This window comes from Pyrinomonadaceae bacterium (genome assembly GCA_036277115.1).
GTDB lineage: Bacteria > Acidobacteriota > Blastocatellia > Pyrinomonadales > Pyrinomonadaceae > UBA11740.
In genome coordinates, this window is the sequence record DASUNM010000023.1 from 519,042 (window position 1) to 576,712 (window position 57,671).

Annotated in this window: 56 protein-coding genes (2 of these 56 cut by a window edge); 27 read left to right on the plus strand and 29 right to left on the minus strand. The window is 56.3% G+C overall.

The window, feature by feature from the left end; translation table 11 throughout:
• Positions 1-1,135, plus strand: the 3' portion of a protein-coding gene (locus VFX97_09145; GenBank protein HEX5703348.1) for an ABC transporter ATP-binding protein. 95 nt of this gene lie to the left of the window's left edge; 1,135 of the gene's 1,230 nt are visible here — the last part of the coding sequence; the start codon falls outside the window, past its left edge; it ends in the stop codon at positions 1,133-1,135.
• Between the two features lie 438 nt (positions 1,136-1,573).
• Here VFX97_09145 and VFX97_09150 read toward each other — a convergent pair whose 3' ends face one another.
• On the minus strand, positions 1,574-3,280 hold the full coding sequence (locus tag VFX97_09150; GenBank protein HEX5703349.1) for a S8 family serine peptidase: 1,707 nt from the start codon (positions 3,278-3,280) through the stop codon (positions 1,574-1,576).
• A gap of 237 nt (positions 3,281-3,517) precedes the next feature.
• Positions 3,518-5,086 carry an aldehyde dehydrogenase family protein gene (locus VFX97_09155; protein ID HEX5703350.1) on the minus strand — a complete coding sequence of 523 codons (1,569 nt, stop codon included), beginning with the start codon at positions 5,084-5,086 and terminating at the stop codon, positions 3,518-3,520.
• Between the two features lie 191 nt (positions 5,087-5,277).
• On the opposite strand from VFX97_09155, the gene pepP reads away from it, so the two are divergent.
• The gene (gene pepP / locus VFX97_09160) at positions 5,278-6,597 is read left to right on the plus strand and encodes a Xaa-Pro aminopeptidase (GenBank protein HEX5703351.1); all 1,320 of its coding nucleotides are present in this window, start codon (positions 5,278-5,280) and stop codon (positions 6,595-6,597) included.
• 9 nt (positions 6,598-6,606) lie between these two features.
• Here pepP and VFX97_09165 read toward each other — a convergent pair whose 3' ends face one another.
• Positions 6,607-7,431, minus strand: a complete 825-nt coding sequence (locus VFX97_09165; protein ID HEX5703352.1) for a menaquinone biosynthesis protein — start codon at positions 7,429-7,431, stop codon at positions 6,607-6,609.
• 130 nt (positions 7,432-7,561) lie between these two features.
• Between VFX97_09165 and VFX97_09170 the strand changes: the two genes are divergently transcribed.
• The 8 genes from VFX97_09170 to VFX97_09205 all read left to right on the plus strand — a co-directional run bounded on the left by VFX97_09170 (position 7,562) and on the right by VFX97_09205 (position 15,352).
• Entirely contained in the window at positions 7,562-8,194 is a 633-nt protein-coding gene (locus VFX97_09170) for a cyclase family protein (GenBank protein ID HEX5703353.1), read from the plus strand.
• The gene (locus VFX97_09175) at positions 8,191-8,541 is read left to right on the plus strand and encodes an MGMT family protein (GenBank protein ID HEX5703354.1); all 351 of its coding nucleotides are present in this window, start codon (positions 8,191-8,193) and stop codon (positions 8,539-8,541) included. Before VFX97_09170 ends, VFX97_09175 begins: the two co-directional genes overlap by 4 nt.
• Positions 8,538-8,954, plus strand: a complete 417-nt coding sequence (locus tag VFX97_09180; protein ID HEX5703355.1) for a YbjQ family protein — start codon at positions 8,538-8,540, stop codon at positions 8,952-8,954. The genes VFX97_09175 and VFX97_09180 overlap by 4 nt, the downstream gene beginning before the upstream one ends.
• Entirely contained in the window at positions 8,941-9,351 is a 411-nt protein-coding gene (locus VFX97_09185; protein HEX5703356.1) for a PaaI family thioesterase, read from the plus strand. The genes VFX97_09180 and VFX97_09185 overlap by 14 nt, the downstream gene beginning before the upstream one ends.
• A 179-nt stretch (positions 9,352-9,530) precedes the next feature.
• Entirely contained in the window at positions 9,531-11,135 is a 1,605-nt protein-coding gene (locus VFX97_09190; protein ID HEX5703357.1) for a sensor domain-containing diguanylate cyclase, read from the plus strand.
• Between the two features lie 139 nt (positions 11,136-11,274).
• Positions 11,275-13,023 carry an ABC transporter ATP-binding protein gene (locus tag VFX97_09195; protein HEX5703358.1) on the plus strand — a complete coding sequence of 583 codons (1,749 nt, stop codon included), beginning with the start codon at positions 11,275-11,277 and terminating at the stop codon, positions 13,021-13,023.
• Positions 13,024-13,042: 19 nt separating this feature from the next.
• A complete protein-coding gene (locus VFX97_09200; GenBank protein ID HEX5703359.1) occupies positions 13,043-13,471 on the plus strand; it encodes a hypothetical protein in 429 nt (142 codons plus the stop codon).
• 6 nt (positions 13,472-13,477) lie between these two features.
• Positions 13,478-15,352: an ABC transporter ATP-binding protein gene (locus VFX97_09205; protein HEX5703360.1), complete on the plus strand. Its 1,875-nt coding sequence runs from the start codon at positions 13,478-13,480 to the stop codon at positions 15,350-15,352.
• A 136-nt stretch (positions 15,353-15,488) separates the two neighbouring features.
• Here VFX97_09205 and VFX97_09210 read toward each other — a convergent pair whose 3' ends face one another.
• Entirely contained in the window at positions 15,489-18,539 is a 3,051-nt protein-coding gene (locus tag VFX97_09210) for a hypothetical protein (GenBank protein HEX5703361.1), read from the minus strand.
• A 221-nt stretch (positions 18,540-18,760) separates the two neighbouring features.
• Between VFX97_09210 and VFX97_09215 the strand changes: the two genes are divergently transcribed.
• The gene (locus VFX97_09215; protein HEX5703362.1) at positions 18,761-19,417 is read left to right on the plus strand and encodes a carbohydrate-binding family 9-like protein; all 657 of its coding nucleotides are present in this window, start codon (positions 18,761-18,763) and stop codon (positions 19,415-19,417) included.
• Here the strand turns inward: VFX97_09215 and VFX97_09220 are convergent.
• The gene (locus VFX97_09220) at positions 19,378-19,872 is read right to left on the minus strand and encodes a PilZ domain-containing protein (GenBank protein ID HEX5703363.1); all 495 of its coding nucleotides are present in this window, start codon (positions 19,870-19,872) and stop codon (positions 19,378-19,380) included. The genes VFX97_09215 and VFX97_09220 overlap by 40 nt on opposite strands.
• A gap of 202 nt (positions 19,873-20,074) precedes the next feature.
• Between VFX97_09220 and pyk the strand changes: the two genes are divergently transcribed.
• Positions 20,075-21,553 (plus strand): pyruvate kinase, encoded by a 1,479-nt coding sequence (gene pyk / locus VFX97_09225; protein HEX5703364.1) that lies wholly within the window; start codon positions 20,075-20,077, stop codon positions 21,551-21,553.
• 12 nt (positions 21,554-21,565) lie between these two features.
• On the opposite strand, the gene VFX97_09230 is transcribed toward pyk, so the two are convergent.
• The 11 genes from VFX97_09230 to VFX97_09280 all read right to left on the minus strand — a co-directional run bounded on the left by VFX97_09230 (position 21,566) and on the right by VFX97_09280 (position 32,538).
• Positions 21,566-22,588, minus strand: coding sequence for a radical SAM protein (locus VFX97_09230; protein HEX5703365.1), 1,023 nt, complete (start codon positions 22,586-22,588; stop codon positions 21,566-21,568).
• Between the two features lie 182 nt (positions 22,589-22,770).
• Complete coding sequence (locus VFX97_09235; GenBank protein HEX5703366.1) at positions 22,771-23,478, minus strand: outer membrane lipoprotein carrier protein LolA; 708 nt, start codon at positions 23,476-23,478, stop codon at positions 22,771-22,773.
• A gap of 128 nt (positions 23,479-23,606) precedes the next feature.
• Positions 23,607-23,924 carry a hypothetical protein gene (locus tag VFX97_09240; GenBank protein HEX5703367.1) on the minus strand — a complete coding sequence of 106 codons (318 nt, stop codon included), beginning with the start codon at positions 23,922-23,924 and terminating at the stop codon, positions 23,607-23,609.
• Positions 23,925-24,054: 130 nt separating this feature from the next.
• Positions 24,055-24,726, minus strand: coding sequence for an ABC transporter ATP-binding protein (locus tag VFX97_09245; protein HEX5703368.1), 672 nt, complete (start codon positions 24,724-24,726; stop codon positions 24,055-24,057).
• A 31-nt stretch (positions 24,727-24,757) separates the two neighbouring features.
• A complete protein-coding gene (locus VFX97_09250; protein HEX5703369.1) occupies positions 24,758-25,858 on the minus strand; it encodes an ABC transporter permease in 1,101 nt (366 codons plus the stop codon).
• 151 nt (positions 25,859-26,009) lie between these two features.
• Positions 26,010-27,038 (minus strand): hypothetical protein, encoded by a 1,029-nt coding sequence (locus VFX97_09255; GenBank protein HEX5703370.1) that lies wholly within the window; start codon positions 27,036-27,038, stop codon positions 26,010-26,012.
• 205 nt (positions 27,039-27,243) lie between these two features.
• Positions 27,244-28,047, minus strand: a complete 804-nt coding sequence (locus VFX97_09260) for a hypothetical protein (GenBank protein HEX5703371.1) — start codon at positions 28,045-28,047, stop codon at positions 27,244-27,246.
• Positions 28,048-28,529: 482 nt separating this feature from the next.
• Positions 28,530-29,438 carry a DUF4350 domain-containing protein gene (locus VFX97_09265; GenBank protein HEX5703372.1) on the minus strand — a complete coding sequence of 303 codons (909 nt, stop codon included), beginning with the start codon at positions 29,436-29,438 and terminating at the stop codon, positions 28,530-28,532.
• Between the two features lie 5 nt (positions 29,439-29,443).
• On the minus strand, positions 29,444-30,349 hold the full coding sequence (locus tag VFX97_09270) for an energy transducer TonB (protein HEX5703373.1): 906 nt from the start codon (positions 30,347-30,349) through the stop codon (positions 29,444-29,446).
• Between the two features lie 8 nt (positions 30,350-30,357).
• On the minus strand, positions 30,358-31,557 hold the full coding sequence (locus tag VFX97_09275) for an aminotransferase class I/II-fold pyridoxal phosphate-dependent enzyme (GenBank protein HEX5703374.1): 1,200 nt from the start codon (positions 31,555-31,557) through the stop codon (positions 30,358-30,360).
• Positions 31,558-31,635: 78 nt separating this feature from the next.
• A complete protein-coding gene (locus VFX97_09280; GenBank protein HEX5703375.1) occupies positions 31,636-32,538 on the minus strand; it encodes a tetratricopeptide repeat protein in 903 nt (300 codons plus the stop codon).
• 178 nt (positions 32,539-32,716) lie between these two features.
• Here VFX97_09280 and VFX97_09285 point away from each other — a divergent pair, with 178 nt between their 5' ends.
• Together VFX97_09285 and VFX97_09290 are read left to right on the plus strand one after the other, a co-directional pair.
• Positions 32,717-33,514, plus strand: a complete 798-nt coding sequence (locus VFX97_09285; GenBank protein HEX5703376.1) for a urate hydroxylase PuuD — start codon at positions 32,717-32,719, stop codon at positions 33,512-33,514.
• Between the two features lie 387 nt (positions 33,515-33,901).
• The gene (locus VFX97_09290; protein ID HEX5703377.1) at positions 33,902-34,531 is read left to right on the plus strand and encodes a Fe-Mn family superoxide dismutase; all 630 of its coding nucleotides are present in this window, start codon (positions 33,902-33,904) and stop codon (positions 34,529-34,531) included.
• A 94-nt stretch (positions 34,532-34,625) separates the two neighbouring features.
• Here VFX97_09290 and VFX97_09295 read toward each other — a convergent pair whose 3' ends face one another.
• Positions 34,626-35,669 carry a cytochrome c peroxidase gene (locus VFX97_09295; GenBank protein ID HEX5703378.1) on the minus strand — a complete coding sequence of 348 codons (1,044 nt, stop codon included), beginning with the start codon at positions 35,667-35,669 and terminating at the stop codon, positions 34,626-34,628.
• A gap of 270 nt (positions 35,670-35,939) precedes the next feature.
• On the opposite strand from VFX97_09295, the gene VFX97_09300 reads away from it, so the two are divergent.
• Together VFX97_09300 and VFX97_09305 are read left to right on the plus strand one after the other, a co-directional pair.
• Entirely contained in the window at positions 35,940-36,899 is a 960-nt protein-coding gene (locus VFX97_09300; protein ID HEX5703379.1) for a hypothetical protein, read from the plus strand.
• Positions 36,900-37,090: 191 nt separating this feature from the next.
• Positions 37,091-37,612 (plus strand): hypothetical protein, encoded by a 522-nt coding sequence (locus VFX97_09305; protein HEX5703380.1) that lies wholly within the window; start codon positions 37,091-37,093, stop codon positions 37,610-37,612.
• On the opposite strand, the gene VFX97_09310 is transcribed toward VFX97_09305, so the two are convergent.
• The 6 genes from VFX97_09310 to VFX97_09335 form a co-directional block, all read right to left on the minus strand.
• A complete protein-coding gene (locus VFX97_09310) occupies positions 37,609-38,007 on the minus strand; it encodes an MmcQ/YjbR family DNA-binding protein (GenBank protein ID HEX5703381.1) in 399 nt (132 codons plus the stop codon). The two genes, VFX97_09305 and VFX97_09310, sit on opposite strands and share 4 nt — an antisense overlap.
• A 101-nt stretch (positions 38,008-38,108) precedes the next feature.
• Positions 38,109-38,978, minus strand: coding sequence for a 4-hydroxy-3-methylbut-2-enyl diphosphate reductase (ispH, locus tag VFX97_09315; GenBank protein HEX5703382.1), 870 nt, complete (start codon positions 38,976-38,978; stop codon positions 38,109-38,111).
• A 56-nt stretch (positions 38,979-39,034) separates the two neighbouring features.
• Positions 39,035-39,865 (minus strand): hypothetical protein, encoded by an 831-nt coding sequence (locus VFX97_09320; protein HEX5703383.1) that lies wholly within the window; start codon positions 39,863-39,865, stop codon positions 39,035-39,037.
• A 289-nt stretch (positions 39,866-40,154) separates the two neighbouring features.
• A complete protein-coding gene (locus VFX97_09325; GenBank protein HEX5703384.1) occupies positions 40,155-40,565 on the minus strand; it encodes a hypothetical protein in 411 nt (136 codons plus the stop codon).
• Between the two features lie 171 nt (positions 40,566-40,736).
• Positions 40,737-42,602: a hypothetical protein gene (locus VFX97_09330; GenBank protein ID HEX5703385.1), complete on the minus strand. Its 1,866-nt coding sequence runs from the start codon at positions 42,600-42,602 to the stop codon at positions 40,737-40,739.
• Positions 42,599-43,480: a DEAD/DEAH box helicase gene (locus VFX97_09335; protein ID HEX5703386.1), complete on the minus strand. Its 882-nt coding sequence runs from the start codon at positions 43,478-43,480 to the stop codon at positions 42,599-42,601. Before VFX97_09335 ends, VFX97_09330 begins: the two co-directional genes overlap by 4 nt.
• Positions 43,481-43,660: 180 nt before the next feature.
• Here VFX97_09335 and VFX97_09340 point away from each other — a divergent pair, with 180 nt between their 5' ends.
• Entirely contained in the window at positions 43,661-44,710 is a 1,050-nt protein-coding gene (locus VFX97_09340; GenBank protein ID HEX5703387.1) for a hypothetical protein, read from the plus strand.
• Between the two features lie 49 nt (positions 44,711-44,759).
• Here the strand turns inward: VFX97_09340 and VFX97_09345 are convergent, their stop codons facing one another.
• From VFX97_09345 to VFX97_09360, 4 genes are all read right to left on the minus strand, one after another.
• The gene (locus VFX97_09345) at positions 44,760-45,482 is read right to left on the minus strand and encodes a DUF2071 domain-containing protein (protein HEX5703388.1); all 723 of its coding nucleotides are present in this window, start codon (positions 45,480-45,482) and stop codon (positions 44,760-44,762) included.
• Positions 45,483-45,498: 16 nt separating this feature from the next.
• Positions 45,499-46,191 (minus strand): YciI family protein, encoded by a 693-nt coding sequence (locus tag VFX97_09350; protein HEX5703389.1) that lies wholly within the window; start codon positions 46,189-46,191, stop codon positions 45,499-45,501.
• Between the two features lie 96 nt (positions 46,192-46,287).
• Positions 46,288-47,412 (minus strand): hypothetical protein, encoded by a 1,125-nt coding sequence (locus VFX97_09355; GenBank protein ID HEX5703390.1) that lies wholly within the window; start codon positions 47,410-47,412, stop codon positions 46,288-46,290.
• Between the two features lie 160 nt (positions 47,413-47,572).
• Entirely contained in the window at positions 47,573-48,013 is a 441-nt protein-coding gene (locus tag VFX97_09360; protein ID HEX5703391.1) for a hypothetical protein, read from the minus strand.
• Between the two features lie 183 nt (positions 48,014-48,196).
• Between VFX97_09360 and VFX97_09365 the strand changes: the two genes are divergently transcribed.
• From VFX97_09365 to VFX97_09405, 9 genes are all read left to right on the plus strand, one after another.
• The gene (locus tag VFX97_09365) at positions 48,197-48,562 is read left to right on the plus strand and encodes a hypothetical protein (protein HEX5703392.1); all 366 of its coding nucleotides are present in this window, start codon (positions 48,197-48,199) and stop codon (positions 48,560-48,562) included.
• Between the two features lie 90 nt (positions 48,563-48,652).
• Positions 48,653-49,102 (plus strand): hypothetical protein, encoded by a 450-nt coding sequence (locus VFX97_09370; GenBank protein HEX5703393.1) that lies wholly within the window; start codon positions 48,653-48,655, stop codon positions 49,100-49,102.
• An 89-nt stretch (positions 49,103-49,191) separates the two neighbouring features.
• Positions 49,192-50,556: a magnesium transporter gene (gene mgtE / locus VFX97_09375; GenBank protein ID HEX5703394.1), complete on the plus strand. Its 1,365-nt coding sequence runs from the start codon at positions 49,192-49,194 to the stop codon at positions 50,554-50,556.
• Positions 50,553-50,936: a MaoC family dehydratase gene (locus tag VFX97_09380; GenBank protein HEX5703395.1), complete on the plus strand. Its 384-nt coding sequence runs from the start codon at positions 50,553-50,555 to the stop codon at positions 50,934-50,936. The genes mgtE and VFX97_09380 overlap by 4 nt, the downstream gene beginning before the upstream one ends.
• Positions 50,920-51,483: a DUF1697 domain-containing protein gene (locus tag VFX97_09385; GenBank protein HEX5703396.1), complete on the plus strand. Its 564-nt coding sequence runs from the start codon at positions 50,920-50,922 to the stop codon at positions 51,481-51,483. Before VFX97_09380 ends, VFX97_09385 begins: the two co-directional genes overlap by 17 nt.
• 81 nt (positions 51,484-51,564) lie before the next feature.
• Positions 51,565-52,674 carry a TIR domain-containing protein gene (locus VFX97_09390; protein ID HEX5703397.1) on the plus strand — a complete coding sequence of 370 codons (1,110 nt, stop codon included), beginning with the start codon at positions 51,565-51,567 and terminating at the stop codon, positions 52,672-52,674.
• Positions 52,675-53,139: 465 nt separating this feature from the next.
• Positions 53,140-53,343 (plus strand): hypothetical protein, encoded by a 204-nt coding sequence (locus VFX97_09395; GenBank protein HEX5703398.1) that lies wholly within the window; start codon positions 53,140-53,142, stop codon positions 53,341-53,343.
• Between the two features lie 447 nt (positions 53,344-53,790).
• Positions 53,791-54,543, plus strand: a complete 753-nt coding sequence (locus VFX97_09400) for a hypothetical protein (GenBank protein ID HEX5703399.1) — start codon at positions 53,791-53,793, stop codon at positions 54,541-54,543.
• A 27-nt stretch (positions 54,544-54,570) separates the two neighbouring features.
• A complete protein-coding gene (locus VFX97_09405) occupies positions 54,571-54,969 on the plus strand; it encodes a VOC family protein (GenBank protein HEX5703400.1) in 399 nt (132 codons plus the stop codon).
• Here VFX97_09405 and VFX97_09410 read toward each other — a convergent pair.
• The gene (locus VFX97_09410) at positions 54,923-55,255 is read right to left on the minus strand and encodes a hypothetical protein (protein ID HEX5703401.1); all 333 of its coding nucleotides are present in this window, start codon (positions 55,253-55,255) and stop codon (positions 54,923-54,925) included. The two genes, VFX97_09405 and VFX97_09410, sit on opposite strands and share 47 nt — an antisense overlap.
• A gap of 27 nt (positions 55,256-55,282) precedes the next feature.
• The gene (locus tag VFX97_09415) at positions 55,283-55,660 is read right to left on the minus strand and encodes a hypothetical protein (GenBank protein HEX5703402.1); all 378 of its coding nucleotides are present in this window, start codon (positions 55,658-55,660) and stop codon (positions 55,283-55,285) included.
• A 193-nt stretch (positions 55,661-55,853) separates the two neighbouring features.
• Between VFX97_09415 and VFX97_09420 the strand changes: the two genes are divergently transcribed.
• Positions 55,854-57,671 carry the 5' portion of a heavy metal translocating P-type ATPase gene (locus tag VFX97_09420; GenBank protein ID HEX5703403.1) on the plus strand. Its footprint extends 666 nt past the window's final position, so only the first 1,818 of its 2,484 coding nucleotides appear in the window; its start codon is at positions 55,854-55,856; its stop codon lies off the right edge, out of view.

Below are 57,671 nucleotides of genomic sequence, written 5' to 3' on the forward strand. Positions count from 1 at the left end.
TCTCAGCAAGAGCTTCAAGAAAGCGCGTGTGCTCGAAGACGTCAGCTTCGACGTTTCGGAAGGCGAATCGCTGGTTTTGCTGGGCGCGTCGGGCAGCGGCAAGACGACTATTTTGCGCATCATCGCCGGCCTGGAACAGCCTGATAAAGGCGGCGTGATTCTGCACGGCAAGGACGTCACCGATTTGCCGGCACGTGAACGCGGCGTCGGCGTCATCTTCCAGGCGTACGCGTTGTTTCCGCGGATGACGGTCGAGAAAAACATCGCGTACGGATTGAAGATTCGACACACGCCGCGCAAAGAAAGACGAGAGACGGTCGACCGGCTGATAAAGCTGGTGCAGCTGGAGGAGCATCGAAAGAAATATCCATGGCAACTCTCGGGTGGCCAGCAGCAGCGCGTTGCCATCGCGCGCACCCTCGCTTACAAGCCCCAGGTGCTTTTGTTCGACGAACCGTTCGGCGCGCTCGACGCGCAAACGCGGGTGCATCTCCGACGCGAGATTCGCTCGCTGCTTAAGAAAGTAAAGGTCCCCTCAATCTTCATCACTCACGATCAGGAAGAGGCGCTCGAGCTCGGCGATCGCATCGCCGTTTTGAACAACGGACACCTCGAACAAATTGGCACGCCCGACGAGGTTTACAACAATCCCGCGACCGAGTTCGTCGCCACGTTTCTCGGTGCGGCCAATCTTTTGCTGGGCGTCGTGACGAGCGGCCACGTTGAGATTGGCACGGCGCGGCTGCCCGCAGAGAAAGAGACGCGCCGCTTCCGTGAAGGCCAGTCGGTGAAACTCGTCTTTCGTCCTGAAGACGTGTGTCTGAGTCCGGATGCGCAACTGCCTGAAGGCTGCCGGCGTCTCGCGAACGGTGTGGTCGAGCAGGTTAATTTTGTCGGCGCTTATGAGAGATTGAATGTGCGCCTCGATCTCGCACACCGCCCGCAGAGCGGCGACCTGGCGCCGCTGTACGAGGTGACGATCAACACGCCCGAACGCATGCTCGGGGTTCCCATCATGGCTACTCGCCCGAAACCGGAAGCCAGCGCGACACGATTCAAGGTTGGCGACCGCGTCGCTGTCGGCCTCACTTCCTTTAGCCTCCTGCCGAATTACACTTTGGCAAGACAGAGGTAACAAGAGCTCTGTTGCGGCTCAGTGAAAATGCGACTTGGGTTACGCCAGTCAACCAGCCGCGAAGCGGTGGCATGTAATAGACCCGGGCGTCAGCCCCGGGTTAGGAGCCATTGGCGATTAGAGCCCTGAAGGGGCGCATAAATTCATCGATTCAATTACAACGTAACCTCTGTCGCCCCCTTCGCGGGCTCTGGAACCTTTGGGAACTCGATCCCCGGGTTCCGCTCGCTGCGCTCGCTCACCCGGGGCTACCATCTGTCGCCGCTCCGCGGCTGCTTGAGATGAACATCCCGACTCAAGGCTGGCTTGCGACGCACTCTCTAGTTGGGACTCAAAATCCAACAACTCGTTGGACCATTCACAAAACAAAACCGCCGGCGTGGTCGTCCGATCACGCCGGCGGCTTAAAACGACCGCTAATGCAGGCCGGTAGTGACTCTACTGCACATTCACCGCCGTGTCGTCGATGACGAATGACGTTTGCAGCGTGACGTCCTCCTGGCCAAGGAAGTAAATGCGAATCGTCTGACCTCGGAAGGCGGAGATGTCAAATGTCTTCAGCACGTAGTTCGGGTTCTCGTCCAGATTCGAATACGTGGCCAACGTGGCCAACACCGCATTCGCCGTATTGCGAATTTGAATTCGCAGCGTGTCGTAAGCGGTCGTCGTCGTTGTCTCAGACGAGTCGATCCTTACCCAAAAACTCAGCGTTGCGGTCGTGGCGTTCGATGGAATCGTGATCGTCTGGTAGCACGAATCTGTGTGCGTCGAACCATAACCATCCAGCCAAGCCTTCCATGAACCCGTGCGCGGCGGACGTCCGGTTGAACTGTCGATGACGCCCGCAGTGGCGACCCAAGCCGCGGAGCCTGATTCGAAGCCGGGATTCACCAGCAATTGCGATCCGCCCGGCGGAGGCGTCGGAGTCGGCGTAGGCGTCGGCGGCGGTGGCGGCGGCGCACCACCGAAAATCGAATACAAGAGGCGGTTAGGCGAACCGGTGCCGGGATTAGTCACATGATTCAGGGTCGCGTTGCTGATAATCGCTGACCCCACCGTCGCTGGTGACGCACCCGGATTCGCTTCTAAATACAACGCCGCGACGCCCGCAACGTGTGGAGCGGCCATCGATGTGCCGGAAATCGTGTTTGTCGCCGTGTCGCTGGTGCTCCATGACGACGTGATGCTGGAACCCGGTGCAAAAATGTCGAGGCAGCTTCCGTAATTCGAAAACGAAGAGCGCGCATCACTGCTGGTCGTCGAACCCACGGTGATCGCATTCGCGACGCGTGCCGGAGAATAGTTGCACGCGTTTGCGTTGCTGTTCCCCGCAGCGATCGCGTACGTAACGCCATCATTGATTGAATTGTTCACTGCGGTGTCCAGAGCTGAAGAGGCGCTCCCGCCAAGGCTCATGTTCGCGACCGCAGGCTGACCGGCTGTGTGATTCGAACTGACCCAGTCAACGCCGGCGATAACGCCTGAGTTTGACCCTGAGCCGTTACAATCCAGCACGCGCACAGCCACCAGCGTCACATTCTTCGCGACGCCGTACGTCGATCCGCCTACCGTTCCAGCGACGTGTGTGCCGTGACCATTGCAATCGGTCGTGCCACGACCGTCATTAATCGCCGTGAAGCCCGAAATAACGCGACCGCCAAACTGCGAATGCGTCGCGCGTATTCCGGTGTCGATGATGTAGGCCCTGACGCCAGAGCCGGTCGCAAAATAGTTATACGTCCCATTCAGCGGCAAGTCGCGCTGATCGATTCGATCCAAACCCCAGGTCGCGCCGGTTTGAGTCGCTGAAGCCTCAACTTCACCGTCCTCTTCAACGAACTCGACGCGTGGATCTTCAGCCATGCGACGCGCCTGGTTCTCGTTCATCCGAACTGAGAAGCCCTTCAAAGCACGGCGATAGGTGTGGCCCTCGGTGCGGTCCCCGCCGTGTTCGCGGGACAGCCGGGCGGCTTCCCCATCGGGATCGGCATCATCTTTGAGCACGACAATGTATTGGTCTTTGATCTTCTTGTCGGTGCGGCGAAATTTGTTCGGGTTCTGCCCGCTGGCGGAGGGCAGAATGGGAATAATCGCGCAGATCGCGAGCGCCAGGACGATCCCCAGCGTAATGCAGAATCTTTTCATTTAGAGAGTCCTCCTGATTTCGTGGAAAGGTGTTTCTTCCGGGGGTGGAAGCCGATGGCTTTCAGGCGCAATGCGGTCCAACTGCACTGCGGTCGGGACTTTTTCAGAGACTGCAACGAAAGTTGCGGGACAAGGGCGGCAAAGTATAGCGCGAGGCAACTTCAGTCGATATTATTTTTTCATTGCGAGATTTCTCCACTCCGGCCACCGCAAGCAACCGGAGCGTCGGGAGGAACGCTATCGCTTCTCGTTCAATCGCCGAATCATTTGCGGCAGAGTGAGGAGCATTTGGAAGATCGAACCGGAGGCAAATCTGCGTGCGAGTGAGCGGAAGAGTTTCCCTGCATCCGGCGTGTAGTTAAACCACCAAACATCGGGAACGGAAGGAAAGCGGTTCACGTGAATGTGTTGCGCGTTCACCAGTTCGAGCAGGCCGGCGCGGCCATGCGTGCGACCGAAGCCGCTGTGCTTTACTCCGCCCCACGGCGTCTGCGCGATGGCGTGCGTGTAGAGCACTTCGTTAACTGTCACCGTGCCCGCGTCAATCCGCTCGGCTAACGCGCGACCGCGGGCCAAGTTGTTAGTCCAGACGCTCGCGGTCAGTCCGAAGTCGCTGTCGTTAGCCAGGCGCACCGCCTCGTCATCCGTCCTGAATGTCATGATTGGCAGTGTGGGGCCGAACGTCTCTTCACGCATGATCTCCATTTCATGATTAACATTCGTGACCACGGTGGGCGGAAAGAACGGGCCGGGAACATCCGGAACTCGCTCACCCCCGGTCAAAGCCGTAGCTCCGCGGGCAGTGGCTTCGTAGACGTGACGCTCAACGACGCGGAGTTGTTGTTCGCTAATCATGGGGCCGAGATCGCCCTGCTTATCTCCAGACTGTCTCAAGCGTTTGGTTTCCGCGACGACGGCCTGCGTGAACTTCTCCGCGATGCTTTCATGAACGTAGCAGCGTTCGACTGATGAACAGGACTGTCCGCAGTTGGCAAACGCTCCCCAGATGGCGCCGCGCGCGGCATTCTCGATGTGCGCGTCCTCGAGCACAATCATTGGATCTTTACCGCCGAGTTCCATCACAACTGGAATCAAATAATTCGCTGCGGCTTCAGCGACGCGACGGCCGGTGGCGACACTGCCAGTGAACATGATCTTGTCCACCCCGGCGCCAATCAGGGCCGCGCCCGTCGAGCCGTCGCCCGTCACAACCTGGAGCAAGTCAGCCGGCAAACCAGCGCTCGTCAGGACCTGTTTGATCTTCAAGGCGGTTAGCGGAGTGAGTTCGCTGGGCTTCAGCACCACCGCGTTGCCGGCCATCAAAGCCATCACTACTTCGGCTATGGGCGTCGCCCAGGGAAAGTTCCAAGGCGAGATGATCCCGATGACTCCAACCGGTTTGTAAACGAGGTACGACATGCGGCCCATCAAGCCGTAAAGGCCGATGTTGATGCGTTCGCGCTCGAGTAACGTCTCGGTCTTGTGCGCGAAGTGCTGCATCAGGTCGAGCGATGGCGTCAATTCCATCGCGACGGCTTCCGCAGCCGGCTTTCCGGTTTCGCGAGCGACGAGCTGCGCGATCTCTTCCAGCTCTTTAAGAATGATTCGGCGCCCCTGCATCATGATCCGGCCGCGGTCACGATAAGAGTTCGCGGCCCAGGCGTTCTGGGCGGCGCGCGCGCGCCCGACGGCGCGGGCAACCTCCTCCGGCAGAGTTAGCGGGACGCGACCGATCTCTTCGCCAGTGGCCGGGTCGCGCGAGATGATCTCCGCGCCGGTGGTTTTGGCTGGAATGCTTTGCGCCATTGGCGGTGATTATCGCATGTCAGAACCACCTGCGGTAGCGGGTGGTTGATCTTTATTTTTCGGTTGATTCCCGACAAGCCACGATCAACCGCCCACTATCCCGACGAGTCGGGATTCTGACTGCGCTATCGCCGCCGTTCCGGACTCGGCTACAATGCGGGTTCAATTTTCTAAGCTGTGAGGAGAGTCGAATGACGAAACCGCAACTAAAGGAATTTATGCGTCGCATGGACAAGGATTCCGTCGCTATCATCCCCGCCGCGCGCGAAGCCGTGCGCTCGCACGACACGAACTATCGCTACCGCCAGAATTCGGATTTTTTCTATCTGACCGGCTTTGAAGAGCCGGAAGCTATCGCAGTGATCGCGCCTTCAAGGGACAAGAAGTTCACCTTGTTCGTGCGGCCGCGCAATTTGGAGCAAGAGATTTGGACCGGTTATCGTGCGGGCGTGGAAGGTGCGGTCAGCGACTACGGCGCGGACGAAGCGTACCAAATCGACGAATTCGACGAAAAGTTGCCGGACATTCTCAACGGCCCTTCGGTGCTTTACTACGCATTCGGCCACACCCTCGCGGAAATCGATCAGAAAATCATCGCCCAGCTCACGACCTTCCGCGAGATGAATCGCAGACCTTTCGAGCCGCCGACGACGATTGTCGATCCTACTTTGATCCTTCACGAAATGCGGGTGCTGAAGACACCTGAAGAAATTGAGATCATGCAGCGCGCCGCAGACATCGCCGCCGAAGCGCACGTCGAAGCAATGAAAGCCGTGCGGCCCGGGATGATGGAATACGAAGTTGAAGCCATGATCGAAGCGCACTTTCGCAAGGAGGGATCGGCCGGACCTTCATACACGTCGATCATTGGCGGCGGCGGGAACGCGACGATCCTTCACTACATCGACAACAAAGATGAATTGAACGACGGCGATCTGCTGTTGGTTGACGCCGGCTGCGAATACAAAGGCTACGCGTCAGACATCACGCGCACGTTTCCGGTCAACGGCAAGTTCACCGAGGCCCAGGCCGAAATCTACGACGTTGTACTTGAGACGCAGAAGTCATGCGTGGACATGGTGCGCCCCGGCGTGCGGCTCGAGGATTTGAAAACTCATTCGATCGAGATGCTCACCGAAGGCATGGTGCGGTTGGGACTGTTGAATGGTGATCCGAAGAAACTCATCGAAGAGAAAAAGTACATGCAATTCTACATGCACAACCTCGGACACTTTCTCGGAATCGACGTGCATGACGCGGGACGCTACTACCACAAGGGCGAGTCGCGCCCTGCCGAAGCCGGTATGGTAATGACAATCGAGCCGGGCATCTACATCTCGCCCGACACCAGCCGTATTCCGGAAGGCTTCAACAAAGATATTCCAGCGAAATATCTCGGCATCGGTGTGCGCATAGAAGACGACGTGCTGGTAACGGAAAACGGATCGCGCGTGCTGACCGACAAAGTGACGAAGGAACGTGCCGAGATTGAAGCGCTAATGGCGAAGTAAGGAATTGAATTAGTCGCCGACAAAAGCCAGTTCTTTGGCCGACTCGATCAGGGCGTGCTTTAGGGCGAGTTCAAAATATCGCTTAAGGCCTTTCTCCATCTCCTCATCGACCTTAAACACAATGTTTTCCGTCAGATAACTCCTGATTTCGTTTCTCGATAATCCAATTTGTTCGACATAGGTTCGTTCAACGTCGTTCAGGTTGGCCACTCCTTCATCACGCGCTGCCGCAAAATCGACCGCACGAACTTTTTCCCCGGCGTCTTTTCTCATCATCCACATCGCGAACACAAAACCGAAGCCGGTTAATTCGTGCCAAAGCGTGGCCAGGTCGTGGACGCGAAACTTTTCGCGCGGAATTTTCATTGCCGGGTCGCCGATGATCAGCGCCGCATCAGCGTGGGCCAGCATTGATTTCAGATCAGGAGCCGACGTTTCCCACTTAGGATCGAATCCGAGAAACTCGCGAAAGATAATTTTCACGAGAGTGGCGGATGTGCGCGACGACTCATCGAGCGCGACGCTCTCGACCTTCTTCAAATTGTTTTTGCGCGTAACGAGAACGACACTTCTTACGGCTGTGCGCGAGCCGACGCAGACATCGGGAACGATTGCGATTTCGGGAAGGCGTTGATACTCGATGACCGGAACCAGGGCCACGTCGACTTCGCCGTTCGCCAGCATCTCGGCACAGCGCGCAGGCGCGGTGTCGGTGAACAACTCGACCTGATCACGTTGGGAACCCTGGATGAAACTCCAAATCAGGGGCGCGGTGTTTAGATAGCTGGACGCCGCAATGCGGGGCGGCGTCTGTTGCTGTTTGCGGTTCATCATCGATGGAGGCGTTAGAGTACCGACTTTAGTCGGAGTTTTGTAGTAGCGAACTACCCGACTGGAGTCGGCACTCTGACGCCGCTTTGCCGAGTGTCGCTTTACGTCTATTATTTCGTCTCCGCTGAAATCAATGCCGATTTACGACATTACAGTTCCGATCCGCGCTGAGATGCCGGTTTATGATGGCGACCCCGGGGTAAAAATCGAGCCGTGGTCGGCATTTGCCAACGGCGACTCGTCCAATGTTTCGTTCCTGCATTTCGGCGCGCACACAGGAACGCACGTCGACGCGCCCGCGCACTTCATTGAAGGCGCCGGCAAGATTGATTCATTGCCTCTGGAGAGTTTGATCGGCCCTGCACGAGTAGTGCGCGTGCCTGACGCTCTCATGGAGATTACTCCTGATTTTCTAAGCACATGCGATTTGACTGGCGTTGAGCGAATCATTTTTCACACGCGCAATTCTGCGCTCTGGAATGAAAATTTTCGCAAAGACTTCACGGCCTTAACGCCTGAGGGCGCTGAGATGCTGGTAAGTCTCGGCATTAAGTTAGTCGGCAACGACTATCTTTCGATTGAGAAGTTTCGATCCGGTCATCACCTGACACACCTCACGCTACTTCGCCAGGGGGTCGTAATCGTCGAAGGCCTGAACCTGTCGGGCGTGCCCGACGGCGATTACGAAGTGATTTGTCTGCCATTGAAGATCGCCGAAGGCGCGGGCGATGGCGCGCCGGCGCGTGTAGTGCTGAGAACGTTGTGAAGGAATCAAAACCGGATCGTCTTTACCGCGAACGTGTTTATCGTATTGTTCGCCGCATTCCGCGCGGACGCGTAATGACGTACGGACAAATTGCTTACATGCTCGGCGAAGGTTATACGCCGCGGACAGTTGGCTTTGTGATGCATGGTTCCGACGACCAGACGCCGTGGCATCGCGTGATCAATTCGCAAGGCCGGTGCTCGACCACGCGCATCGCGCTGCCGTCCGACAAGCAACAGCGAATGCTGGAACACGAAGGCGTCAAGTTCGACGCCGGTGGCCGCTGCGATCTTGAAACCTATATCTGGAAGGCGAGACGACCAGCCACCAAGAGGAAGAAGTCATGAACATGGATCCCCTCCAACAGCGCACGCCTTATGACATCAGTCCGCGCCGCTATTCTGTATCGCACCAAATGGTGACGACCGCGTTCGAACTGCCCAACTTTCGCATCCTGCAGAATCTTGGCGTCGTCCGCGGAATTGTGGTCCGCTCGCGCAATGTATTCGGAACGCTGGGCGCTACTTTCCAACAAATGATCGGCGGCAACATAACCATCTGGACAAAGATGTGCGAAGAGACGCGCCGCGATGCTTTTGAGATCATCATCCAACACGCATCCGAGATCGGCGCTAACGCCATCATCGGCGCACGTTACGACACGACGGAAATTGCCACTGGGGTTACTGAAGTACTGTGTTACGGCACCGCAGTGATCGTCGAACCCACCGACTCGAGCTACCGCGATGAACAAAACTGAAGACTCGCGACTTGAGCGCGCGCGTAACGCGTTTGACAAGGTTGCCTTTGCGGGGTTCCTCGGCCTTGAGTTGTGCGAGTTGAAGAGCGGCGACGTCACTGTCTGCCTCGACGTGCGCGATGAGATCAAACAGAATCATGGAGTCGTTCACGGCGGCGCCATCGCCTCGCTGATCGACACCGCCTCAGCTTTCGTAATCCTCACGGCCATCGACGAAAATGAACGAGTCACCACCACCGATCTCACCATCCATTACCTGCGGCCCGTGACTCTCGGGCGCATGCTGGCGCGCGCCAGAATCGTTCGCGGCGGACGCCGGCGATTTGTTGTTAACGTCGAGGTTGAAAACGACAGCGCGCTGACGGCGACCGCAGTAACCGGGTACTTGAAGATTTAGCCACAAGAACAAGCAGAAAAGGCCCGAAAACCGCGGAAAATAGCCATAGACAAGGCGCGTTACAAAATGCAAAAATGGTTTTGGCCTGCTTCCCGCCCCGAAGCCGTACAGCTTCCTACCGGTGGTCCTTTCCTATGCATTCATTGTTTGACGCCCTCTTGGCACAGCACACTCGGCAGTTGACCCCTGTCCGCTGTGCGCACTCGACTATTTCACAACTTCACCGTTACTTCGAGGACGTCGTGCTTGAGAACAATCTCAGCGCGCTCGTAATCGAAAGTTTGCCTTATGCGCCCAAGCGTTCGGCGCGAGAACTCGCGCGGGTACGTGACCTGGCGCGGGGTGGCCGCCGCACTTTCTTTTTCGTTGGTCCCACCGATGATGTTGCGGAGAGCATTGACGGCTCGACCTCGTTCAGCACCGCCCCGGTGCTGATGGCGCACACCGGCCCTGAGCATGTGAAAGAGCACTTCGTCGTGATTGCTGATGCGCGCTTCTCGGCTTTGCTCGCGACTGTGCGAAACGATGAAGATTCAGGTGAGGACGAAGTGGTGTGGACGTTCGAACCCGACATTGTCTATTCGGCGCTGGAGTACCTGATGGCGCGGGTCCAGGCGGAACAGCCATATCAAGCAACGGCTTTTGAGAACGCGGTAAAAACTTCGATGCCGAAAGCGACGTCGTTGCAACTGACATTGAGCGTCACCACAAAACTCGCGCACTTGTTGCAGGAGCAAGCCGGCCGCGAAATCGCGGTCAACCGCATTGCCACGGCGATTCGCGAATCGTTGGAACTCGGCGTGATTCTGCAAAAGACTGTCTCCGAAGTCGGCGCGGCGTTGAATGTAGCGTGTTGCGCTCTCCGCGTTGAAGGTCAGACGGAAGTTCAGGCGCTGAGCTACTCGTACTTTGCCGATGCTGAGAAGGAAGCAAAGCTGAAACGGGAAGCAGTTACAAAAGCGCTTGACGAACTCTGTTCGACAATCGCCAGGAATCCGGAAATTTTCGTTCGTGATGGCTCAGAGATTTCAGATGGCCTGCGCGCTGAATTTCCGCTGGCAGTCGTGCCGCTGGTGTTTCAGGAGCGATTCATCGGCGCGCTGGAAGTCGTCGATGACAATACGTCGCGAACCTGGCAGGACAACGAAATCCTTTTGCTCCGCACGGTCGCCAACCAGGTGTCTGTCGCAATTAATCACGCGGACTTGTTCGCGCAGATGCAACAGCAAGCGCTGACCGACTCGCTCACGGGCTGCTACAACCGCCGCTCGTTCGAGATGCAGCTCGACCGCGAATTGCAGGTGGCCACGCGACTGCAACAGCCACTGGCGCTTTTAATGCTTGACCTGGATCGTTTCAAGCAGCTCAATGATACGGTCGGTCACGACGCGGGCGATGATGCGTTGCGCAGACTGGCTGACTGTTTCCGCGAAGAATTGCGTGGCGTGGATACGCCGTGCCGTTTCGGCGGTGATGAGTTTGCCTTGATCCTGCCGCAGGCGTTCAGCGATGGCGCCACGGTCGTCGCCGAGCGACTGCGCAAGCGTATCGAGGAGATCGAAATCCCGGGGTTTGGCCATCTTACGGCGTCGATCGGTGTCGCGGCTTTTCCGCTGCACGGTGAGTCACGAGCCGAGCTGGTTTCGGCAGCGGATATGGCGCTCTACAGCGCAAAACGCGCCGGTCGAAACCGCGTGGCGGTCTTTGACGCGCCCGAAGATGGCGCCGCCGATCTGTTCGCATCGCGCCGGCATCTTTCGGAACCAATGGAACACACCATGTAGTCGTCACCGAGGCCGCCTTTGCCTGCCTGATCGATCTCACTTAAAATTTAAATTCAAGCTTTGCAACTGATGCCTGAATGGTTCGCAAGTCGAACCGTCAGGCTTCATTTGTATGGCAGGCGTTTTTCTTTCCCGTTCAATGGACGATATCCGCAGACTCGCGCGTTTTTTCCGGCCTTACAAATGGTCGCTGATCTTTGGGATTGCCAGCATTGTCGCGGGCGTGGTCTTTAACGTCGCGATTCCGCAAATTGTCGGTCAGGCGCTCGACGAGAACTGGAACCAGGTAACCTGGTCGAAACTAAACATCGCCGCGCTGAAGGTTTTAGGTGCGAGCGCGCTGAGCGGACTCTTTCTCTTCCTGCAGCGCCGGATTCTCATCGGCATGTCCCGCAATATCGAGTACGACTTGCGCGAGGATTTCTACCGGCGACTGGTCAACCAACCGCTCTCGTTTTTCCACGAGCACCGCACCGGCGATCTGATGGCCCGCGCGACGAACGATCTTTCGGCGGTGCGACAGCTCGCCGGCCCGATGATCATGTACAGCCTGCAAACAGTTTTTGTGGTGCTGTTCATTCTGCCGATCATGTTTGCCCTGAGCTGGAAGTTGACGCTGCTGCTGTTCGTGACGATGCCGTTGGTTTCACTGACGGTAAAGTTCTTTGGTCAGAAGGTGCACACCCGTTTCCAGCAGATCCAGGATTTCTTTGCGCAAATCACCGCGCGCGCTCAGGAGAACATCACCGGCGTGCGCGTCGTGCGTGCCTACGCGCAGGAGAACGCCGAGATCGAAGCCTTTAACAAGTTGAATTGGGAATACGCGCAGAAGAATCTCGGCCTGGTGCGGATCGACGCAGTGATGCGGCCGCTGATGACGTTTCTGATCGGGCTGGGGTTCGTCCTCATCCTCTGGGCCGGCGTGCCGCTGGCGGTACGCGGCGAGCTGACGGTCGGTGAGTTCACGCAATTCAATATGTATCTCTTTCGGCTGATCTGGCCGTTGATTGCGATTGGTTACGTCGTCAACGTCTATCAGCGCGGCATGGCCAGCTGGAAACGCATGCGCGCAGTGGCGCGGGTCAAGCCGGCCATCACTGACCTCCCGCAAGTAAAAGAGCAAGCGCCGATCAAAGGCCGCATCGAATTTCGCGATCTCACGTTTCGCTATCACGCCAATGCCCCCGAAGTTTTGCGCGACATCAACCTGACGATTGAAGAAGGTCAGACCGTCGCGTTTGTGGGCCGCACCGGAAGCGGCAAGTCCACGCTGGTTAATTTGATTCCGCGCGTCATTGACGCGCCCGAAGGATCTCTGTTCATTGACGGCGTGCCAGTCCGCGATTATCCATTAAACCAATTGCGCAGCGCCGTCGGTTACGTGCCGCAAGAGACGTTCCTGTTCAGTGATTCCCTGGCGAAGAACATTGCCTTTGGCCGCGACGAGGCCGAACCCGCGCAGATCGAGATGGCAGCAGAAGTCGCCGGACTTACCAGTGACGTGCGCGATTTTCCCGATCGGTTTGAGACACTGGTCGGTGAACGCGGGATCACTCTGTCAGGCGGGCAGAAGCAACGCACGGCGATTGCGCGCGCCATCGTTCGCGAACCGCGCATTTTGATCCTCGACGACGCGCTCTCATCCGTCGACACGTACACAGAGGAAAGAATTCTGACACGGCTGCGCGGCATCATGCGCGAACGCAAACGCACCAGCATCATCGTCTCGCACCGGGTCTCGACCGTACGGGATGCGGATATGATTTGCGTGCTGGACGAAGGCCGGATTATCGAGCGCGGGACGCACGACGAGCTGCTCGCGCTGGGCGGCGAATACGCGGATCTCTACGAGCGCCAGTTACTCGAAGAAGAGTTAGCGGCGACATGAGCGGCGCGGGAGGAGTGACATGAACGACAAAGCTGAACCGGGAGTCGAGCAGCGCCACCGAAACATGCTGATTATCTGGGCGGGAATCTTAATGGTGATTCCCATGTACCTGGTGTTGATTTGGATCAACTCAGTGCCTCCGGATCCTGAAAAAACGACTCTGTCGCTCATGCTCATCGGGCTGAGCATTGTTCCGGTCGCAATTTCGTTTCTGGTCAAGCAGAAGTTGCTCGCGAAGGCGGCTGACTTGCACAAGCTGGACCTTGTCCAACAGGCATATGTCGTGGCATTTGTCCTATGTGAAGCGGCACTCCTGCTGGGCCTCATAACTTATTTCGTAACGGGTTCACCTTATTACGTGGCGGCCATCGCGATCGGCGCGCTTGGCATTCTGTTGCATTTCCCGCGCAAGCAGCATCTGCTGGATGCGACGTTCAAAGGACTTTAATTCGAAGTGTCAACCGCCGTCCAAAAATTTCACGAAGAAGAAGCCATCGGCAAGACGTACGACTGGCAGGTGGCGCGACGTCTGCTCCGCTATTTGAAGCCGTACGTGCGGCTGCTGATTCCGGCGCTCGTGCTCACACTGATCTTGAATCTGCTCGGCGTGCTGCAACCGAAGTTCACGCAATACGCGATCGATTGGTACATCCTCCCGCGCATCACGACTGGTTTGAATCTGTTCGTGCTGGCGTTTTTTGGCGTTCAGGTTTTCCGGTTCGTGGCTTCCTATTTCCAAACCGTATTACTGAACACGGTCGGGCAGTACGTCATGTTCGACCTGCGGAAAGAGATCTACGACAAGCTGCAACATCAGGAAGTCGCTTACTACGATCGTAATCCGGCGGGACGCATCATGACGCGGCTGACAGCGGACGTGGACGCGCTGAACGAGTTGTTCACTTCGGGCGTGACTGACGTGCTCGGCGATCTCGTGATGATTGCGGCGATCGTCGGCGTGATGGCTTACATGGATTGGCGTTTGACGCTGGTGACGTTGCTGACCGTGCCGATGCTGTTCGTGGCGACTACCTGGTTTCGCAAGGGCGCGCGCCGCGGCTTTGACATGGTGCGCACGCGCATTGCGCGCATCTTCGCATTCTTGCAAGAGCACATCTCGGGCGCGCAAACCGTCCAGATCTTCAATGCGGAAGAGAAATCGCTGCACCAGTTTGCCAAAATCAACGACGACCATCGTAAAGCGAACATTGACACGATTTTTTACTACGCCGTGTTCTTTCCCCTCGTCGATTTCATCGGCGCGGTCGGCATTGCGCTCATCATCTGGTACGGCGGTTATCGGGTGATGCAGGATGCGCTCTCGCTCGGCGCTCTCGTCGCGTTCATTCAATACCTGAGTTTTCTTTTTCAGCCAATTCGCGACATCTCAGACAAGTACAACGTGCTTCAGGGCGCCGTGGTCGCGTCGCATCGAATCTTCAAGGCGCTCGATCTGCCGATTCAGATTACCTCCCCAGCTAACCCTTTGAAGGCCGGGCGCGCCGAAGGTCGCATCGAATTTGAGAACGTCTGGTTCGCTTATAAAGACGATGATTGGGTTCTGAAAGACGTCTCGTTCAAGGTCGATCCTGGTCAGTCAGTCGCGCTCGTTGGCCACACAGGTTCAGGCAAGACGACGATCACGAACCTCCTGATGCGTTTTTACGATGTGCAGAAAGGCCGCGTGCTGCTCGATGGCGTCGATGTGCGTGACTGGGATTTGCAATCACTACGCGAGAATTTCGCCGTGGTTTTGCAGGATGTATTTCTGTTTACCGGTACCGTCGAGAGCAACATCCGCCTCGGCCGAGAAGAAATTTCGGATGAACGCATTCAGTGGGCAGCCACCGAAGTCCGCGCCGACAATTTCATCCGTCGCCTGCCGCACGAGTACCAGTCGGAAGTCCGCGAGCGCGGCGCCGGACTTTCAGTCGGCCAGAAGCAACTAATCAGTTTCGCGCGCGCGCTCGCATTCGATCCGGCCCTGCTGATTCTTGACGAAGCGACCAGTTCGATCGACACCGAAACTGAGCAGCTGATTCAAGAGGCGATCGCGCGCGTGATGCAGAACCGGACTTCGGTGATCGTTGCGCACCGGCTTTCCACTATTCAGCGCGCCGAGAACATCATCGTGCTGCATCACGGCGAGATTCGTGAGCAGGGCACGCACCAGAACTTGCTGGCGTTGCACGGCTTGTACTGGAGGCTTTACAAACTTCAGTATTCAGATCCAACTTGGCAGGCGGAAACCAAAGAAGACGAGGAAGGCGACGAGGTTGTCTACCGGCCTCGGTCACCCGGCTTCTCGTTTGGCGAAGGCATGGGGTGAAGTCAGAACCACCTGCGTTAGCGGCTGGTTAAAGTCAGTAGTTAGTTACCTGCACAGATCAACCGCCCGCTATGCTTCGCACCCTCACCCAACCTCTCCCAAAGGGAGAGCAGCGGATAGGCGGTTCGGATTTCGCTCACGAACAACGAAACGCCCCGCTCTCAACACTACAGTTCACTGAATTCTGCACAATCCTGAGTTTCCAGCTGTCAGCTTCAGTGCCATCCAGGTTCAGGTGGCCTGCAAGAAAATAGAGTCGTCGCGTATCCGGTCCGTCCGGCGCGACGCAGAAACGATCCTGAAGGAAATACGGCGCGGTGCTTTGATGGTAAAGGGTGACGCGGACGGTTACCGGACTACCGGCGAGGTTGTTAATGACGTACGTCAGACTGTCTTTGCCACCGTGTTCGTAATCAGGATCGTCGCCGACGCCTTTCGACTCGACGGCCTTCGCGATGTTCTCATCGACGCGCGAATTGAGCGGGGTTGTGTCGCCGAGCGCGTGGGCAATCTTCAGCCGTTCGGCCAAAGGTAGCAAGCCGTGCGGCTGCAATCGATTGTCCTTCACCTCATCGTTGATCATCAGGAAGCTCGTGGTCAGAAACCCTGCCTTGTTTTTTGAAAGGTCCTGATAAATCTGGGCCTGATCCTGCCGCGTGATTGTCTTGTAGTGTGGCTGCCATTTCTCTTCGTCGGCGGGAATGCGGGCTGAACAGTCGGACTTCCACCAATGCTCGCCGGCGATTGGTTGGTTCTTCTCATCGACGATTACGCCCGTATCGTTCGTCCGTCCTGACGCCCAAAGCGTGTTGCCGTCTTTGTCGAGCACCGCCAGTTCGACAAAGGCGCGGCGAAAGCTGACGCCCGAAGGAAACTTGTGGCCGGTTTTGTTTTCAACTTCGACCTGGGCCGTTAGAGTTTTCTTCAACGGATCCCATGAGGGCGTTACTTTGATCGCCGCCGTTTCGTTGCGCGCCTGGTCGAGCATTGCCTGTTCGCTGGTGACCAGGGGCGGGACTGAGCCCGGCAGGCCACTCGGGTTGTTGACGCGAATTCCCAGCACGTCAGGAAACTGCTGAAACATTTTGAGCAGAAAAACATTCAAACCCACCAGTTCGTGCTGGCCGTAAGGCGAGCGCAAAGGAAGATCGATATCTTCGGCGGGTAAACGGTAGTCGGTCATCGGATAGTTACTGAACTCTTCCACCGTCGCAATCTTGCTCGAAAACTCGTTGCCGTGATTGTCGCGGTCGGGCATGTGACATCCCTGGCAGGACTTCGCCAATTTGCCGGGGCCGGAGGGGAGCTTTTTCCCATCAGCCTCTCCGGTGCGGTAGGCGCTGAAAACCCATTCCGGATAAGTCGCTTGTTCGTAAACTTTGCGAAACTGCTTAAACGGATCTGACGCTGACGGCGTCACGCCCGGCAGCGGGTCGTCGATCACCGGCAGGTGAATCGTGTGACAACTGCCGCACATCTCGGAACTCATCAAGGTCTTCGTGTTGTGAATGGGTTTGATGTCGAGGGCGTTCTCCATCAACTTGGCCTTCGAATTTTCGAATGGGCCGTACAGCTCGTCGGGCGGTCCGACGAAAAAATTTCCCGTGAAAGTCAGCGCAAATCCCGAGTGGGTCGCGGGCGGGTTGAAGGACTTCTGCTTTTCCGCGACACATCGATTGGCCGGCAGACTGCGATATTTCTCGGCGTCAGCACCCAGCACCACGTGATGGCACGTAGCGCACGAGATACCATCTCGTGCCAGCGCGCCATAACTGGCATTCGTCGCCGAGGCGTTGCCGGTCGGATAAGGCACCGCGTTAACGATGCTCCGCTCAAACTTTCCGCAATCTCCGTTGGCGTCCAGCGCGTATTGCCGCTGGCCCATGATGCCGTGACATTGCAGGCAGGTGTCCTGAATCACCGCGGCGTACTGGGGATTGAACTTCATCTCGCTTTCCAGTTGCGCAAAAAAGATCGGATCACGACCCGCCAATCCCATCGGCGAGGCTACCCAACCCCCGTACGGCGAATGATCAAAAAGCGAGCCGCGGAGCTTCGCCTGATCAGCCATCGGCACCGGCGTGGTCATGTCGTACTGTAAACCGGTGGCGAACGGCGTGTGACAACCGAGACACTGGGTGGAAGTCTGAAAATAGACCGGGTCCTTGCCAAGAGTGACCTTCTGCTTCCCGCCCAGCACAAGGTCATCGTAAGTCTGAGATGGCATGCGATTGACCGTACCCCAATCAGGCGCGGTCATCGCTCCTTTGAAAGTATCCAAAAAGTCTTCATCGTAATCGTAGAGTGCTTCACCGAGACGTGCGACCCGGTTTGGCGGCAATGCCACGAGTTCATGATGTGGCGTGGCGGGCGGAATACTCGGCACCAGCTGCGTAAGGAATCGGTAAGCATTCTTGCCTTCATAATTACGCATCGACACGAAAGTGTTACCCGACACCGTCGCCGCGTGACAGTTCGAACAGAACTGGGACGAGCCTTCACCGCTGCCGGTCAGTGGATTACTGGCCGCCGCTGGCCAGGCTGGGGTCCAACCCGGCCCATACCAACTTCCGAACCAACCGGTGCTGAAAGTGTTGTCATCGCGGATCCAGAAGACCGCGCCCGAGCTATCCGGTTTCATGCAATCCCAACACGACCCCGCCCAACGTGAGAGCGGCGGGGTCCACATCTCCTTGACCAGCATCGCGCCATTCGGTATCGGCGGCGGATTCGCGGGGGCCTTCGTTTCGTCTTCCGGCCGATAGCGTCGCATCCACTCGAACATCGGTGGCGAATACCAAACGCGCGATACGGCGTGCTGATTGTACGCCTGCGCCTTCAGCTGACCGTTGGCCATCGTGGCGGTGTACGGACCAGTGTCGCGCGCCGTCGCGTCTCTGGGCCACGCCCGGTAACACAGCTTCTCCATGAACTCGGCCATGACCGGTTCGTACTTGTCGAGTTGGGCTTGGCCACGCCAAACAAACTGCGCCGGCTTACTTAGTTGAACCTCAAGCTCCTTGCACCGCTGAGGGTTCGCCGGCACAAGCGGCTTGCAACTTGAGCAGAGCCCGGTTTGCGCCGCCGCCTTTGGCGTAGCCAGACCGAGACTCGACGTAACGGCAGTAATTACAACGAACAGCCGCAGGGCCTGCCAGGATGTGGATAGAATTTCGCGGCGCGTCATGATTGTCCTCCGGGAAACGAGACAGCCATAACTCTTGAAGTAAAACTAATTAGAAGATAAAGCGACAGTTGCTAATAAGGCAGCAATGCGCGGCGGGACTCTATCACCGTTTCAACTATTTCCCAACAGTTTTGATCCGTGGAACTGATCAAGTGTTGTGGACAGTTTCGCCTACGATCGGGTTGGACTGGAACCATGGCCGCGCTAGACTCGGACGCTGGATGACAAAAGACGAAGTCCCGAATTCCGATGCGATTGTGACCGCAGATTACACGGCGGTTGATATTGCTAACTATCTCGACGCACCGGAGTGGCGCAATGCAGAACCGGTGGCCATCGATCACTATTGGTCTGGCGAGCTTGCGCCCGTTGGCCGCCACGCCGAAGCGCGAATTCTTTGGTCGGAATACGCGCTGTACGTACGCTACGTTTGCAATCAGACCGAGCCTCTCGTCATCAACCATCATCCGCAGACAATAACGAAGACGATGTATTTGTGGGATCGGGATGTGTGCGAAATCTTCATCGCGCCCGACAACGCGATCGTCGAAAAATATTTCGAGTTCGAAGTTGCGCCCACGGGCGAGTGGTTGGATGTGGGACTGGACTGGACAACGGGAAAGAGACAAACCGACTGGCAATTCAGCTCGCGCATGGCCACCGCGGGACGAATCGAAAAAGATCGAGTGACGATGGCGACGCGAATTCCGTGGAACAAACGGCTTCCGGCGCCCGAGAGGGGCGAACGCCGCCGCGCTAATCTGTTTCGATGCGTGGGGAGAGATCCGAAGCTGCGGTATTTATCCTGGCAGCCGACACGCACTGCACAGCCGTTCTTTCACGTCCCGAAGGCATTCGGCTGGCTCGTGTTCAGTTGAGCGTCGGATTCGTTATGCTTGCGACCTGGCTCAAGACTACGCTTCATGAAATTTTGATAACGAATACGATCTTCTTCATCGATGCGAACTATGCGGGCGCCAATCAGGTAGTTACACCCGAGTTCTGCTCGCTCTAACTTTTCATAACGCTTTGGCACCACGACCATCGAAACGACCCCGCCGGCGAGCTCCAGCACCAATTGCATTTCCCGATCTTCCGACGCCAGATGATAGCCATCAAGCTGAATCTGCGGCAGTAGTATGGCGAGCCCATTCGCGCTGATGTCGCGGGTGTGTCCCTTGAGCGTGCGGTCATTCCCATTAACCCGCTTGAGTTTGGTTTGCCGAATCACTGACAGGGAAAAAGCGAGTCGTACACTAAGGCGCGGCGAGCGCCGGCGATCCTTGAAGTACATGCGCGCGCGGGACACGGCGGAACGGAGCAATTCAGGCATGAAGCCGGACCTTTCTGTGTCGGAGGGGCAATCTAGTTCAGTTGTTTGAGGAAGCAGGAGAGGGGGCGCGTCTGCTAACCAATATTAGCCGTTTGGGAGCGCGTGCGGCAATAGACTTTTTCCGTCGTCCCCTGATTTCCAGAAAAGCCTTTCAAAAGGGTATAGTTCTAGAACATTCCTACATAAAAGGTTCAGAATCTTCTTGAGACGAGCAAAAATCCTCGCGACCCTTGGCCCTTCAACCCGAGAGCCAAAGATACTTGAAGCCATGCTGGCGGCAGGCGTAGACGGCGTGCGCATCAACATGTCGCATGGCACGCAGGACGAAAAAGCCGCGGATATTCGCGCGGCGCGCGCGGCGGCGGCCAAGACGAACCGGCCTTTGGCAATTCTCATCGATCTCTCGGGCCCGAAAATTCGCACCCGCATGCTCAAGAATCATGAGCCGGTGACCCTGCTCACGAATCAACAGTTCACGATCACCACCCGCGCGATTGAAGGCGATAACAGCCAGGTAGCAACGAACTACGACAGCATGCCGCGCGACGTGCCCCCGGGCGCGCGCATCCTGTTGGATGATGGCGCCATTGAGTTGCGGGTTGAGAGCATCACGGACACCGACATCATCACGCGGGTCATCAACGGCGGTGAGTTGGGCGAGCGCAAAGGCATCAACATTCCCGGCGTCCCCCTGCCGATACCTTCACTGACGCAAAAGGATCGCGACGACGTCAGGTGGGCTGCGACGCAGGATGTGGACTACTTCGCGCTTTCATTCGTGCGCACCGCCGCCGACTGCATGGACGCGAAGCGCTTAATCAAAGAAACGGGCAGCGAGGCGCCGCTCGTGGCCAAGATCGAAAAGGCCGAAGCGATCGATCATTTGCGCGAGATTCTCGAGGTGGCCGATGGCGTGATGGTCGCGCGCGGCGACCTGGGCGTCGAAACCAGCGTTGAGCTGGTGCCCGTCTATCAAAAGCGAATCATCGAGCTGGCAAATGAAACCGGCAAGCTGGTCGTGACGGCGACGCAGATGCTGCAATCGATGGTGGATGAACCGCGCCCAACGCGCGCTGAAGCCACCGACGTCGCCAACGCCGTATGGGATGGATCAGATTGCCTGATGCTTTCGGGCGAGACCGCGACGGGACAATACCCGGTCGCTGCCGTAGCGACGATGGCGCGAATTATTGAAACTGCCGAGACCCGCGATCAGGAACGACCCAGCATCATGAGCAAGATCGCCGGCCGGCAAACGGGCCGCGTGAGCCGCGCCCTGTGCGAGGCCGCGGCGTTCGCCGCCGATGAGATGAACACGCGCTTGATCCTCGTGTTCACGGAATCAGGCTTAATGGCGCGCAGGTTGTCGGCCCTGCGACCGCGTCAGCGAATCATTGCGATGACGTCCTCGCGCAATGTGATGAACGAGCTCAACATAATCTGGGGCGTCGAGCCTCTGCATTGCATGGCTTCGAAAAGCGCCGAGGAATTGTTGAAGGTCGGCGAAAAAACCCTGCTCGACGGCGGGCTGGTTAAACCCGGCGAGATAATTGTGATTATGGCCGGGAGACTCTCCGGACTCGGCTTATCGAGTTCAGTTTCGCTGTATCAGATAGGCGGTGATATGGAGGATTCGATTCACTCTTCAACGGTCTCAGATCGCACCAAGCCGTCGAAGTAGTAACAAACGGGGTTACTGCGGGCGGAGGATCCGCACCATCCGCTCTTCTTTCTTCTTCTGCTGCTCTCTTCTTACTTCGGCTTCAGACATCTGCGGGTCGCGCCAATTGTCCAGAATTCCGACCTGGTGCACACACTGAATGGTACAGGTGGGCGCGCACCATTTTTCGGTCTTGTACTCGCGCTTGAAATCTTCCATCGTGTACTCTTCGAGCGGAATTCCCGGAAAGCCGCGCTGTTGCGAGCACCAGTGAACCTTGCCGTCTTCGCAGATGTACAGATAACGCGAACCTGAACGGCAGCGCCATTCGTAGGGTTTGCCTTCAGCGATGCTGTCCTGAAACCAATTTAGCCGCGCGTGATCTTTATTTCCGAGCTTCTTCACCGCGTGAAAGACTTCCTTCTCTTTCTCAGTCAGCGGCTTTAACGTTCCGTCTCCGTCATGAATTACGCCCACCGTCGTCGAAAAGCCGAGCTCGACCGCTCGTTTGGCAACCGTCAACGCGTCCTCGGGCTTCTTGATACCGCCGCCAATCACTGAATTAATATTGATGTGAAAGTCGGAATGCTCTGACAGGTAACGGAGTTTCTTGTCCAGCACGCGCAGGCTCTTGCGCGAAACTTCGTCGGGATCGACGTTATCGATGCTGATTTGCAGGTATTCGAGACCCGCCGCATTCAAACGCTTAATGCGATCCGGAGTGAAGTAATAACCGTTCGAAATCAGCCCCGCGATGATTCCGTGCGAACGTATGTGCCGAATGATGTCGTCGAGTTGAGGATGCATCATCGGCTCGCCGCCTGAAATGGTGATGACTGAGGTCCCAAGTTCCGCCAGCTTATCCAGTCGCCGCTTCATCACGTCGAGCGGCACCGGCTTCGACGTCTGATCGTATTCATTGCAGTAACCGCAGGCGAGATTGCAACGGCGCATCGGAATGATGTGCGCCAGTACAACGTGGTTCGTCGATAGCAGCGCCTTGCTGATGAAAGCTGCTTCGCGAACTTTTAACTTTAAGAAGGTGCTCTTGCGCATCTTGCTTGTCAGGATCCCGACATGTCCAGGAATCGGAACTCAATTAGAATTTGAAGAATATGCTGAGCGCTTTTGTAGCGCAAGTTGTTAACTTGCGACGCGTGCGAAATTACCAGCTGGCGCTATAAACGCGAAGGGCTTCGGTTTCCCAAAGCCCTTCTTCACTGAAACTGTAACCGCAGTTAACCCTTGATAATCTTGACGCCCGAGCCAAGGTTCAGCTTGAACTGATCCATGGGCAGCGACGGGTTGCGTTCGACATTGCTCAAACGGACCGTGGTCGAGTCGTCATTCTTCTCAACCATCTTGGTCTGCACGGGCATGCCGTCCTTGTCGACCCACACTTCGATGTATTTATAGCTGGCCGAGCCACTTGGTATCGCTCTGAAGTGCTGTGTCCAAACGTTTCCCCAGAGCGTCTCTTCACGGACGTCCTGGAATTCGCCGAACTTGGTGCGCAGCTGCGCCGCCGACATATTCATCAGCGCCAGCACGTCGCTGTCACGTTCGGTCTTCATTCTTCCAGTCTTTCCAACATAAGCCTGGTTCAGTCGCGGCTGGTATAGCGTGTAGTTGCCGTTGGCAACCGCCAGAATTTCATGCTTCGGACGCTGCCACTCAAGCCGGACAAACGCGCTGCTGTTGCCGGCCGCGCCCGGAATGTAGAGCACAAGACCAGAGTAGGTATCCTTGTCGCGCAGCTGCGAGTTGTACTTCTCCATCTGGATGTTGGCGCGCATCGACTTCAGGCTGCGTTTGTTCTTTTCCAACCGACCGATGATGGAGCTGATCAGTCCCGCGGTTTGTCCGTGGGCAGGCGTGGCCGGGAGAAAGGCCACGGCTGAAACCAGCAAAGCGATGGATAAAATATGGGGAACGAACTTTTTCATAATACCTTTCCTCAAAACTCTTTCCTCACCAAAACTTAAGGCCCATACGGGCCCCGGGTTAAGATGCCGAACATGCCATCCTGGATGCGCTAGCCCGGCTAATGATGCCCTGAAATTATAGATTATGGTCAGCGAATGTCAACCTCATATCCGATTAACTTTCCGGCGCTGTCCCGACGTTCGCGAACTGCCGTGACGTTGCTTTCGGGCTTGCCCGCAAGCTCCCTCGCGCGGCGTTCGATATTGCCCCTATCTGGTTGTGCACCAACAAGTTCGGCGGACAATATCACCGTGCGCTGGGGTCGGAATTCACTGTTCTGAAACCATGATTTCGGTGTCAGAAAGATGAAAACCAGGATTAACACGCACAACACATCCCACTGCCAGGACGTGCGGGGATAGTTCCAAAACACAATCTTCTTGGCTGTACTCGAGAAGAAGCTCATGGCGCTAACTGCGCGAAATCTATCCGAACCAGCCGCGGTTGTCGAGTGCAATCACAGTTCCACGCCGACATTCGCGAGAACTAAGCTGAACCTGAATTCGAACTGCAGCAAAACTTGTCCAGGAGAGAGACTAAGCCGCGACGATGTGACCGTCGCGCATTTGAATGATTCGGCCGCAAGCCGCGGCGGCTTCAGGATTGTGGGTGATCATAATGATCGTTTGGTTGAAGCGCCGATTGAGTTCCTGAAACATGTTCAGCACGATGGCTGAGTTTTCAGAGTCGAGGTTACCTGTCGGCTCGTCCGCCAGCACGATCGCGGGCTGAGTTATGACTGCACGAGCCAGCGCGACGCGCTGCTGTTCACCCCCGGACAGTTCCAGCGGCTTATGATGCATCTTGTCTTCGAGCCGCAGCATCCCCAGGATTTCGCGGCGACGCTCGGGATCGCCGGCGCCATTGCCGTGAATCCGCTCCGCGAGTCGCAAGTTACCGTCAGCGGTCAGCGTGGGAAACAGATTGAATCGTTGAAATACGAAACCGATCTTGCGCCGGCGGATGTCGGTTCGTTTTGCATCCGAAGCGGCCGTAAGGTCTTCGCCATCGATAATGATGCGGCCTTTCGTCGGAGTCAGCAATCCACCCAGCAAATGCAGCATCGTTGACTTACCACAGCCAGACGGGCCCATCACGGCGACAAACTCTCCGGCCTGAACCTCGAGCGACACTCCGCGCAATGCCGGCACGTCGACCTTGCCGATGCGATAAGTCTTCTCGAGTTTTTCGGCTTTAAGAATTGCCACTTTCTTTCCTGTTGCTGCCGCGGACGCCATTCTATTCGTATGCCAGAGCCTGCACTGGATCAAGATTCGCCGCGCGCATCGCCGGATAAAGCGCGCCAATCGCGCCGCCTACCAATCCAATCGCCGCGGCGACCAGCGCCCAGTTCCAGCCGTATTCAAACAGCAGGCCAGTCGATTTGTGAATCAGGAATCCCGCTCCCAAAGCGATGCCAAAACCGAGAACCAGTCCCAGTGCGCTGATTAAAAGAGCTTCCCGTTCGATCTCGCCGACGATGTAAGCACGCGAAGCCCCCATGGCTTTCAAGATGCCGATTTCACGAGTGCGTTCAGTGATCGTGGTATGCATCGCCAGCATTACGACCAGCGCACTAACGACGGCGGCCAGGGCGACGAGAATCCGCAAGAAGACTCCCAAACTCGGAATTGAACTTTCTACACTCGCAAACACGTCCTTTGTGAATTGCACGTTGTTGCCGGGTAGTTCCTGATCGATTCTTCGCGCCACCGCGACCGGATCAGCCGTCTGTTTCGTCTTGATCAGGATGTAAGTACACTTTTCCGGGGCCTCGAGCGTTTCCTGAAGTGAAGCAAGCGCGAGCTTTTGGCGCGCGCCCGACTCCGGCGCGTAGATGCCCACCACCGTGTACAGCTTGTCGCCAAAAATTTTCAAGGTGCTTCCGACCGGATGGTTCCGCGAGGCCTTCGTCTGATCAATAACCACTTCTAAATTTCCCTGTGGCGCGCGACCGTCGATTATTCGCAGATCATTCATCCGCGCAAATTCCTTCCAGTCAACGCCCTCGATCTGATCGAACCCCAGCGTGCCACTCGGATAAATGTGGCGAATAACCGGCGTCGCAGCCTCAACTCCCTCAATTTGCAGAAGCCGGTCAACGTATTTCGTGCTCAGATTTGTGCTTGACGCAGTCACGTGCATCGACCCCTTGCGCGTGAAGATGATCTCGCCCCGCACGTTGCTCGAGCGCCGCTGCAAATCGTTCGACATGCCTCGCGTCAGTCCAGTAAACAGCATCACCAGCGCCACGCCCAACGCCACACCGATTATGCTGATCGCTGAGCGCAGGGGCCGCTGCCGAATGTTTGAGGTGACCAGACTGTCGAAGACTTTCATGCCGCTTACAAACGCAAAATATTAACCCAAGCGCCGGAGTTCGCCTAACTAGTCGTTCCCCGGGCGACGCGGATAATTCTCTTTGCAATCCTTTGCGACTTTTGGGTCTATCACCGCGCGCTGGAAATGAAATACGGGATTTGCGCCGCTTTCAAGGCTTCTTGGGCGCGTCAAGATCGACTTCGGGCAGATTGTTCTTGTTTTCCAGCACGAACACGTCGAGCGGGTATTCTCGATCCAGCACAACGGATTCAGGAGATTGGTAGGTAAGACTAAGCTGGTAATGATCCTGGGGACGAGTCAGGCTGATTTTAGTCGGCAGGGTGACGTTCTGTTCGCCGACGGGTTTGAAGTCTGAATAGGTAACGTCGGTGGTTAGCGCCCCGCGATCGTCGAAGGTTTGCAGACGCGAAAAATTAACGCCGCCGACGCGATTAAACCAGAATCTTCGCAGCAGCCGCGCCGAACCATTCCCCAGAGTTTGCAGTTCATCCAGGAAATAGTAGCCGCGCACTACACGCTTCTTGCTGGCCGGATCCTTCTCAGATTGAAAGAACTCGCTGCGCGCATACAACAAGCCCGCGGCTTGCGTGTCGATGGGACGTATCAGGACCGCGTCGGTCAGATGCTGGGGACGCAAATTCGACAGGGCCTTCACCGCCTGGGCTTCCTGATTTGCTTTACCCGTCGCCGTCGCGTCACTAGTCCCATCCAATCTTGCGTAAGCGGCGGCGTTCGTGCCACGGAAGAATTTCTTGTATTTAGATTCTCCCTGGAAAATCGCTATGCGAAAGTGCTCGCCGTCTGAAGTCATCTGCGCGATATCTGAAGCGATCAACGGGGCCTGAACAATCAGGTAAACCTTGCCGGGACGCTGCACAATAATCTGTCCGTCGGCGGTGCGATATTTCTCAGCGATGCCGGCTGTGGCGAATGACGTGTCCTCGAATTGAATGTCGACTTTCGCGCGAATCGTGCGAACTGCGACGAGGCTGTTAACCATCGCGATGAGCTGCGCTGTGTCAGCCTCAGCCAGTGGTGTCAGGAGTCTCTCAACTTCGACTGATTTCTTCGCAAACCTGCCGAACAGGTTGCAGGCGGACTGAGTCGCCAGGCATAGCACGAGCAAAACGGTAAGAATGGCGCTGCGGGCCCTAAATCGCGCGATTTTGGTCGGCATAATGAAGGCCGGCGCCTTCAATGAAAACGCCGGCGTGGCCTGGTGAATCTCGGCGGAGTCACGCTAACAAAGCGCGTTCGCCGTGTCAACGCAATGTCCGGCTCTATTTGGAGTGCGCCGGCTTGACGGCGCTTTGCATTTCAAAAAAAGCGGCGACGCTGTCGGTCGCGTCGCCGTAGGTAGCAAGAGAGTCGCGTGGAAAAACTTACTGACGTGTTCCCGCATTGGTTGAGCTGCTGACGAGCAGATTGAACGTCGCCCCGCTCTCCAGACGCACATTGCCGGTGTTGAGACTGAGCGTTGAGCCGCCTTCCGCAGAAGCGGTGGTTGACTGTTTGATTTGTAACCCCTTGAGCGAACCAGTCAGATTACCTGCCGTGCTGGTTGTCGCCCCAACTGTACTGCCGACGGCGTTGGTCGTCGTGCCGGCGACATTGCCGACAGTCGAAGTGGTCGTATTAACAGTTCCGCCAACTGCGTTACCCACGCCGCCAAGCAATCCGCCGCCGCCTGACGATCGCGTTGTCGTGCGCGTGCTCGAAGATGCCATCGCGTCAGATTCGACCGACGAATCCGTCGCGCGGGTCTGTGAACGCGCTTGCGTAATCGAAACGATTGACGCGGTGATGGGCATGTCGAGTGAGCCTTTCTGCAAACGATCGAACGCGACTCCGATACGCGACTCGCCGTTTGATTTAGAGTGCTGCTGCACTTCCGTAACATGACCGATCAGCTTTGCACCCTTCGGCACGATCACTTCGCCGTTCTGCTTCAGGGCCTGAGTTGTCTTAAGTACGACCGTGTCGCCGACCTTGGTGCGCTTTGCGTCCAACGAATTTTCCAGTTGTGCCGCCAACGCAGTGTTGGAGGCGAGGTTCACTTCACGACCTTGCTTTGAAACACTCGTTTCATTGCCGGCTGACGCGTTGCCGCTGGTCTTCGTCTTTTGTGCGACCGCGACTGATGTCGAAACTGCAAGGACGAGAACTATTAATAGAAGCCTTTTCATATTTACCCTCCGATGATCATGGCGCAGCGCGCCTTATGTGTTGGGCCAATCCGTCGGGCACGTGCGTTGGCCGCAAGAAGTCTCTCGGTGCGTTGATGCAGAGGATTGCAGGGGCGGTTGCCGTCAGCAACGGCACAGTTTGGTTGCGATTTAGTTGTAAGACGAGCGGCGGGGCACAGTCCGGCCCATTTGTGCAGTGGTCGGGATAAAACGGGTCGTCGGGACTACAGGTGACAGGGAGCGTGTTCGCAGCCGCAACCGATTTCCATTACATGCGATTTGTCGGCTTCCTTACAGTATTCGCTGCAATACTTACTTCCCTCTTCGGCCGCACAGTCGCATGGACCATGTTTACACTTGTTCGATGTTTCGTCAGCCATTACTTCACCTCAACGAACGAACGGGATCAGCTTTTCGGGGGATGGCTTATCGTAGGCCGCCAGGAATGACGGGTCAAGCGCGTAGGTTTAGCGCAGTGTCACCTACTTCAATGCACTAGACAGCCAATGCATGATGTTCAGTGCCAGTTGCCGGTTATCAATTCCGGGACGGTTCATTCCGAACTTCATTTGATTCGGACCGGCAAGTTGGGCTGAAAGCATCGCCGCCTCACCAAGAAAAACCGCGCGGCCCTTACCAAACTTCATCGCGATGCCCTGCGCACGGCCGGCTGCGGAAATCGGCTTAGTGTCGGAGCCCGGCATCAGGTCTTTAGCGGTGTCGGCTAATCTCATGAAAGCAAAACTCGACGCCGGCCCCTTCAGCGACTGTCCGGTAAACGCGATAACTTTGTTCACACGTTCATCAGAGCGTCGTCCGCGTGTAATCGCATGATCGGCGAGGCGTCCACTTTCGCGGGTGTACACGATGAAGCCTGGGTTCTGGGTCTCTTTCTCGAAGTTCTGCTCGTCTGCGGTGTACTGCTTGCTCATGTGGATCTCAAACCGCTCACCGAGAATCTGAGTTGCGCCTCCCACCGGCGCATGGTCGGCGATTAAGAGCAACGCGCCACCTTTCCTGACCCAATCCCGCACTGCATCGCATTCTTCAGCAGTAAACGCAGGGTTAGATGCCGTCGGCGCATTCATCTGGGCCGCGCCCATCGCGTTTGCGATGACGAGTATCTTAAAACCCTTAAGCGTTGCCGCCGAGAATTTCTCTTTGTTAGGCGTGACTTGATAGCCGTCGCTGGTGATTAGATCGGCGAACGGTTTGTAGCGTCCGCCGGCCGTGTGAAAATTGTTGTGCGCCTCGTCAAAGAGAACCTTGGGCCCCTTCTTCTTGTATGCCGGACGATCAACCTTAGTACTGAAATCCGGATCGGCGACTTGTTGGGCGCTGACGAGGCAGATCAGACAGGCCCAAATGGCGAGAAGATTAAGGGTTTTCATAGTCCTCATGGCGCGACAAAGTTGTAGACGATAACGCCCGACACCTTCACTGGCTGACCCATGAGGCGTGTTGGGGTGAAGACTGACTTATAAGCAGCCTCGATTGCCGCCTCTCGCAGACTTTCTGCACCTTCAATCGCTTCCGCACTAATTACTTTCCCGAATTCATCGATCACAATTCGCACCCTCACCGGGCCTTCATCGCGATTCTTCCGGGCCGCTTTTGGATATGCAGGCTTAGCCAGCGACAACGCTTTACCATTGAGCACGCCACCCGTAATTGGAGCAGCTTTTCGCGGCCACGGCTCGGGCGGTAACTCCTGGACGGAGTACCCGCCCGACTTGTTTATGACATTCGTTACGTCTGGCTCGTCATCGTTATTCATCTTGCCCAGAGCAAAAGACGTGAAGAATCGGCGCGCATCCGAATCATTTGCGTCAGCGCCGAGTACCACTAGCGCGCACAGCGAAGTTTCGGTGGCGATGAATCGAGCAACGCCTTTATATTCACCAAGCTGAAGGTGATACTGCTTAATGATTGTCGACCCTTCGGACAAGTCCTGATGAAACGTCAATGATCCTGGCGTCCCCTCAGCGCTTATAAGCGACCACTCCATCGCTGTGGCGAATTCAGGAAAGTTGGACAGGGCGGGCACGCGATCATCCGTCGTCCGGACGAAAGAAGCGATCGCGTAACGGCGGCCGTGAGCTACCGAATACAAAACGCGAGCAGAGACTGTCCTCGTCGCGCTCAAAGGAACTACCCGAGTTACGCTCTGGGCGACAGTCGGCATCGTGACCGTGAATGACGCTCCGGGAGGCGCAATCTTCTTCCATTGCTCCTGCGCATGGATCGACACTGAATAGATTAAAAGCGTTAACGCGAGTCCGATCAGTTTTGAAAGTCGCATGATTGCTCCTAGCCATTCAGTTTTCGCAGTCGCTCACTCGCCAGCATGAGCGTCTCGTCTTTTTTGCAGAAGCAGAAACGGACTTGCTGCGAGCCGAGGCCCGCCGCGTCCGCCGAGTAGAAGCTTGAGCCGGGAACGCAGGCGACGCCCACTTCGCGAATCAGGTGTCGCGTGAATTCGATGTCGTCTTTGAATCCGAAGTTGCTGATATCGGTCATGACGTAGTAAGCGCCGTCAGGACGAAAAGTCTTGAAACCCGCTTTCTCCAGTTCCGGCAGAATCAGATCGCGCCGCGCGCGATAGTCAGCTTGCAAATGATCGTAGTACGACGGCGGCAGCGACAGAGCGTAAGCGCCGGCGGCTTGCAAAGGCGCGGCGGCGCCGACGGTCAGAAAGTCATGGACTTTGCGAATCGCGCTCGTGATCTCCGGTGAAGCGATGCAGTAACCGACGCGCCAACCAGTGACGGAATAAGTCTTCGACATCGAGTTAACGATCACCGTGCGTTCACGCATACCTTCGATTTGCGCCATCGAGATGTGCGCGATCTCGGCGCCCTCACGCGGATACAAAATGTGTTCGTAAATCTCGTCGGTGAAGCACAGCGCGTCGAATTCCTGGCAGAGGCCGGCGATGAATTCCATCTCATCACGCGTAAAAACTTTGCCGGTCGGATTGTTTGGATTGCAGATGATGATTGCTTTTGTCTTCGGATTGAAAGCGGCGCGCAATTCGTCGCGGTCGAAAGTCCAATCCGGCGCGCGCAACGGCACGTAGCGTGGCTTGGCATCGGACAGAATCGCATCGGGCGCGTAATTCTCGTAGTAAGGTTCGAAGACGATGACTTCTTCGCCCGGATCGACGGTCGCCATCATGGCGGCAATCATTCCTTCGGTTGAGCCGCAGGTGACGGTAATTTCCGTTTCGGGATCGATGTCAAGGCCGAGATACCACTTCGTCTTCTTCGCAATTGCTTCGCGAAAATCCTTCGCGCCCCAGGTGATTGCATACTGATTCACGTCGTCGGCGATGGCCTGCATCGCGACGCGCTTGATGTCTTCCGGGGCGGGAAAATCCGGGAAGCCTTGCGACAGATTCACCGCGCCATACTTCATGGCCTCGCGCGTCATCTCGCGGATCACTGATTCGGTGAAGAGACTCGCTTTGCGCGAAACGTGACGGGAAGTTGAGGGTGCAGGTGTGCTCATTGTGACAGCCACAGATGGATGGATCACAAAACCGTTGGATTATTTCACTTGGGGTTATCGGTGTCTATTGTGCTGGGGCTACGACTGTGGCGGCTCCGACTTGAGTTGCTCAACAATCGACCGCACGGCCGTTGCTTGCGATCCATTAGGCGCTAGGCGCAAATAATTCTCATAAGCAACGATTGCTTCTTTCGGGTTATTGGCTTTCTCATAAGCCGCACCCAGCATCTGGTAGATGATCGGCTCAGTGTCGGCAAGCTGATTGACAGCGATCTGAAATTCGCGCGCCGCGAGTTCGTGCTCCCCTTTGTCTTCATAGATCAGGCCCAAGCCAACGTGCGCCTCGGGTTGAAAGCCGCGGCTCTCACGAATCGCGCGATTGAAGCTGCCGATCGCGTCATCGGTCTGGCCCATTTCGCGATAGATGCGGCCCTCAACGGCAGACGCCTCGGGATACGATGGGCGAGTACCGCGGGCGGCATCGACTGCGTTAAGCGCGCCATCGGTGTTGTTCAGATCCAACAGCACGCGAGCCAGGCCAACGTGCGCGGCGGGAAATGCCGCGCGAGCCTGCAGCGCTTGATGGTAGAGCTCAACCGCCTGCTGTCTGGTCTCGTCGGTCCTCGCCGATTCGCGCGTCGTTTCGGCCCGTTGAAAGATCAATTCGGCTTTATCCGTGGTCCGAGTCAGTCGAACCGGGACCTCGCCGCGCGCAGTGGCCGCAACCGGCATGGTGATTTCTTTGAAGCCGTTAGCGCGCACGCGTAGGGTGTGCGCCCCGGCGGTTACTTTCGAAAGGGCGAGCTTTCCACTTTCGTCCGTTGTTCCTCTGCGCACTTCATCGAGCCAAACAATCGCGGCCGGTTCAGTCACGACGGTCAATGTTCTTCCCGATGCCGCTCCGCCCGCGCCGGGCCGCTGGGCCACGACCGAGCCCAGCATGGCCAGCAAAATCAATTCAGCAAGAACGGTCCTCTTCATCATCTACAAGTACCTTTACCGCAATGAATTTGTGCCTGCAAGCATTTCCCTTCGAACTGCGTCTTGCAAAACTGTTGCGCCCGCACGCGTCTGGGTGTAATCTTCGCTCGCAATACCTAACAATCTGCACAACTTCTCAGTCCTGGCGTACAGGGACTGACTTCCGCTGGAGGTACGTATGTTGATTGATGCGACTGTCCATCTTCCCGTCAGTCTGGCGATGCTCGACGGCATCTTTAAGGCCCCGGATGTCCAGGAGCTGATGCGAATTACGTTTCGCTGGTTCCACTTCGTGGCGGGTGTTACCTGGATCGGGCTGCTTTACTTCTTCAACCTCGTCAACGTGCCGCTGCAAAAGAAGCTGGACGTGGACACGAAGAAAAAAGTGAATCCGGATTTGTTGCTGCCGGCGCTTTGGTTCTTCCGTTGGGGCGCGGTGATTACGGTGTTCTTCGGTCTTGCATACTTCGCGATGTACATTCTCAAGACGGACGTTAATAACGCGAACAACCTCGGCGGCCAACAGGCAAATGTCTGGAAGATTTTGCTGTTCTGGCTCGGCTACCCGATTTTCCTCTTCTTGATCCAGTTCCTGATCATCAAGAAAGTTCCGGCGCTCACCAAAGACGGACGCGTGTTCGCGATCGTGATGATCATCCTCGTGGCGGTGTTCACGTACGGCCTGCTGAGATTCTTCCCGGCCATGCTCACCCCCGAATGGACGAGCAACAAGACGCTCTCGATCGGTGTCGGCGGCGCATACGGTATTCTGATGATGCTGAACGTGTGGGGAATAATTTGGCCGGCCAACAAGCGCATCATTGCCGGCTTGCAAGGCGGTCCGCCCGCCGCGCCTGAACTGGCACGCCAGGCGTTCCTCGCTTCGCGCACCAACGCGTGGCTATCGCTGCCGATGTTGCTTCTGATGGCTACTTCACACGGCGACTGGCTAATCTTCAGCGGCAGGCTCGGTTAAGCTGCGGTAGGCACGCCTTCCGCGTGCTCAGCAGGCCAGCGGCTGCGTACCGAATGAAGTGCGCACCAGGACGAAGGGCACGGCATCACGTCGTGCCCTTTTTGTGAAATCGGCACTCGTTTGGAAATGCTGCTTCTTAGCTCGGTTAGGAGCTCGAGGTTTATAGCAACCGAGTCCTAACCATTCGAATTAGCTCCGTCAGGAGCGGGATGTAACCTCCCACATTTCGCTCCTGACGAAGTTCGACTAATTCTCGGAGCCATGGTGCTCTAGACATTCAGATCCTACGGTGCCGGGCTCTGTAACACTATTAACCAAACCTCTACATCCCTTCGTCACACTTTACTCTCATATTTCGCCTACGTTTTGTGTGATTTGGAGGAAGATATGTCTACGACTTATAAGCCGCAGCAGTTTAATCTCAGCAACTTAAAGGGCATTTCGGACGAAACGATCGAGATGCATTTCAAGTTGTACGAGGGCTACGTCAAAGAAACGAACAAACTGAATGAAAAGATCGCGGAGTTTATCCAGGACGCCAAAGTCGATCAGGAGGAGTTCGCGGCCTACTCAGAACTGACGCGCCGTCTCGGCTTTGAATATAACGGCATGGTGCTGCACGAATACTATTTCGAGAATTTGAAGAGCGGCGGCGGCACCGGCGATCCCACCGGCACGACGGGGTTCCGGCAGGCAGCAGAAGAATCCTTCGGCAGCTACGACATTTGGAAATCGAATTTCGTCAGCACGGGCAAGATGCGCGGCGTCGGCTGGGCCATCTGTTACGAAGATCCTTCGAACGGCAGGCTAACGAACCACTGGATCACGCTGCATGAGGTCGGTAATGTGGCGGGCTTCAATCCGATTCTGGTGATGGACGTCTGGGAGCACGCCTTCATTCTTGATTACAAGCCCGCGGATCGGCCGAAGTACATCGAAGCGTTCTTCTCAAATATTGATTGGAGCGCAGTCGAAGGAAGACTGCACCGGCTAACCGCGAAGCCCGTGGCGGCTTGATTGACGTCAAAATATCCGTTGCGAGAGTCGGCGGACCCCCGGCTACCATCTGGCAGCCCTTAGGGCTGCCTTAAAGACGGCAACGCTTTACAAATTATTGCTGTGGCAACGGCGGTTTCTTTAGATTGCAGTTCACCACGTTCAGCGATCTCAGAAAAGCCAGCAGATCCTCACGCTGACTCCCCACAAGCTTGTGCGGTTGCAGGTTCACCTTGTCGAGATACTGATTCGGTTTGCCGCCGCCGAGCATGATGTCCACCGCTTCTTCCAACGTCGCGGCGCTGCCGTCATGGAAGTAAGGCGCTGAACGCGCAATGTCGCGCAGCGTCGGCGTCATGAAAGCGCCGGTGTCTTTCGCATTGTTCGTGACTTTGAAGCGACCGACGTCAGGCTCTTTCTGATCCATGCCGATGCCGACGTTGTGATACTGAAAGTCGGTGAACAAAACGCCGTCGTGGCAGTTAGTGCACTTGATCGCCTGGAAGATGTTCCACCCGCGCCGCACCTCGGCGCTCATCTTTGATTCATCGCCCCCCGTTGATCTCCAGTGATCCCAGGGCGTGTCGCCGGTGATGATCGTTCGTTCGAAGGCCGCGATCGCCTTCACGATGTTGTCGGGGGTCGCATCGCTGGCGAACACCTTTTGAAACTGGTTGCGATAGCCCTGCAGCTGATTCAACTTCGCGGCGATCTCATCGGCTTTCGCGCCCATGTTGGCGCCCGTCCACGCGGCCATCGCCTGCTTTTCGAGCGAAGGGCTGCGGCCGTCCCAATAAAATTCTTTGTGATAGCCGATGTTCCAAAGCGTCGGGCTGCTGCGCGGCAGTTGTTTGTTGAACGAACCGACAGCTTTCGCCAAGCCATCCGTCAGGCCTTTCTCGCAAACATGGCACGAGTAACATGAACGCGTGCCGTCGCCGCTGAGGCGCTCGTCAAAGAAGAGTTGCCGTCCGAGCGCGACTTTCTCAGGCGTCATCGGATTGTCCGCCGGAATGTCCATCGGCGCGTAAGTGGTCAATTGCGCCGGCAGCGGCTCAATTTCCGGTGTGAATGTTGAGCTGTCTTTCGAACACCCGTGAATGACCAGGGCGGTGGCGAAGCAACTTAGCAGCAGAATCGCTTTCAGGGGTTTGGTCATGGCTTTCACCTTGGTTTGTGTGTCAGAACCGCGAGCGGACCGGGGTCCCCGCGCGGGCAACCCGCGTGGGGTGGTGGATGCGACCGGATCAAGAACGACATCGTTGAGTGTTCGATCCCGTCGCTACCGCTCCGGGTTCTGACACGGTCGGTCCACCCCAAGACTGTTTCGCAACGACTGCGACAATCTTTTCTCAAAAACGTTGAAAGCTCGTGCAGACTTTTACTATCGCTCCGGTCAAAAGTCTAGCCTGAGGTGTAAACTGAAACTATGGCGAAACAAACGAATGGAATTTTAATATGCGCTCTCGGTCTAATGCTGTCAGCCGGCTGCGCTTCCCACGAAGAAAACAAGAACACAACGGCGACGACGACGGCCTCGCCGCCCATCGTGAAGGAACTGACGGTGGTACCGCGCCCGCAAACGATCGAAGATCTGATGAAGCAGCGCGGCGAACAGGATCAGGCGCAGCCGGCGCTCAGCGTCGTCTCGCCGGCAAACAACGCGAGCATCAGCGGCTCGACCGTCGAAGTGAAGTTAGCGTTGAACGGCGATTTGAAAGGTTATGTTCCGCACAAAGATCCCGCAACCGGCAAAGGCAATCACATTCACGTGATCCTCGACAACCAACCTTACGAGGCTTACTACAATTTGGATCAGCCGTTTGAGCTGCGCAACGTCACGGAAGGCAAGCACACTCTGCGCGTCTTTCCCTCGCGGCCGTGGCATGAGAGCTACAAGAACGAAGGCGCGTTCCGGATGGTAACGTTCACCGTCAAAGGGGGCGGCGATCCTGCGAAGCCGACGACCACGAACACGGGGCAAGTAATGGCCCCCGCGCAAAGTCCGACTGCGAACGCTAGTCCCACGCCCGCTCGTGAGGGCAAGGACGTCACCGCGAGCATGGCCGGCGATGTCGATCTCACCAAACCGCTGCTCACTTATAGCCGGCCGAAAGGTGACTACGCCGGTGCCGAGGCCGATCCAATCATGATCGATTTCTGGCTCACTAACGGCAAATTACAGAGTGACGGAGGCGGCGAGTATCGCGTGCGCTATACGATTGACGGCGGCACGCCCAGGTTCATCGACGTTTGGAAGCCCATCTGGATTAGTGGTTGGACGAGCGGCAAACACACGATCAAGTTGGAGCTGGTCGATAAGTCCGGCAACCTGGTGGAGAACGGGGGCTACAACTCGACAACGCGCGAGATAAATGTCACGCGCTAAAGGGGTAGCCTCCGTTGAACCCTCTGAGTGTGCTTGAACCGAATTATTAACCGCTGAGACGCCGGGGTCGCTCCGGAAGGCGTAGAGAAAACTGGAATTCGCTACCCGGTAAAGGTTCTGCTTTGTCCCAGGGGCAGTCTGTGACACACTCTGCGCCGCAGTTTACAAATAACAAAGTGAGGATTGAGAAATTGAAGAGACTTATCATCCTGGCGTTTCCCCTCGCCGTCGTGCTGGCCTGTTCGTCACTAAGCGGCGACAAGTGGGAAACAGTAACAGAAGGCGGCATCACGGTTGAGATGCCGGGCAAACCGACGAAGCAATCGCAGGACATTCCCTCTGCCGCTGGCAAAGCGACTGGTCAAATGTTAACGCTGGACAAAGGCGCCCAAGCCTACGTGCTCGCGTTCCACGAATTTCCGGCAGCCGTCTCAAGCTTGAACATCGATCCTAAAGTGCTTCTCAAGGGCGCGTCTGAGAACGCAGTCAAAAATATCGATGGCAAGGTGACCAGCCAACGCGACGTAAACGTGGGCGGGCACCCGGGCACGGAACTGATCGGCGAAGGCAGCAAAGACGGCAAACAGATTGAGTTCACCATCCGCATGTATTGGGCCAAGCCCCGCTTGATTCAGACCCTGTACCTGAGCGAGAAGGGCAAAGGCGATAAGTCGAACGCCACGAAGTTTCAGGACTCGTTGAAGATTTCTTAACTCTTTTTCTTGCGACCGCGCGACTGGCTTGGGCGCGCCTCAGCTTCTCCGGCCAGTTGCGTGCGAAGCTTCTTTGGCAGCTTGTCAAAGACGAGTTGGTAGGAGTTTCGTAGCAGTTCTTTCAGCTCGCGATCGCTTAACACATCAAATCGCTCCAGCGCCGCCCATTTGTTGCGGGCCATGTAAGGCGCCGGATCGATCCCATCCTGTTCGATCAGCTCGTTGAACTTTTCTTCGGTGCACTTAAACGACAGCACGTACTTCGCTGGCGGCTCAAGCACCATCACCGCGAACATCTTCCCGGCGATCTTAAAAACGAGATCGTTGCCCCATTGCACATTCTCTGTCGCGTGCGGGAACGAGAGACAATGGGCGCGAACTGATTCAGAGTTCATGAATTACCAGCTTTGGAAAGTTTAGAGGCGGGCTACTGCCCGCCTAATTCGCATTTCAAAACCACCGGCGGGCGGTAGCCCGCCTCTAAACTGTGTGGGATTTATGGACGAGCGCCGTGCCCGTTGCTTTGGTTGCCGATCTCTTTCAACCGGCTGACGACCTGATCAATCAGCCAGTTCGGAGTGGATGCGCCAGCCGTGACCCCGACGCGTTTCGCGCCCTGCAAGTCGGTGGGATCGATCTCGTCCTGAGTTTCGATCAGGAAACTCTTCACGCATTGCTCTTCGCAGACGGCGAGCAGCTTGATGCTGTTTGAAGAATGTTTGCCACCGATGATGTAGAAAACGTCTACCAGTCCCGCGAGGGCGCGCGCGGCGTCCTGCCGATCGCGCGTGGCTGAACAGATGGTGTTGACGACCTGGGGCTCGGCGTCGGCTTTGGCTTTGACTGCCTCCGCAACTTCGAGAAATGTTTTGAGCTTCAGCGTCGTTTGCGAAACGACCAGCGGCGCGTGCAATGGCGGCAACGCTGCCACTTCATCCGCATCGCGCACGACGTATGTGTTGTCCGGCGCGTAACCCACGACACCAATCATCTCCGGATGATCCGGATTTCCCGCGACGATGACATGCCGGCCGTCTTTCGCGGCACGCTCTGCGAGTCGTTGCACCCGCGTCACAAACGGACAGGTCGCATCAACCACCTGCGCCGCGCGTCTTTCCAGTTCGGCCTGTATCTGCGGGGTGACGCCGTGCGCGCGAATCACCGCGATCTCGTCGGCTTTGACTTGCTCAGGATCCTGAATCGTCGCCACACCTTCGCACTCTAACCGCTGCATTTCCTGCGTGTTGTGAATCAGCGGCCCGAGCGTGCGCACCGGCGCGCCAACTCCGAGCGCGTCTTCAACCATTTCCACGGCGCGTTCGACGCCAAAACAAAATCCGTATTCGTTTGCTAAAAGGACTTCCATGTATGCGTAAATCCTAGCACAGCGAGAGACGGCTCAGAAGGCGGCCTCAAAAGTGGTTACTGCTTCACTTTATCCACCAGGGTCTTTACGCTACTCAACCAGGTCGAAATATCAAAGTTCTGCGGGTCGTCGTGCGCCTCAGCGATGGATGCGTCAACTGACGCGTGAAACGCGGGAAGCAGCCAACGATTGCTTCTGAAGCTTGCCGCGATATAGAGCAAGGCCAACCGGTCCAGTTGCTTCTGCGTAAATCCCGGTGTTGGGCCGAGATCAAAAAAAGTGTTCGGATTGGATTTGCGGCGAGGTTGAATAAGTTCAACATGCACGAACAAGCCGCCCCTTCGTTGCCGCGCCTGTTGACGTTGTTGCAAATTGGCAATGTCCCGGCCGCCTTCATATTTCGTACCGCGAGCCACCGCGCTAAAATTTGTTTTGGTCGCTGATTCGCCCAGGCGATTAACAAACATGTGAACCGGCGTGTTTGTGCCAAGCCAAGTAGCTAGTCTGTTGCCACTCCAAGTGGCGTCATTTATGTTCGCCGGAAAGTCCGCTGCTGCAATTTCAGGCGAACTGGTATCGTGAATCACAAAGTAACGCACTTTAGTGGCATTCTGGACCAGCGTTCCGCCAATAGCGGATTCAGTAATTCCACTCTCCGTCAGGTGTTGACGCAGTTTGACTAAGTCGATATTCATCGGCTTACCAACTAACTCTTCTAGAACACCTGGTAAGGTTTCGGGTGCTTGTCCGACGTTGCCGCCCCTCGCTACCGGACGAATTAAGCAGCGCGCTAACCGATTCTCATCACCTGTATCAAACGGGCATTGCTGCGCAGCCACGGTTCCCGAAAGAAGGACCAATAGCAAACATGCGAGTGTGATTCTCATAACTAATTCTCCTTTGTTAGGCCAAAGGCCGTGAGTAAACAAGACGAGATTGGGACGCCCGTGGTTTATGTCTTTCATCCCAAAAATCTTTCATCCAAAAATCAAGAGTTTATGGGTTTCATTCGCAGTGCAGGAAAATTGATGTGAGTGCCGGCAATAAGCAGCGCTAGCAAATGAGGAATGTTGTGACGATTGAGAGTCAGTACCGCGAGCGGTAGCGACCGGGTCCGGCGCTCTCACCCCGTCGCTACCGCTCCGGGTACTGACCTCGCTGCACTCGTGTCAGAACCTAATATTCTTGAGGTCGCCTATTCATTAAGAAGCTAATGCCAAGTAGTCCGGTAATTAAACCCGTGAGGATGGCTGAACCCCACATGCAATAACCGGCGAAGTTGCCCCAGGTACTCCAGGTGCCTTGAAAGCCCGAATAAACAAGAATCATGCACGCTAATCCATTACTTAAGATGCCTACAAGCATCGTGTTGACGGGCATCACGCCTCGATAAACATCTCGTAAGCCGAGGGCATAACCTAAGAGCAGGGCAAGAAAAGCCGCACCGAGCAGACGGGTAAACAAGAGGGGCTTTGGCTCAGGCACGCCCAACTTTTCAAACTGCGTTCCAGAGAGGAATAAGAGAGATGCAGACCAACCTATCGTTAAGGCTATCTTTAGGATCAAGGTGGCTTTCAGTAGATACATCACATTCTCTTCCGGCACGGTAACGGTGCGGGGACGATTGAGTCAGTACCGAGAGCGGACCGGGGTCCCCGCGCGGGCAGCCCGCGTGGGGTGGTGGTTGCGACCGGGTCCGCGGTCTTACCCCGTCGCTACCGCTCCGGGTACTGTCCTCGCTGCAAAGGCGACTCGCCCCTATCGAATCGGTTCGCGCAGAACAATCTCCGCAGCCTGCGACGCAAGCGCTGCCGCCTGCGGATGCGTGTCCCGCAAACCTGCAATTTGCAGGAGGGCCTCGCCGGTACGCGACAAAAGCCGGACCAGGTCGCCTTCTTCGGCACGTGTTTCGTGCACCAGCTCTTGCCAATCGATTCCGCCGACCCAGTGCGCGGCGGCGGCCGCAGCCGAAAAGTTAATTTCCGGCGCCGCTTCGATAGATTGCTTCCATTCTTCGTTCGAAACCTCAAACGAGATTTCTTCGAACTGCACGAGCAGACTCACAATCGCGTCGTCGAGTTCCAGCTCTCCGTAGTCTCGATCCTCATCAGCCGCGAGTGCCGCTATCAGCGCTGCGGCGCGCCTGGCATCAAGCGAAGCAAACAAGTTGCGCTCCAAAGCTTCGCCGATCAGCAAAGGCCGATCGACGCGCAAGTCCGCGAGCCACTTGCCGCGTTCGGTAACCTGTTCCTTCGCAAAGTCGAGATAGCCGAAATGTTCAAGCACGGTTGCGCAACGCTCAAACGGCTCCCAAATTTCACTTCGCAGGCCCTCGATCTGCCGGCTCGCGTTCTCGATGGCCCCCGCTTCTGTCTGAAGCGCCCAGAGTACTTCGACGATCGCCTCGCGGCCGTTATCGCCGCCCTCACCCGGCGCTAATGAATCGATGGCGTCGTTGAGTATCTTGAGTGCGTCATTTTCTCCGGCTTGCTCGTCGCGCAAGCGAGGTTCGGGTAATGCGAGTTCCGGGCCTCGATCGTGAATTTGATCGAATGCTTCTTCGGCCTTTTCCGGTCGCGTTGAATAAATAGGCGCGAACACACGGCCGACGCGCTGCAACGGAAACGATGCGAACCGGCCGTCTTCACGCATCGCGGTGACACCGTCGGACGTGCGCGTGATCACCAGCGCCAGCCGCCGGCCGCTGCGCCCGACAGCGACGACGCGTCCCGGCTGCGCCACCTTGTTTAGCCATCGCTGCCGCATCTCGCGGCGCGTCTGCGGCGTGCCTTCCAGCAAACGCGCGCGCGCGCTCGCCAGCCGCTCAAGCGCCAGCACAGTTTCCACCGGCAAATTGATGCCGGCCTGCGCGAGCCGATCACGAATTCTTTTCTTGTTTTCTTCGCGCTGTTTTTCGAGCGCATGAATACGCGGTAGCAGATTGCGGTAAGCGAAGCTTCTTTCGGCGATGTCGCGCACTTGCGCAAAGCTGCCGAACGCGTCGAGCAAATTAAGCAAAGACGTGTACGTCGCGCGGAACTGACTTTCCAAATCGTCGGGCGGTGCGGCGAGAAGTTGAGCGATGCGTTGCGGATTCTGATGTAGTCCCGGTGCGGCGATCACAAAACCGACGTTGTCTTTTCCACGACGACCGGCGCGGCCGGTCATCTGCTGCAACTCGGAAGCGGTCAAAGACTCCCAGCCGCGATTGCCGCGGCGATCGGCCACGGTAATCACCACCGTCCGGGCCGGAAAATCGACACCGGCGGCCACTGTCGCCGTCGCAAAGATCGCGTCCAGCAAACCCGCGCTCATCATCTTTTCAATGACCAGCTTCCACGCCGGCATGTGACCGGCGTGATGCGAGGCGATGCCTGACCGAACGATCGTGTCCCAGTGACGATGATCGCGAATTTCGGGATACTGCTCGACAAAGCTGCGCATGAAATCCAGGCGCGCCTCTCGACCTTTATTCATCGAACCCCGTCGGGACAAGGCTGCTTCGGTCGCAGCCTCATCGCACCGCCGGCGCGTCGGCAGAAAAACTATGGCCGGCAGCAGATTGTACGAGCCCAGGGCCGTCAACAATGTCGCCGGCGGCATTTCCGGCATGCGGAGTTTCATCGTCGTCGATAAGAATCCCGGCGCGGGCGCCTCATCTCGTCTCGCTGCTCGATTAGAGCCGCGATCTCGCCATTCAATTTTCCGCCTCTATCCAACAGCGGGACTAATCTCTTGTCCGGCATTAGAAACGCGGAACGCAGGGGCACCGGCCGCGCGCCCGGTCGTGTGACAACGCCACAGCGCACGCCGCGCAGTTCTTCGATCCACTTTGCCAATTCGGGAGCGTTACCGATTGTCGCGGACAGCAGCAGCATGCGAATACGCGACGGCGTCAGGATAATCGCTTCTTCCCAAACGTGCCCGCGATCTTCATCACCGAGGTAATGCGCTTCATCAAAGATTACGAGATCAACGCGCACGTCTTCGCCGCCCCGCAGCGCGTCGAATAGTTGATTGCGAAAAATTTCCGTCGTACCGACGATTAGCGGCGCGTCCGAGTTTTCCTTGCGATCGCCAGTGAGAATTCCGACGCGCTCTGCGCCGAACTCTTCGCCGAACTCCTGGTATTTCGAATTCGTGAGCGCCTTGAGTGGCGTGGTGTACCAGGCGCGCTTGCCCGCCTCGAGCAGCCGCCGAATCTCTTCACGCGCGATCCAGGTTTTGCCGCTGCCGGTCGGCGCCGTTACCAGCACATCTTCAAACTCAAGCGCTGCCAGTGCCTCGAGCTGAAAAGGGTCAGGCTTGAAGAGTGCGGGTTTAGGAGTGCCTATGCCGCCGAGCAAGTCCCGCAAGTCACGCTCGTAGTTACCACCTTTGATTGTGCCGGGAAGCTCACTCTTGTCGCGCGCGCGCGCTTTCTCGGGTTCTGCGCGGCTGTCGTGACGCCGGCGTTTGCGAAATGACTTTCCCTCGCGATGATCTCGACCTGAGCGACGCATAAACTGATTGTAGTCCAGCCCGCGTCACGGAACTATTTCGCATGCCTGAACGTCTCTTCTTGAACCATGAGCGTTTTCGTTGCGCGGTTGCGGCCTAATTGTCTGGCGTCTACTATTTCATTTGAGTGTTCACAACGCCGTCGGGGCAGGTAGCGTCTAAGCACACTCATTCAAGGAACAATGTTGGAATTCAGCAGTACAGCAGGACTTTTTGAGGGCTTTGAAGTTAACCGCGAGCCGTTTTGGCCGCGTGTCAGGTGGCTTCTGGTCGGCTCGATCGTGTGGCACCTCGTGGCGATGTTCGTCATTGTCATGGTCCCGCAGGTCCGGAACACGCTGGCCATCGCGACCATTTTCTCCGACAGCAGCTTCGTCGATCGGCCGTACGACAAAACAGAGATTGAAAACCTCGGCGAGATTACCGAAATCACCACCGAACAATTTCGTTATCCCGACGGCTACTTTCAGGTGGCCAACGGCGAGATGCCGTTTCCGATGCCGACGCCCACACCGAATTTGATTGTGAGTGCTCCGTTCACGCCCGTGCCGGTACCGCTTGATCCGGTTGCCGCGCCTTCGCCCTCACCGACGGCTTCGCCCCTCGTCGCCGGCAATGCGACGCCGACCCCCACTCCGAATGCGGAACAGGACGCCGCGCGAAAGAAGGCTGAAGATGAACTAGACAAGGTCGCTGCTGAGAACGGCGTCAAACGCCCGAACGAAATCAATACCCGTCCGTTCAAGGATCTACTTATTGCCGCCAAGAAGAGGCGCGATGAAAAACAGTTGAATCTTGACGGCGTGATCGAACTGACGGTCGAAGCCGATCGCTCTCCGGACGGCAAACTAATGAACGCGAAGGTCACCGACAAACGCGGAGACAAAGTGCTTGAACTCACGGCGCTGGAATTCATCGCAGCCCTCAGCGACAGCGGCGTGCTGATCTTCCTGGAAGACGCGAAGCACCTGCGAGTCTCCGTAAAGTTGGATCAAACCACCGTTGAGATTGTGGCCGCCACTGAAGTTGATTCCGAAGAGCGGGCCCGGCAACTGGAAAGGACCTACGGTTTGATGATCGTTCTGGGGCGACTGGCCAAACAGGGCAAAGACGAAGAGGTTTACTACAACCACACGCAGGTCAGCTCGAAAGAAAAAGAGGTAAGCGTGAAGTTCGCGATGCCGCGGGCTGAGATGGGTGCGCTGCTTTCGAAGTACGCAGCTGAGAAGTAGAGATCGTCACGTCAAATGTACGACAGTTGATGGCCAGAACGATCCGCGATTAAACATATAGATCGTCAGCGTTATGCCACTCATGAGCCACATTTCTCATAATCAAAGCGTGATCAAACGCGATTGAACCTGCCGGAAACTTCTCTGTATCCGCAAAATAACTTGAGTAGACCTTCTCGATGTGCAGCGGTTCAACGCGCCAATCCCTCGTTTCCAGCTTTAAGCCATCAAGCCTGCCAGGGTCTTTGGTAACGGAATAACCCAGCGAGCCGCCTTCAAAGAATTTTGAAGTTTCAGCCAGCGACGCAAAAACAGAAGTCGAGGGCATCGACTCTGCGATGACGCCCTCGACATCCACGGCAACGTCTCCATCGTCTGATCTCATTGACAGTTCTATTGCGTCTCCGGATTCGGTAATCGTGAACCGGGCGGCGTGATGCTCTCCGGGAAAAACCCTTCCGCCGAGCAGATGGTTGATCTGCGAGTTTGTGTCTCGGCGCGAAATGTATACGCCTTCGCGGCTTTCGTTATCGTCGTCCCAAAGCACGGCTACGCGATGCGCCGCGTTCTCGCTGCTCAGCCCAATAATTTCCGGCATTCGCTGCGGGCGAATGTGTTCAAGCCGAATCAGGCAGATGCCCGCAACTGCAAAACCGTTATGGAGCTTGGGCCGGAAGCGAGGTGGGAGCTGGCGTTGCATGACCGCCGGCTCAACGCGAAAGTTAGCGAGAATTCGTCGCCTGATCACCCCTTGAATCGTCGGCAGCTTCATTACTAAATCTCGTCGTTTATGGAATCAGACCAGCCGGGACTTTCCATTCGTGCAATTCAAGTCGCAGCCGATCGATCTTGATCATCGGATCGGTGGCCGCGAGATCCTGAGCTTCCTTTAATGAGCCAACACGGAAGACGAAGATGCCGCGCAGTTCCCCGTTTCCACCGAAAGGTCCGGCCACCACCAACTTCTTGGTTTCGGCCAGTCGATTGATGTTTGCGATGTGGGCTTTTTGTAATTCCTGGACTTCGGGAGTCTGGCCGTCGCCTTCTTTTCGGTTCGGGCCTCGCTTTAAAAAACCAAAGTACACAGTCTCATGGTTCGCCGGCTTGCTCGCTTTGCCAAAAACATCTTCGGACCACCATGGCAGCATCTCGTTAATGTGATGACCAGCCTTCGCCGCCGGATCGGCATCGGCCCAACTTTTCGCCTCTTCGACGTTCGCGGCGCGAAAGATGATGATTCCAACCGTGTCTGTGTTGTCACCGAAGGGTCCCGCGGCCACTGCCTTACCAGATTCAATTAGCGACATCACGTAATTGCGATGTTCTTGCCGGACCTTCTGAAACTCGACGCTCCTGTCAGTCCAGTTCGGGCCTCTCTTTACGATGGCGATATGGAACTGAACTAGCTTGTTTTCCTGGGCAAGCGAGAGAGAAACGAGCAACGGAAGGGAAAGAATGGCGAGCAGGACTCTAGCTTTCATTGATTGTTTGAGTTAACGAAAAAAGATCTTTCTTAGCGTCTTAGCGTGAACCCTTTTGTCTGTTGCTTTTCACTCAAGACGCAAAGGTACGCAAAGCTACTCCAACCTCGCAGTTTTCACGCAAGTGATTGGCGGCAGGCCTTCACGAATAGCCGTCCACGAATCGCCACCGTTATTCGATCCGAAAACTTTCCCGCTGCGGGTTCCGAAATACAGCCCCGTAGGATTGGCCGAATCGGATGACATGTTATCGCGCAGAATAGTTTCCCAGGCGTCCTCCTGCGGCAAACCCTCTGTCAGCGGCTCCCACGAGTGACCGCCATCCTTGGTGCGATACACGCGCAACTTTGCTTCGGGCGTGCAGCGAAACTCGTCCGATTCGATCGGAATGATGTAAACAGTGTCCGCGTCGTTGGGATCCATCTCCATCGCGAACCCAAAATCCGACGGCAGACCTTTGCCGATGTCCTGCCACGAATCTCCCGAGTCATCACTGCGATAAACGCCCCAGTGATGCTGAAGAAACATGCGATCAGGTTTCGAAGGATGGCTGACAACTTTGTGCACGCACTGTCCCCACTCCGGATATTGCTGATCGGGAGGCAGGAAGCGCGCACAGATTCCTTTATTCCGCGGCTCCCAATTCTCGCCGCCGTCATCTGTCCGATAGACACCTCCCGTCGAGATCGCGACGAACATTCTTTTCGCACTCGACGGATCGGGAAGAATCGTGTGCAGGCAAAGGCCGCCACCGCCCGGTTGCCACTGTGGTCGATGCGGATGATCAAAGAGGCCGCGATTGAGCGACCACGTCTCGCCGCCATCGGTTGATTTAAAAAGCGCGGCAGGTTCAACGCCGCAATAAAGCGTGTCGGCTTCGTGCGGATCCGGAACGATCTGCCAAACCTGTTTCAGGGAAACGTCTGAGCCTTCGGGAAATTTGATGTTGTAGGACTCGGGTTCGCTCCACGTCTTTCCAAAATCGTTCGACGAACTCAGAAACGATCCCCAATAAGGACTGTTCACCGCGACCCAAAGTTTCTGCCGGCCGTTCCGTCCATCGAAAGTCAACGCATAGACGCTGCGTCCCGGAAAGTACGGGCCCGCCTCTTCCCAGCGCTCGCGCTTCGCATCGCCGCGAAAAAGAAACGCGCCTTTCATCGTGCCCACCAGCAAAAGATTATCGCCGGCCTGAACCTTGATCTGGTTTGGACTTGGCATTGCGTAACCTCCAGAGAAGCTGCAGTGAACGCGCGCGCATTATATAAAACGACGCAGCGCGCCCCAAGCGGGCGCGGTAATGAAGAGCACGGTCGCACTCCGCCGGAGTGCTCGCACGCCAGAGGCGTGCGTACCGAGTAAATCTGGAATGTAAGAGTGGTTACGGACGATCAGATGAACTGCCGTAGACGATCACGCCGACGCGGCGCGCGACAGGCTTAGCATCCGCGGAGCGCGCCTTGCGGCTTTTCACTCGAGGCGCAGTCGACTCTAATTGTTCCGCAATCGCGCCCAACGGTGACGCAGGTTCCGTTTTGGGTTCATCGGTCTTAATTACCGTCGCGGCAGAGTCCACATGAGGCTGACGCTGCAGCCGCAGTGTGAGTGCGAGCGCGGTCGTGCCCAGAAACCCGGCAACGACAAGTATTGCTACGATCATCCGCGGTTTTTCCAACCACGCAAACCAATCGCGCTCGCGTGGTGCAATCGACTCAACGGGACGAGCTATCAAAACTGCAATGTCGTCAAAGTGCGGTTCCGAGAGTTCGACCGGCGCCGTTTCGGTGGTGATGTCCTGCTGTTTCATGGGAGCGTCATCCATGTTTTACTGTTCTCCGTTCGTACGTTTACCGGGGAGCACTGTTACCAGAAGCAATCTGCTGTCCGCCGGCGCCGGCACAACGGAATTCTAAGAAACGAACAACAATTGCGTGGACAGAGGTCAGTCTGTGTTTGAAAACCAGAGTCGCAGACGAAAGTCTGTGCCACTTCGGACGAAAAAAGCATGAGATATGCAAGATTGTTCGCCGACGACACCGGCGAATCGCACTTCGACGACGTCGAGATTGAGTTCACAGCTACCGATTACGTGCAATCAGCCGCACCGGTCGATTTCTCAGCGGCCTTGCCTGCATCCCAAGTCGCATTTATGCGCGCGCCGGCAGGGTGGGCCAGCGAGCTTCACGTTTCGTCTGCGCGTAGCATGTTCGTGGTGCTCAGCGGTGAATGGGAAGTGACGGCGAGCGACGGCGAATCTCGCCGATTCAGAATGGGAAGCACGCTGTTGGTCGAAGACACCAGCGGACGGGGACATTCTTCACGAGTAATGAGCGACACCGATTCGATTGCGGCGATGGTCGAGCTAGATTAACGACTTCACAGAAAACATTGACATCGCCGCTAATCCGCATAGAATCCGCACAATCGTTATTGCCGAATCTACCAAGAGGAGTCCCCTATCATGACTTCAAGAGTTTTGCGAATGCTCTTGCTACTGCCGATGGTGGTTGGCTTGTTTGTAACCCAAACTGGCGGGGCAGAGCCCGCGCTACCAAACCCGATTTTGTACATAACCGGCTACGAAACCTTCCAATCCGCCGGTAAGCGAATGATTCGATACCGATACGATGTTTTCAACAAGTCAGCGTATCCGGCCGATTTCTTTGCTGCTTCCCCTCAACTTCCGCCGTGTGGCAATAACACCAAAGCCGCGCGCACATGGGTGGATTTTTATGATCAGAATGGGAAGCGGCTGAACGGGTTCTGCGCTCTGAGCAAACCTGCGGATCTCTCAAATATTTGGTTTGCCCTTGAGGAAAACGTCGTTCCGCCGAGCTGGGTCTACATCGAGCTGAACGATCGGCAAACGAACACGAAGTACAAATCCAATCTGGCCGACACCACGAATTAGACGCCACTAAAACTGTTTGCCCGCGGCTTCGCAGCGCGTATGATGCGAAGCTCAACCCATTCGTGTCTTCGGCAAACTGGAGGTGATTCGTGCCTCAAAAGGACCTGCACAAACTTCTGGAGCGGATCCATCTGCGGCTGGATGAAAGCTCGGTCGGGATTTCGCACCAACTGGCCCATCTCGACGCAGCCGACTTAGCTGAGTTGCTTAACCAGTTGACGCTGGCTGAGGCCGCCACGGTCATCTCAATGCTGCCCATCCCGCGTGTGATCGAACTTTTCGATCATTCTGAGATGCGCCGCCGCGCGCCCATTCTTGAGCAGTTGGAGCCGGAACGGGTCGCGGCAATACTGGAAGGCCTCTCAGCGGACGAACGTACGGACGTCATCCAGCGGATGGGCCTGCATGAGTGTCATCGAGTCCTGCCGAAACTAAACCCGGAAATCCGCAAAGAGCTGGAGGGCTTACTTCAGTATCCGGCGCACACGGCGGGCGGCATCATGACCACCGAGTTTGTGCGGCTCGATTCGAAGCTAACCGTCGGCGCGGCGTTGAAGCACATCCGCGCCGTCGCGCGCGAGAAGGAATCCATCTACGCATGCTACGTATTGGATGAGAAAACAAACGCGCTGTTGGGGGCAGTCTCGTTGCGCGATCTGGTGATGGCTGAGCTGACTACGCCCGTCACTGAAGTGATGCGGCGCAAACCTGTGACGGTGAATGCGCTCGACGATCAGGAGCTGGTGGCGAAGAAGATCGCGAAGTACAACCTGCTCGCCGTGCCGGTGCTGGAACAGGATGGCAGTGTCGTCGGCTTCGTGACCGTCGATGATGTGATCGACGTGCTGGTCGAGGAACAGACCGAAGACATTTTGCGGATGGCCGGTGTTGAGCCGGGTGCGCTGGACAAGCCTTACTTCGACAATCCGATTAGTCGCGTAGTGCGCAAGCGAATCGTCTGGCTGCTGCTCTTGTTCGTCGCCGGCACACTCACGAGCGCTGTCCTGCATCGCTTCGAAGATGAGCTGGCCACGGTCGTGGCCCTGTCGTTCTTCATTCCGCTTCTGATTGGCACCGGCGGCAATGCCGGCGCGCAAACAGTAATGACTGTGATTCGCAGCCTGGCGCTCGGCGAAATCGGCATGCGTCACGCCTGGCGCGTGGTTCTGCGGGAAGCTTCGACGGGAATGATTGTCGGACTGCTGGTTGCGCCAATCGCGTTTGGACAAGCGCTGTTGTGGAACGTACCCATCGCGTTGGCGCTCACGGTGGCGGTTACGATGCTGGCGATTTGTCTTTGGTCAACAACGGTCGGATCGTTGGTGCCGATTGTCGCGGAACGATTCGGGGTCGATCCGGCCGTCCTGTCGGCGCCACTGATCACGACGCTCGTCGATGCGACTGGCCTGGTAATTTACTTCTCGATTGCAAGAATCATCCTGCCACAAATATGAAAATTGGCGACACGATTTCCTGGACGCGCTCTTTTAGCGAAGACGACATTCGTTTGTTCAATCGCGTCTCCGGCGATGAAGGGAGCCACCATGTAACGCCCGACGAACAAGGGCGGTTGATGGTTCACGGCCTGTTGACGGCGACGATTCCGACGAAGATTGGCGGCGATATGAACTTCATCGCCCGCGAAATGAAATTTCAGTTTTATCGCCCAGTATTTGCCGGCGACACAATCACCTGCGCATGTACCGTCGTTGAATTCGAACCAATGGAACGCTACACAAACGTCCGCACCGAATTCGTCTGCCGAAATCAGGACGGCAAAGAAGTGATGACCGGCCACGCTATCGGAGTTGTTCGCCATGAGCGCGCGCCCTAAACAAAAGTACGTAGCGTTTCTGCGCGGCGTCAACGTCGGCGGCAAGAAACCGATCAGGATGAAGCAATTAGCGGAAGTCCTGACCGCAGCCGGGTTTCGAAACGTGCGCACGTTCATTGCCAGCGGTAACGTGATCTTTGAAACTGTCGCAAAAGATCCGGCTCGCATCGCGAGGAAAATGGAGAAGCATCTGCTGACCGCCCTCGGCTATGAGATAACCGTGATCGTCAGAACTGTTGACGACTTGCGGGCCATCATCAAACGCAATCCTTTTAAGAAACCAAAACCGTCAGCGGACGAAATGCTTTTCGTAACGTTTCTGGCTTCGCCGCCGCCGGTAAAGCCTCGGCTGCCGCTTCGATCTAAAACTGAAAACATGGAAGTGATCGCTCTCACTGACGGCGCCGCATTCATCATCGCCCGACGCAAGAAGACCGGTTGGTTTGGTTTTCCCCACACGTTCGCGGAGAAGGAGTTCAAAGTTTTTACCACAACGCGGAACTGGACGACAGTGGTGAAGATTGTGGCGACGGCGGAGAAGAAATGAATTCGACGGCGGCTGCGGTATTATGGGCGGAACTGACTCGTATTTAGTGGTTGGGCGCTTGAAAAACCCACCAGGATCCTTATGTCCGATAACCAGAACCAAACCTCTTTTGATGTTGCCTTGTCTTTTGCAGGCGAAGATAGAACGCACGCCGAGGAATTAGCTACGCAACTCCGTGCCTACGGTATCAAGGTATTTTACGATGCTTTTGAAGAACATCAGTTGTGGGGCGAAAACCTCTATACATATTTGGCTGATGTTTACGGTAAGAAAGCGAAATTTTGTGTGATGTTCGTTTCCGAGAGTTATGCAAAAAAGCTGTGGACTTCTCATGAGCGTCAGTTCGCTCAGGAAAGGGCATTCAAGGAGAATAGGCCTTACATGCTTCCAGTTCGAATTGACGACACGGAAATACCCGGTCTCCTGTCGACAATTGGATATGTAGATTTACGTAAGGTGAGTGTTGAACATCTGACCAATCTTCTATTGAAAAAACTAGATATACCCCTTTCTGCTCAAGGCCGTTCAGCTTTCCCAACCATTATGTTAGACCTGGAAGCTAATCTGCTTCATGACGATGAAGAGTTGCTAGTTATTGCCGGGGAGATGCGTAATAACCTGGCCGTTAACGTTGAGCCCGCATTTATTCTTGAAGTCCCTGCGCTAAAGGAAGACGAAGACGAGCTATCGGACCTTGGGAAGAAAAGCTCTCCTTCGATCGAAGAAAGACGGCAAATGAACCAACTCAAGAAGGAGCTTTCAAATGCAGCCCGCACAATGGAGGAGATACGAAGGTGTATTAACGTCCTTCTTCGTGCCCAATTCTATCCAGTAACTGACGATGCAGATCTGATGCTCGCAATCAAGCGGATCTCCAATTTTTATGCCCATGGTCCAGTCATCCAAAACACTTTTAAATTCGATGTCTACAGGGAGAATGAACCAGGAGTTGTAAAGATCAATCTAAACCGCCAAGAACTGGCAAGCGTTGTCGAGCAGATTCATTGTCCCGAAGAAGTTATCCTAGGCGGTCATAAAATCTACTTACTTGAGCTGCCTCCAGCATTGCTCAGAGACAATATCTTCCCTTCTATGGTAATGCATTTTGTTTTTTGGCATTCCTCTAAGTTTACAGATGACAAAATAGTAGAAATGATTAATCCGTCTTTTTGGTGCATGGCGCGAGCTTAGCAAAATGAGGGACCTCCAATCCAGTATCGCGTCCAACAACTCGTTGAACCGGAGCGGGAGCAAGAGCAAGGATGAAGGCGGGAAGGATGAATGGATGCGCGTCCTCCGGTTAACGTCACGTTGGGTTTACTTACTCGACCAACCGCGCAGCGGTTAAAGAAGGTAGCCAGGGTAAGTCCCGACTTGTCGGGACGCCATCCCTGGATCAAAGCAGCAAAGAATTCCGAGCCCTGTAGGGGCGCGATGATTCCGGATTTCGGCAGGCGTGATCTCTGTCGCCCGCTTCGCGGGCTCGGGATCTTAAGAGAACCTGATCCCCGGGTTACGCTCGCTGCGCTCACTCACCCGGGGCTAAACTCTGTCGCCGGCTACGCCGGCTTGTTGATGCAGACATCCACGTTGGCGAAGTGCGTCAACTCACCACGTTAGGAGTCTTACGTTAGTCAAAGTAAAGGAGACACTTCCATGGCAGATCAGAAAGACAAGGCACAAGAGAAAAAGAGGCAGGAAGATTCTGGTAACAGCGATTCTGGTAACGATGAACAAGCGAGCGGCGACGGGAGCAGCGGGGGCAACATGGGTGCGGGAAAGTCTGGCAAGGAAGGTATGGGCAGCGAGAAGCCGAGCGATGACGAGCGGATGGGCAGCCAGAAGCCCGGGAACGACTGAATGCAGATGGCGAATTTCGAATTGCGGATTTGAATTCGCGCCGCCCCCGTTAGCGCTGACGTTTGGGCTACCCGATCGACCAACCCCGAGACGTCGGGGTTGCAGATGGTAGCCAGGGGTAAGTCCCGAATTGCCGGGACGCCACCCCTGGATCACGTCGAAAACATCCGCGCCCTGTAGGGGCGCAATACACGTCAGAAGCCCGACCGTGAGGTAGGGCAACATGAGCGAGATATCAACTCGGCCGTTTGAGAAATTGCCTTGCTTAGGCGCCGTCTTCTGACAGTGTCGCCAGTTTCGCGGGCTCGAGGCTAAACTCAGTCGCTCGGCTAAGCCAGTTCGTTGACGCAAACATCCACGTTGGCGAAGTGTTGAGTTCGGCGTTATTACATCGGCGCAACCATACAACTCGTTGCGCACCTTTAAATGTAAAGAAACGATTTACTCATGTCTTCAGATGTTGCTATCTTTCGGAAAACTTTCGTTTCGGGCGTCCTATCGCTGGCTGCGCTAGCTGCAGTCATTGGTTCACTCGCCTACGTGGCGGTCACACTGTTACACCCTGGAGGCGTCGGGAACGACCATCCCGCGATCTTCCGACACTACGCCACGTCTCAGACTTGGGTCGCGATTCACCTTGCCCAGCTTGCGGCGATAGTGGCGGGCTTGTTCGGCATTGCCGGACTCGCTGCCTCCATGCTGCGACTTCAGAGTAAGGGCCGCGTGCTCGCGCTGCTCGCCCTGGGTTTGGCGTTGGCAGGCATTCCCATCGCAGCTGTCCTGCAAGCGGCGGATGGCATCGCGCTGAAGCGAGCAGTGGATGTTTGGGTAGCCGATGGTGGCATAGTGGGGTCGGCCAGCTTTGCCGCGGCGAGGGCGATCAGGTGGTTTGAGGAGGGCGTGAACTCGATACTCGGCCTCACCATGGGCTGGACCGTCATCCTGGCCGGTGCCGCGATGGCGCGCGGCGCCGTCTATCCGCGCTGGCTCGGTTGGATCGGCGTTGTCATTGGCATCGGAGTTTTGATCGGCGCCATCCTCGTTGCCGAAACCGGATTCTCGCCGACGGCCCAAGTTTGGGTCCTGGCGCGGAACCCGGCGTTCTGGATTTGGACTGCGGTGGCGGGTGTTCTGATGTGGCGTCGCGTGCGACTCCTCGACGCCGCGGCCCCAACTTCGCCGGCTGGATCCGATCAGTAACAACTCATTCAATCGGAGGGGGTACCCATGACCCAGGCAGAAATTTCGGGCATCTCACCGTTTTTTATCGTGACCCACGTGCCGACTTCGCTCGCGTTTTACCGGGACCGGTTCGGGTTTGAGATCACTTTCGAGGGGCCTGAGCCTGACGACATTTTCTTCGGCATCGTCCGCCGGGGCGGTGCGCAGATCCTGATGAAAGCGGTGGGCGTAGCTCCCGTGCCGAACTACACGCGAGACGTCAAGCAAGGCGTCGCCCGCTGGGACGCATTTGTTATCGTCCCTGATCCTGACGCACTGGCGCTCGAATTTGCTTCGCGCGATGTCGAGTTCTTCATGCCACTCAAAGACACCCAGGACGGGTTGCGTGGTTTCGAGGTCAAGGACGCCGACGGCTATCTTTTGTTTTTCGGTCGTCCGCGGTGATGCGTGCCGGCGGAATAACAGAGCCTTTAACGTAAAGCCCTAGTTTTGAAGCAAGCAGCCAGAGGACAACCGACAACAGGAACAAGAACAGGGAAATTATTCCCGATACAAAATTACTATCGTGGTAGACGACTCCCTCCACCGGATCAAAATACCTCCCGTCCTCAAACCGGAAAACCCATTTCAAATAGAGTTGATAAAACACCCAGCCGAAGAAGAGACTTGCGCCGAAAGTAATCACCGAGATGATTCTGAGCGCCGCGCTTAGCAATCTGAGCGTTTTCATTCGTTTGCTTAGCCCTTATTCGCGCGTTCACCTGATCGATAGCGGAGGTAAATAGAGCCGGGCACGAATCCGGATAAGAAGTGTAACCGCTCCAATAGGAACGAGAACCACCCAAGCCAAAAGCGTTGCCAGATATCCCCAAAGATATGCGTCGATCCAGGCTGAACGGCCTTGTTCCCAGTCGAAGCTCAAAATCACTTTGAGGTCGTCCTGCATAAACCAGGGTAGCGGTTGGCCGGGGTGATACCGGGCCCAAATGCCTTCCTCACCTCCGCCGAAGGCTACCTGATACGTGGGGTAAGGTTTGACGACTAACGCGCCGGCAAAGGAGCCTTCGAAAAAGACGAGGCCGGTCATTCCGTAGAAGAAAGTCGTTATCGATGTGACGATGATTAGTTTCCGCATTATTGGAGGAGTTAAGCGTCGCACCAAGCGAAAGATTTGCGCGAGCGCGCTGCCCACAGGCGGCAGGGCGAGTTCCCACGGCGGGTCAAGACGGAACCAGTAGATGCGGGAGCGGTTACTGAATTCAACTTCTCCCTGCAGTTGATTTGAATGTTAACCGGTAGTTCGGTCTAATCTAAAGGCTATTAACAACGTGCATAATCATTCGAACTCTTCTGGCCGCGGCGCGATTGATCCGGTCTGCGGCATGACCGTTAATCCCGAGGCCGCCGCCGGCTCTTTCGAGTTCGAAGGCAAACAGTATTACTTCTGCCGCCAACAATGTCTGGAAAAGTTTCGCGAGGCCCCGCGGCGTTTCCTAACACCTTCCCCGCCTGCGCAACTCGTATCGATTGGACTTCAACGCCGGCCTAAGCCTCAGTCGCACTCAAGCGACACGCGCGAATACACCTGCCCGATGCATCCGGAAGTTCGACAGGTTGGGATGGGTAGCTGTCCGAAGTGCGGCATGGCCCTCGAACCTGTCTCCGCCGCGCCTGCGACGAAGATTGAATACACGTGTCCGATGCATCCCGAGATAGTTCGCGACGCGCCGGGCAGTTGTCCGATCTGCGGCATGGCCCTGGAGCCGCGCACGATCACACTCGCCGAAGAAGAAAACCCTGAACTCGTCGATATGACGCGACGATTTTGGATCAGCGCGGTGCTGAGCCTGCCGGTCTTTCTCATCGGCATGAATGATGTTTTGCCAGGTCGTCCGCTGGAACGCATCGTTTCAATGGACGCGTTGGGTTGGATTCAGTTCGTGCTGGCGACGCCGGTGGTGCTGTGGGGCGGGTGGCCGTTTTTCGTGCGCGCGTGGCAATCGCTCGTCAACATGAGCCTCAACATGTTCACGCTGATCGGTCTGGGCGTGGCGGTCGCTTACATCTATAGCGTCATCGCCAAACTCTTTCCTGACGTTTTTCCTGATTCATTTAAAGAACACGGTGTGGTGCCGGTTTATTTCGAAGCGGCCGCGGTGATCACAACGCTGGTCCTGCTGGGACAGGTCCTGGAATTGAAAGCGCGGAACCGCACTGGCGCGGCAATTCGCGCTTTGCTGGCGCTCGCTCCGAAGACCGCGCGGCGCGTTCAGGCAGACGGCGCAGAAGAAGACGTGCCGCTCGATCACGTAAGCGCCGGCGATCTCTTGCGTGTGCGGCCGGGAGAAAAGGTTCCCGTCGATGGAGAGGTTATCGAAGGCGCCAGCTCAGTAGATGAATCGATGGTCACCGGCGAATCGATTCCGGTCGAGAAACACGCTCGCGAAAGCGTCATTGGCGGGACCGTGAACACGACCGGTTCGTTCATCATGCGCGCCGAGCGCGTCGGAGCTGAGACCATGCTGGCGCGCATCGTGCAGATGGTTGCCGAGGCGCAGCGAAGCCGCGCCCCGATTCAGAAACTTGCCGATCGGGTCGCCAGCTTCTTTGTGCCTGCGGTCATCGTCGTCGCGATCGTTACGTTCCTGGTCTGGGCGTTCTTTGGACCTGAGCCGCGTTTGGCGCATGGCCTGATAAATGCGGTTGCGGTTCTAATCATTGCCTGTCCGTGCGCGCTCGGACTGGCAACACCAATGTCGATCATGGTGGCGATGGGCAAAGGCGCATCGGCGGGCGTGCTGTTCAAGAACGCTGAAGCGATCGAGATGCTGCGAAAGATCGACACGCTGGTCGTCGATAAAACCGGCACGCTGACGGAAGGCAAACCGAAGCTTGTGTCGATCACAACGGCAGCGGATTGGAATGAGGGTGAGTTACTTCGTCTCGCCGCCAGTCTCGAACGCGCTAGCGAACATCCGCTGGCGGCCGCCATCGTGCGCGGCGCGCAAGAACGCGGCATTGAACTTTCGAAGGTTGATGAATTCGAATCGCTAACGGGCCGTGGCGTTCGGGGAAAGATTGAAGAGCAGCACGCGGGACGCGTGCGTACCATTGCTCTGGGAAATCGCAAGCTGCTGGACGAGTTG

Bases quoted from the DNA above. Each gene is read 5' to 3' on its own strand.
- VFX97_09150 (HEX5703349.1), bottom strand. From the start codon at position 3,280: ATGAAAAGATTCTGCATTACGCTGGGGATCGTCCTGGCGCTCGCGATC.
- VFX97_09155 (HEX5703350.1), bottom strand. From the start codon at position 5,086: ATGGCGCAAAGCATTCCAGCCAAAACCACCGGCGCGGAGATCATCTCG.
- pepP (HEX5703351.1), top strand. From the start codon at position 5,278: ATGACGAAACCGCAACTAAAGGAATTTATGCGTCGCATGGACAAGGAT.
- VFX97_09165 (HEX5703352.1), bottom strand. From the start codon at position 7,431: ATGATGAACCGCAAACAGCAACAGACGCCGCCCCGCATTGCGGCGTCC.
- VFX97_09170 (HEX5703353.1), top strand. From the start codon at position 7,562: ATGCCGATTTACGACATTACAGTTCCGATCCGCGCTGAGATGCCGGTT.
- VFX97_09180 (HEX5703355.1), top strand. From the start codon at position 8,538: ATGAACATGGATCCCCTCCAACAGCGCACGCCTTATGACATCAGTCCG.
- VFX97_09185 (HEX5703356.1), top strand. From the start codon at position 8,941: ATGAACAAAACTGAAGACTCGCGACTTGAGCGCGCGCGTAACGCGTTT.
- VFX97_09195 (HEX5703358.1), top strand. From the start codon at position 11,275: ATGGACGATATCCGCAGACTCGCGCGTTTTTTCCGGCCTTACAAATGG.
- VFX97_09200 (HEX5703359.1), top strand. From the start codon at position 13,043: ATGAACGACAAAGCTGAACCGGGAGTCGAGCAGCGCCACCGAAACATG.
- VFX97_09210 (HEX5703361.1), bottom strand. From the start codon at position 18,539: ATGACGCGCCGCGAAATTCTATCCACATCCTGGCAGGCCCTGCGGCTG.
- VFX97_09215 (HEX5703362.1), top strand. From the start codon at position 18,761: ATGACAAAAGACGAAGTCCCGAATTCCGATGCGATTGTGACCGCAGAT.
- VFX97_09220 (HEX5703363.1), bottom strand. From the start codon at position 19,872: ATGCCTGAATTGCTCCGTTCCGCCGTGTCCCGCGCGCGCATGTACTTC.
- VFX97_09230 (HEX5703365.1), bottom strand. From the start codon at position 22,588: ATGCGCAAGAGCACCTTCTTAAAGTTAAAAGTTCGCGAAGCAGCTTTC.
- VFX97_09235 (HEX5703366.1), bottom strand. From the start codon at position 23,478: ATGAAAAAGTTCGTTCCCCATATTTTATCCATCGCTTTGCTGGTTTCA.
- VFX97_09240 (HEX5703367.1), bottom strand. From the start codon at position 23,924: ATGAGCTTCTTCTCGAGTACAGCCAAGAAGATTGTGTTTTGGAACTAT.
- VFX97_09250 (HEX5703369.1), bottom strand. From the start codon at position 25,858: ATGAAAGTCTTCGACAGTCTGGTCACCTCAAACATTCGGCAGCGGCCC.
- VFX97_09255 (HEX5703370.1), bottom strand. From the start codon at position 27,038: ATGCCGACCAAAATCGCGCGATTTAGGGCCCGCAGCGCCATTCTTACC.
- VFX97_09260 (HEX5703371.1), bottom strand. From the start codon at position 28,047: ATGAAAAGGCTTCTATTAATAGTTCTCGTCCTTGCAGTTTCGACATCA.
- VFX97_09265 (HEX5703372.1), bottom strand. From the start codon at position 29,438: ATGAAAACCCTTAATCTTCTCGCCATTTGGGCCTGTCTGATCTGCCTC.
- VFX97_09270 (HEX5703373.1), bottom strand. From the start codon at position 30,349: ATGCGACTTTCAAAACTGATCGGACTCGCGTTAACGCTTTTAATCTAT.
- VFX97_09275 (HEX5703374.1), bottom strand. From the start codon at position 31,557: ATGAGCACACCTGCACCCTCAACTTCCCGTCACGTTTCGCGCAAAGCG.
- VFX97_09280 (HEX5703375.1), bottom strand. From the start codon at position 32,538: ATGAAGAGGACCGTTCTTGCTGAATTGATTTTGCTGGCCATGCTGGGC.
- VFX97_09285 (HEX5703376.1), top strand. From the start codon at position 32,717: ATGTTGATTGATGCGACTGTCCATCTTCCCGTCAGTCTGGCGATGCTC.
- VFX97_09290 (HEX5703377.1), top strand. From the start codon at position 33,902: ATGTCTACGACTTATAAGCCGCAGCAGTTTAATCTCAGCAACTTAAAG.
- VFX97_09295 (HEX5703378.1), bottom strand. From the start codon at position 35,669: ATGACCAAACCCCTGAAAGCGATTCTGCTGCTAAGTTGCTTCGCCACC.
- VFX97_09300 (HEX5703379.1), top strand. From the start codon at position 35,940: ATGGCGAAACAAACGAATGGAATTTTAATATGCGCTCTCGGTCTAATG.
- VFX97_09310 (HEX5703381.1), bottom strand. From the start codon at position 38,007: ATGAACTCTGAATCAGTTCGCGCCCATTGTCTCTCGTTCCCGCACGCG.
- ispH (HEX5703382.1), bottom strand. From the start codon at position 38,978: ATGGAAGTCCTTTTAGCAAACGAATACGGATTTTGTTTTGGCGTCGAA.
- VFX97_09320 (HEX5703383.1), bottom strand. From the start codon at position 39,865: ATGAGAATCACACTCGCATGTTTGCTATTGGTCCTTCTTTCGGGAACC.
- VFX97_09325 (HEX5703384.1), bottom strand. From the start codon at position 40,565: ATGTATCTACTGAAAGCCACCTTGATCCTAAAGATAGCCTTAACGATA.
- VFX97_09330 (HEX5703385.1), bottom strand. From the start codon at position 42,602: ATGAAACTCCGCATGCCGGAAATGCCGCCGGCGACATTGTTGACGGCC.
- VFX97_09335 (HEX5703386.1), bottom strand. From the start codon at position 43,480: ATGCGTCGCTCAGGTCGAGATCATCGCGAGGGAAAGTCATTTCGCAAA.
- VFX97_09340 (HEX5703387.1), top strand. From the start codon at position 43,661: ATGTTGGAATTCAGCAGTACAGCAGGACTTTTTGAGGGCTTTGAAGTT.
- VFX97_09345 (HEX5703388.1), bottom strand. From the start codon at position 45,482: ATGAAGCTGCCGACGATTCAAGGGGTGATCAGGCGACGAATTCTCGCT.
- VFX97_09350 (HEX5703389.1), bottom strand. From the start codon at position 46,191: ATGAAAGCTAGAGTCCTGCTCGCCATTCTTTCCCTTCCGTTGCTCGTT.
- VFX97_09355 (HEX5703390.1), bottom strand. From the start codon at position 47,412: ATGCCAAGTCCAAACCAGATCAAGGTTCAGGCCGGCGATAATCTTTTG.
- VFX97_09360 (HEX5703391.1), bottom strand. From the start codon at position 48,013: ATGGATGACGCTCCCATGAAACAGCAGGACATCACCACCGAAACGGCG.
- VFX97_09365 (HEX5703392.1), top strand. From the start codon at position 48,197: ATGAGATATGCAAGATTGTTCGCCGACGACACCGGCGAATCGCACTTC.
- VFX97_09370 (HEX5703393.1), top strand. From the start codon at position 48,653: ATGACTTCAAGAGTTTTGCGAATGCTCTTGCTACTGCCGATGGTGGTT.
- VFX97_09380 (HEX5703395.1), top strand. From the start codon at position 50,553: ATGAAAATTGGCGACACGATTTCCTGGACGCGCTCTTTTAGCGAAGAC.
- VFX97_09385 (HEX5703396.1), top strand. From the start codon at position 50,920: ATGAGCGCGCGCCCTAAACAAAAGTACGTAGCGTTTCTGCGCGGCGTC.
- VFX97_09390 (HEX5703397.1), top strand. From the start codon at position 51,565: ATGTCCGATAACCAGAACCAAACCTCTTTTGATGTTGCCTTGTCTTTT.
- VFX97_09395 (HEX5703398.1), top strand. From the start codon at position 53,140: ATGGCAGATCAGAAAGACAAGGCACAAGAGAAAAAGAGGCAGGAAGAT.
- VFX97_09400 (HEX5703399.1), top strand. From the start codon at position 53,791: ATGTCTTCAGATGTTGCTATCTTTCGGAAAACTTTCGTTTCGGGCGTC.
- VFX97_09405 (HEX5703400.1), top strand. From the start codon at position 54,571: ATGACCCAGGCAGAAATTTCGGGCATCTCACCGTTTTTTATCGTGACC.
- VFX97_09410 (HEX5703401.1), bottom strand. From the start codon at position 55,255: ATGAAAACGCTCAGATTGCTAAGCGCGGCGCTCAGAATCATCTCGGTG.
- VFX97_09415 (HEX5703402.1), bottom strand. From the start codon at position 55,660: ATGCGGAAACTAATCATCGTCACATCGATAACGACTTTCTTCTACGGA.